The sequence below is a fragment of the Acidimicrobiales bacterium genome (assembly GCA_025455885.1).
In the GTDB taxonomy this organism is placed as follows: Bacteria; Actinomycetota; Acidimicrobiia; order Acidimicrobiales; family Acidimicrobilacustridaceae; genus Rhabdothermincola_A.
Window position 1 is genome coordinate 1 of record JALOLR010000002.1, and the last position, 56421, is coordinate 56421.

A 56421-nucleotide genomic window follows, 5' to 3' on the forward strand; every position below is an offset into this window, starting at 1 on the left:
GCGGGAGAGCTCGGTGGTGGCGTCGAGATGGGTGAAGGTGGTGAACGGCGCCGGGTCGGTGTAGTCGTCGGCGGGCACGTACACGGCCTGCAGCGAGGTGATCGAGCGGCCCCGGGTCGAGGTGATGCGCTCCTGGAGCTCGCCCATCTCGTCGGCGAGGGTGGGCTGGTAGCCCACCGCCGAGGGCATGCGGCCGAGGAGGGTGGACACCTCGGAGCCGGCCTGCACGAAGCGGAAGATGTTGTCGACGAAGAACAGCACGTCCTGGTTCTGGACGTCGCGGAAGTACTCGGCCATGGTGAGCGCGGACAGCGCGACGCGGAGGCGCACACCGGGCGGCTCGTCCATCTGGCCGTAGACGAGGGCGGTCTTGTCGATGACGCCCGACTCCTCCATCTCGATCCAGAGGTCGGTGCCCTCACGGGTGCGCTCGCCCACTCCGGCGAACACCGACACACCGCCGTGCTGCGAGGCGACGCGGTTGATCATCTCCTGGATGAGGACGGTCTTGCCCACGCCGGCACCGCCGAACAGGCCGATCTTGCCGCCGGCCAGGTAGGGGGTGAGCAGGTCGATGACCTTGATGCCCGTCGGGAACACGTTGGCCTTCGGCTCCAGGGTGTCGAACGCCGGCGGCTCCCGGTGGATCTCCCAGCGCTCGACGTTCTCCTCGGCGAGCGGGGAGTCGAGGGGCTCGCCGATGACGTTGAACACGTGGCCGAGCACGGCCGTGCCCACCGGGACGGTGATCCCCCGCCCGGTGTTGCGGACCGCGGTGCCCCGGGTCAGGCCGTCGGTGGGCTTCATGGTGACGACCCGCACGCGACTGTCGCCGATCTGCTGGGCCACCTCGGCGACCACGTTCACCGGCTCGCCGTCGACGGAGACCGTGAGCTCGAGCGCGTGGTTGATCTCCGGGAGGTGCCCGCGCGGGAACTCCACGTCGACCACCGGGCCGGCGATGGCGACGACGCGGCCGTCCTTGAGGGTGGTGTCGTTGTCGGTAACGGTCATCGGCGTGGTGTCTCCTGTACTCGCGGCGCTCAGTGGAGCGTCGCCGACCGGTCGAGCGGGTCGAGGTGGCTGGGGAAGAGGTGTTCGGGTTGCAGCGACAGCGGGAGCAGCTCCTCGGGCTCGCGCTTGTCGGCCTTCAGGGCCTCGGCGCCTCCGACGATCTCCATGATCTCGGTGGTGATCGAGTCCTGGCGGGCCCGGTTCATGACCCGGGTGAGATTGGTCTTGAGCTCCTCGGCGTTGTCGGTGGCGGCCTTCATGGCCCGCTGCCGGGCGGCGTGCTCCGACGCCGAGGCGTCGAGCATGGCCGAGAAGATCCGTGACTCGACGTAGCGGGGCAGGAGCTCGTCGAGGATCACCGTCGGGTTCGGCTCGTACTCGAGGTCGCTGACGGGCTCGTCGGCCTCGGACTCGTCGATCTGGAGGGGAAGGAAGCGGCGGATGACCGGCTGTTGGTTGCCGGCGGACAGGAAGCGCCAGTACACGAGGTCGACCTCGCGGAACTCCCCCGCCTCGAAGCGATGGCGCACCGCCGAGGCCACGTCACGGGCCTGGTCGTAGGTGGGCTGGTCGGTGACCCCGAGGAACGTCTCCTCGATCTTGTAGCCACGGAACTTGAAGTAGGCCTGTGCCTTCTTGCCCACGACGAACAGCGCGTAGTCGAGCCCGTCGGCCCGGCGGTCGATCAGCTCGCGCTCGGCGTTGCGGATCATCGTGGAGTTGTAGGCGCCGCACAGTCCCCGGTCGGAGGTGATGACGATCATCGCCGTCTTCTGTGCGTCGTCGTAGGAGCGGAGCAGGGCGCTCTCCCGGGCGGCCCCGGCGCGGACGAGGTCGAGGATCACTGCGGTGATCTCCTCGGCGTAGGGACGCGACGCCGCCGCGCGGTCCTGGGCCTTCACGACGCGGGTGGCGGCGATCAGCTCCATGGCGCGGGTGATCTTCTTCGTCGACTCGACGCTCTTGATGCGTCGGCGAAGGATCCGCTCCTGACCTCCAGCCACGGGTCAGGCCTCGTCCCCGCGCGAGACCTCGGTCTCGGTGAGCGTGGCCTCGGCCAGACCGCCGGCCTTCGTGAGGTCGGCGTCGCCGAGGTCCTCGGCATCGGGCATCGAGCCACTGCGGCCCTCGCTGGCGAGGAACTCGTCGGTGAAGGCCTTCACCGCGTCCTCCACGCCGGCCGGGAGCTCGCCGGTGGTGCGGATGTCGTCGAGCAGGGCGCCGTGGCGGCCGCGCATGAAGTCGAGCAGGTCGGTCTCGTAGCGGCGCACGTCGGCCACGTCGATCCCGTCGAGGTAGCCGTTGGTCCCGGCGAAGATGACGACGACCTGCTCCTCGACCGGCATCGGCGAGTTGAGGCCCTGCTTGAGCAGCTCGGTGAGGCGGTAGCCGCGCTCGAGCTGGGCGGCGGAGATCTTGTCGAGCTCGGACCCGAACGTGGCGAAGGCCTCGAGCTCGCGGAACTGGGCCAGGTCGAGCTTGAGGCTGCCCGAGACCTTCTTCATCGCCTTGATCTGGGCGTCGCCGCCCACCCGGGACACCGAGATGCCCACGTCGACGGCGGGCCGCACGCCCGACTTGAAGAGGTCGTCCTGGAGGTAGACCTGCCCGTCGGTGATCGAGATGACGTTGGTGGGGATGTAGGCGGACACGTCGCCGGCCTTGGTCTCGATGACCGGGAGGGCGGTGAGGGAGCCGGCGCCCAGGTCGTCGGACAGCTTGGCGGCCCGCTCGAGGAGCCGGCTGTGCAGGTAGAACACGTCGCCGGGGTAGGCCTCGCGGCCCGGCGGGCGACGCAGCAGCAGCGAGAGCTGCCGGTAGGCCTCGGCCTGCTTGGAGAGGTCGTCGTAGACGATGAGGCTGTGCTCGCCGTTGTCCATCCAGTGCATCCCCATGGCGCAGCCGCCGTAGGGGGCGAGGTACTTGAACGGGGCGGGGTCGCTGGCCGGGGCCACGACGACGACCGTGTAGTCGAGGGCGCCGTACTCGGCGAGGGTGCTCACGGTCTGGGCGACCGTGGAGGACTTCTGCCCGATGGCGACGTAGATGCACTTCACGCCCTGACCCTTCTGGTTCAGGATCGTGTCGATGCAGACGGTGGTCTTGCCGGTCTTGCGGTCGCCGATGACGAGCTCGCGCTGACCCCGGCCGATGGGGGTCATCGCGTCGATCGACTTGATGCCGGTCTGCATCGGCTCGTGCACGGGCTTGCGACCCGTGATGCCGGGGGCCTGGATCTCCATGCGGCGCAGCTGCGCGCCGACGATCGGGCCCTTGCCGTCGATGGGCTCGCCGAGGGCGTTGACCACCCGGCCGAGCATGGCGTCGCCGACCGGGACCGAGAGGATGCGGCCGGTGGCCCGCACGGGGCTGCCCTCCTCGACGGCCGCGGCGGCCTCGCCGTCGCCGAGCACGACGGCGCCGATGGAGTCCTCGTCGAGGTTGAGGGCGAGACCGACGGTGCCGCCCTCGAACTCGAGGAGCTCGTTCACGCCCACGTCGGGCAGGCCCGACACCCGGGCGATGCCGTCGCCCACCTCGAGGACGCGACCCACCTGGGTGGCCTCGAGCGACGGGGAGAACCCGGAGAGGTTCTTCTGGAGGGCGGCGGCGATGTCGCCGGTGTTGATGGTCAGTTCAGCCATGGACGTCTTCCTTCGAAGCGGTTCAGAACGACTCGCGGAGCTGGGACAGGCGTTGGCGCACGGAGCCGTCGATGACGGTGTCGCCGATCTGGGTGACGAGCCCGCCGAGCACGTCGGGGTCGACGACGACCACGAGGTCGACGTCCTTGCCGGTGTTGGCCTTGAGCGCCTCGGCGAGGCGGGCCTTCTGGTCGTCGGTGAGCGGGACCGCCGAGCGCACCTGGGCGATGACCCGGCTGCCCTCGGTCGAGGTCTTCTCGAGCAGGGCGTCGACGATCTCGCTCAGCTCGTGCACACGGCCGGTCGCCACGACGAGGGAGACCAGCCCGAGCGTGGTGGCCGTGGCCTTGGCGCTCAGCACGTCCTCGACGATCTGCTGACGCCGCTCGACGGGGATGTGGGGGTCGGAGAGCGCGTCACGCAGCTCGTCGGAGCCCTCGAGCACCCGGGCGAAGCGGAACAGCTCGTCGACGACCTCGTTGGCCCCGCCCTCGGCGTGCAGGACCAGACGGAACGCGTCGGCGTAGTGGTCGATGCGGGCGCTCATGCGCGGGATCCGACCTTGGCGATGTAGCTGTCGATGAGCTCGGCCTGCGTGGCCTCGTCGAGGCTGTTGGCCACGACGGCCTCGGCGGCGCCGATGGCGAGCACCCCGATCTCGGCCTGCAGGTCGCTGGTCGCCTGGGCCTTGGTGGCCTCCACGTCGGCGAGCCCCCGCGCCCGCACCTCGGCGGCGTCGGTGGTGGCCCGCTCGACGAGCTGCGCCTTCACCACTTCGGCGGTCTGGCGGGCCTCGGCGACCAGCCGGGCCTTCTCGTTCTCGGCGTCCGCGATGGACGCCTCGACGGCAGCCAGCTCGGACTCGGCGCCGGCGCGCGCCGCGGCGGCCGACTCGAGCTCGTTGCGCAGCCGGTCGATCCGGCCGTTCCACATCCCCTTGATCGCCGGGCCGCCCTTCCAGACGATGAGGGCGCCCACGATCAGGAAGGCCAGGGTCCCCCACCAGACCTCTTCGATCTTGTGCGGGAGGATCTGGCCGTTGGGCTCGCCGGCGGCGGCGATGACCAGTTGGGTGAGCATGTGCATCTCCTGTCGATCCGGCGCTAGTTCTGCGAGCCGGTGCGGTTGACGTAGTCCTCGACGACCTGCACCTGAGCGGAGCGGTCGAGGGGCTTCTGCACGACGGCCTCGGCGGCACCGACGGCGATGTCGGCGAGGCTGCCGGTGAGCTCGCCCCGGGCCCGGGCCTTGGCCTCCGCGATCTCGGCGGCGGCCGCCGCCCGCTGCTCGGCCACCTCGGCCTCCGCGGCGGTGACGGCCTCGCGTCGCTGGGCCTCGCCCTCGGCGCGGCCGGCCTCGATGAGGGCGACCGCCTCGGCGCGGGCGCCTGCCATCCCCTCTTCGTACTGCGACAGCTTCGTGGTGCGCACCATCTCGGCGTGCTCGGCGGCCTGGTGGTCCTCACGGACCTTGTCGTCGCGGTCGTTCATGGTCTTCAGCACGGGCGGGAGCAGCACGAACTTCATGAGCGCCCACAGCAGCAGGAAGAACACTCCCGCCCAGAGCATCTCGCTGACCTCGGGGAGGATCGGGTTCTTGGTCTCCGCGACCGCTTCACCGGCTTCGGTGGCAGCGAGGAGGATCGTTGAGAAAGCGACCACGGAGGGTCTCCCTTGACGATGTCGGGTGGAAGGGGAACGGATCCGACGGGCCGGCGCCCCGCCGCGTCGCGGCGATCGGGGCGGCCGGGCCGGATCAGACGAACTTGATGAGGATGAAGACCACGAAGCCGATCAGGGCGAGGGCCTCGGTGAACGCGATGCCGAGGAACATGGTGGTGCGCACCATGCCGGCGGCCTCGGGCTGGCGGGCCATGGCCTGGACCGACTGACCCACGAGGTAGCCGATGCCGATGCCGGGACCGATGGTGGCGAGGCCGTAGGCGAGGCCGGCCTGCCCGGCGGCGGTGATGGCCTGGGCTTCGCCCTTGGAGGTGGCTTCGTAGGTGACCTGGGCGAGGATGCTCATTGGGTCTTGCTCTCCTGTTGTGTGGGTTGCGCCACCGGGTGACGGTGACTGCAGGGGATCGGGATCCGGGCCGGGGCCCGGGGGACTCAGTGCTCGGGGTGCATGGCGCCACCGATGTACACGGCGGCGAGGATCGTGAAGATGTAGGCCTGCAGGAAGGCCACCATGACCTCGAACCCGGTGAGGGCGACGAGCATGGCGAACGAGAACGGCAGGGCGAGGACCAGCAACGACGCCGTGAACAGCGTGATGCACAGGACGCTGAAGGTCACGAGCAGGATGTGGCCGGCGAGGATGTTGGCGAAGAGACGCACGGCCAGGGAGAAGGGCCGCACGATGAAGGTCGAGAGGATCTCGATGGGCACGACCACGAGATAGAGGGGCTTCGGCACACCCGGCGGGGCCACGGCGCTGATGAAGTACTTGGGCCCCTGGTGCTTGAGGCCGACGGCGATGAAGAACGCAAAGGTCAACAGCGCCAGGAACGCCGGGCCGGCCATGCGGGCGTTGCCGGGCATGTGGAAGCCCGGGACCACCGAGAAGAAGTTGCTGATGAGGATGAAGAAGAAGAGGCTGATCAGGAACGGGATGTAGCGCAGCCCGTCGGGGCCGATCGTCTGCATCACGATGCCGTCGCGGATGAAGGCCACCGAGGACTCGGCCAGGTTCTGGACGCCCTTCGGGACCATCCGGCCCTTGCGGGCGAGGAGGAAGAGCACCGTCGTGGCCAGCGTGGCGATGAGGTAGATCAGGCCGATCTTGTTGAACCCCCACCAGACGCCGTCGTCGCCGATGATGTTGGGCCACTCGACGAGTTGCTCGATGGTGGGGAACTCGAGTCCGAAGATCACTGGGAGGACGACTCCTTGGATGCGGGGTGAGAGGTGGCGGTGGGCTTGAGCGCCGGGTAGGCGAGCGACGCCGAGATGAAGCGCATCTCCCACAGCAGAAGGCCGAGATGGGTGGCGATCACCGTGATCCCGAACGGCACGAGCTCGATCCACGAGGCGTCGCGGACGAGCCAGATCGCGAGGAAGATGAGGCTGAGGCGCACGAGGTAGCCGAAGAGGGCGGCGAACATCATCAGCGCCGGGGAGATGCGTGCCGCGCCGGCGAGCAGTGCGGCGGCGAGGACGAAGTTGGCGACCACGATGGCCAGCCCGTAGGCGGTGGACAGGGCCCCGTCGAGGCCCCAGATGAGACCGAAGACGACGAGGAGCGCCGGGGCGATCATGGCGGCCCGCTTGACGAGGTCGCGAGCGATGATCCCCTCGGGGGACGGGCCCTCGACGGCGCTGGCGGGCTCGAGCATCATCGCCTCCACGATCCGCTCTCCTCGTGGGCCTTCATCTCGGCGTCGTAGCCGTAGTAGAGGCGCACGACCGCGCCGACGAGCCCGAGCACGGCGAAGACGATCGTGATCACGGGGACGGTGCCGAAGAGCCGGTCGAGTCCGTAGCCGATGAGGGCGAACAGAACCGGGGAGAGGGCGAGCTCCCAGCCTCCGGCCTGCCGGTACATCTGTTGTGAGACCTCGCGCCGTTGCGAAACGTCCACCAACGTGACCTGTCGTTCGTCGCGATCCGCCATCGGGTGCGGATCGACGGGAGCGGATGTGCGCGCCGGTCGTCCCGGCGCTTGTGAAGCGATTCGCAAACTAGTGGGGCCGCCCGGGGGCCGCAACTTCGTCGCGCTAGCCCGCCGTGGGCTCGTCGCCCTCGTCCGGGGTCGCGGTCACCGGGAGGTGGGCGACCGGTCCCACGACGGCGGGCCGCGCACCGGGCCTCCCGGCCCCGGCGTCGGCGTCGCCGGCGCCGTCGGGTTCGTCCGCCACCCCCTCGGCGACGTCGCCCTTCGCCCCTCCCCGGCGCCACGGTCGCGAACCGGGACGCAGGACGGTGAACAGCGACAACAGGATCGCGGCGATGCCGATGGGCACGATGGCGTCACCGGAACCGGTGTAGGTCGGGTAGAGCACGAAGCCCGACAGCAACGCCGTCCACGCCCAGAGGATGAAGACGCTGCGCCGGTGCCCGTGGCCGAGGTCCATGAGGCGGTGGTGCAGGTGGCCCTTGTCCGCCGTCGAGATGCCCGACCGGGTGGTGGCGCGTCGCACGATGGCGAAGAGCGTGTCGAGGAGCGGGACCCCCAGGATGACGAGGGGGATGAGGAGCGGGGCGAAGAAGAAGAACGACTGGCCGCTGAACTGCTGGTCGACCCGGCCCCCGACGACCATGGTCGAAGCGGCCAGCAGGAGGCCGAGGAGCAGCGCGCCGCCGTCGCCCATGAAGATCCGGGCCGGGTGCACGTTGTGGGGCAGGAACCCGACGCACATGCCGAGCACGATCACCGAGAGCAGCGGCCCGAGGTTCCCGGGGGCGAGCAGACCCTGGTCGCCGAGCTGGAGGGAGTAGAGGAAGAAGCTGCCGGCGGCGATGGCGCCGATGCCTCCGGCCAACCCGTCGAGCCCGTCGATGAAGTTGATGGCGTTGGCCATCCCCACGACCCAGAGCACGGACAGCAGGTACGACCAGTCGGTGGAGAGCACGAAGACCCCGAGGAAGGGGATCCGCAACACGAGGATGGCGATGCCGGAGAGCACCAGGACGGTGGCCGGGATCACCATCCCGGCGAGCTTGGCCGGCGCCGACACCTCCCTCAGGTCGTCGACGACGCCCACGACGAGCATCGCGATCGCGGCGATCACCAGGCCGAGCGGCTCGGTGGTCCCGCTGAACACGGCGGCGAAGTCGCCCATGGCCCACGCCACGCCCATCCCCGCCAGCAGCCCGACGAGCATGGCGACGCCGCCGAGGGTGGGGGTTGGCCGGTCGTGGACCCTCCGCTCGTCGGGACGGACCACTGCGCCGATGCGCACCGCCAGACGGCGGACGCCGAAGAGGACCACGAAGGTGGTGGCGGCCACGACGGCCAGCACCACCATGTAGGCGCCGAGCTCAGGCACGGGTCAGGGAGCCGTCCCGCTCAGGCGTACGGCGTGAACTTCGAGCACAGGTTGGCCACGTCGTCGCGCACGGCCGCCAGGTCCCCGTCGTCGGACCGCACCCGCAGCGCCCGGGCGATGAGCGAGCCGATCTCGGCCATCTCGGGCTCGCTCATCCCCTGGGTCGTGACCGCCGGCGTGCCGATGCGCACGCCGCTGGTGACGAAGGGCGAGCGCGGGTCGTCGGGCACGGTGTTCTTGTTCAGGGTGATGCCCGCCCGGTCGAGCACCTCCTGGGCCTCCCGGCCGGTGAGCTCGGCGTCGAAGGAGCGCAGGTCGACGAGCAGCAGGTGATTGTCGGTCCCTCCGGAGACCAGGCGAAACCCTTCGCCGGCCAACGATTCGGCGAGTGCCCGGGCGTTCGTCACGATCTGGTGGGCGTAGTCGGCGAACTCCGGTTGGGAGGCCTCGCGGAAGGCGACCGCCTTGGCGGCGATGGCGTGCTCGAGAGGACCGCCCTGGAGCCCGGGGAAGATGGCCTTGTCGATGGCCGCGGCGTGCTCGGCCCGGCTGAGGATGCAGCCACCCCGGGGACCACGGAGCGTCTTGTGGGTGGTGAAGGTCACGACGTCGCAATAGGGCACCGGGTTGGGGTGGGCGCCGCCGGCGATGAGGCCTGCGATGTGGGCAGCGTCGAACATGAGCAGCGCCCCCACCTCGTCGGCGATCTCGCGCAGGGGGGCGGGCTCGATGACCCGGGGATAGGCGGTGGCCCCGGCGATGATCATCTTCGGGCGGGTCTCGTGGGCCAGCTCGCGCAGGGCGTCCACCTCGATCCGCTCGTCGGAGGCAGACACGCCGTAGGACACGAAGTCGTAGAAGCGCCCCGAGATGTTCACCGGGGAGCCGTGGGTGAGGTGGCCACCGTGATCGAGGCTGAGGCCCATCACCGTGTCGCCCGCCTCGAGCAGCGCGAGGTAGACGCCGAGGTTGGCGTTGGCCCCGGAGTGCGGCTGGACGTTGGCGTGCTCGGCCCCGAACAAGGCCTTGACCCGCTCCCTGGCGAGATCCTCGATGTCGTCGACGACGGCGTTGCCGCCGTAGTACCGCTTGCCGGGGTAGCCCTCGCTGTACTTGTTGGTGAGCACCGAGCCCGTGGCCCGCATCACCGCGGGGGAGGTGAAGTTCTCGGAGGCGATCAGCTGCAGCGTCGTGTTCTGCCGATCGACCTCGGCGTCGATCAGCGTGAACAGCTCGCGGTCATCGTCGGCGGGCCACATGGTGGTGCTCCTGTCTGGCGGCGCACGCCGTCGGGGGTGCGGTCACGATCGGTCGGGGATGGCGTCGAGGTCGACGGGGGGCGTGCCGAGGGCGGCGGGGGCGAGCAGGCCGGCCAGGGCCGCGGCGAGCGACTCGAGCTCGGCGGCGGTCCGGGCGAACTGGGCCCGGGTCCCCCCGACGGGGTCGGCGACGTCGTCGTCGGGGTCGGGGCGGAGGTAGGTGGCGGCCACCCTGTCGCGTCCGACGGCCTCGAGCCACTCGGGGAGCGTCGAGCCCGCCGGGATCGGCCCGACCTCGCGCCCGCGACGCACCAGCTCCTTCAGCGTGAAGGTGCGCCCGAACACGCCGGGCACCGTCCCGGCGACGTCGCGGACGTGGCGGCGGGCGAGCGCGATCACGAGGTCGGCCCCGAGCACGAGGTCACGGTCGATGACCCGGGACCGGTGGCCGGCGAGCGCCAGGCCCCGGGCGGCCGCCTCGTCGACCGAGTGGGCCGCGGCCGGGTGGCCGTCCTCCCACATGCCGGCGGAGTGCACGTGGGCGTCGACACGCCGGGCGCGCAGCGCCTCGTCGAGCATCACCTCGAGCATGGGGGAACGGCACACGTTTCCGGTGCAGACACAGAGCACGTCGATGCCCGGATTGTAGGTCCGCCCCCGCCGGCCGTTACCGTCCGGGGCCGCCGTGGCCCCGGGGTGCGGAGCCCCGCCCGGCCGGGAGGGGAACGTGACGACAGTGGATCCGCGGACGCCCGTGCTGGTCGGCGGCGGCCAGATCACCCACCACGCCGACGAGCCGTCGCCGGAGCCCGCCGAGTTGATGGCCCTCGCGTTGCGCGCCGCCGAGGCCGACAGTGGGGGTCGGGACCTGTTGCGGTCGATCGACTCGATGCGCACCGTCGGGCAGCTGTCGTGGCGCTATGCCCACGTGGGACGCCTCGTGGCGGCGGCGGTCGGTGCCGCTCCCCGCCAGCACCTCCAGTCGCGCATGGGCGGGAACCTGGCCGGCTCGATGGTGATCGACGCCGCCCGGGCCATCCAGGCCGGGGAGATCGACGTGGCCGTGGTGTGCGGCGCCGAGGCGTGGCGCACACGGAGCCGGGCCCGTGCGGCCGGGACGCCGCCGGAATGGACCGCCCAGGTCGGCACCGAGGGCGCACCCGAGCCCTACGGACCGGAGGACCCCCTCAGCTCGCCGCTCGAACGGGAGCGCGGCATCGCCGAGGCACCGCCCATCTACGCCCTCTTCGAGGTGGCGTTGCGGGCCGGGCTCGGCCTCGACGTCCTCGCCCACCGCCACCGCATCGGCGAGCTGTGGAGCGCCTTCTCCCGCGTCGCCGCGGGGAACCCCTGGGCGTGGGACCGCACGGCCCCGGCGGCCGCCGACCTCTGGGAGCCCGGCCCCGGGAATCGCATGATCGCCTTCCCGTACACGAAGCGGTTGTGCTCGAACAACCACGTCGACCAGGGCGCGGCGGTCATCCTGACCTCGGTCGCCGCTGCCGAGCACCACGGCGTGCCCCGCGACCGCTGGGTCTTCCTGCACGCCGGCGCCGAGGCCGTCGACCACTGGTTCGTGTCGAACAGGGTCGACCTGTGCTCGTCGCCGGCGATCCGCGTCGCGGGTCGCGACCTCTTCGCCCTCGCCGGCACGGAGCCCGACGCCCTCGACCACGTCGACCTGTACTCGTGCTTCCCGTCCGCGGTGCAGATCGCCGCCCGGGAGCTGGGCCTGCTCACCGAAGCCGACGGCTCGGGCTGGGGCGGGATCGGTGCCCGCCTCCCGCTCACGGTCACCGGCGGGATGAACTTCGCCGGTGGGCCGTGGAACGACTACCCCACGCACGGCCTCGCCACGATGGCCGACGTCCTGCGCCGCGACCCGGGCAGCACCGGGTTGTGCACCGCCAACGGCGGGTGGACGACCGAGCACGCCCTCCTGGTGCTCGGCACCGAGCCGCCTGCGGCCGGGGCATTCCGCTCCTCGACCCCCCAGGCCGAGGTCGACGCCCTCCCGGCGGTCGCCCTGGACGACGACTGGACCGGGCCGGCGGTCGTCGAGAGCGTGACCGTCGTCCACGACCGTGAGGGCCCGCACCAGGCGCGTGCCGCGGTCCGCACGCCTCGCGGCGACCGGGCCTGGTGCACGAGCACCGATCCGGGGCTGATGGCCGCCGCCGAGACGACCGAACTCGTGGGGGCGTCGGCGGTGCGCACCGGCGACGCCGGGTTCATCATCGAATCGCCGGCCTGAGCCGCTTCAGCGGGCGCGGTTGGCCTTGCGCCGGTCGGCGAGCAGCCGCAGCACCCGCTCCTCGGCCTTGGGCATCTCCTCGAGCAGCATCCGGAACCGCCGGGCGTCGAACACCACGAGGGACAGGGGCGTCTCGGCCACGACACTGGCGACCCGCGGCAGGTGGTCGACCAACGCCATCTCCCCCACCATCGACCCCGGGCCGAGGGTGGTGACGTACTCGTCCGCCACGTAGACGCCCGCCCGACCCTCGATGATCACGTAGCACTCCTGGCCGACCCGACCCTGCTCCATGAGCACTGCCCCGACCTGGGCCTCGACGTCGTCGGCCAGTTCGGCGACACGGGCCAGCTCGTCGTCGCCGAACCCCTCGAAGAACGACGTCTCGCGCAACTTGGCGACGCCGCCGATCGACTTGGAGCGCTTGTGGAACACGGCCCACCGCCTCTTCCCGTGCCCCCGGCCCCCTGACCGTGGGCGACACCGCGATCGTACCCGTGGCGACCCCCTAGCCTCGCCCCATGGTCTCCGAGTTGTTCGATCCCGACATGTGGCGACCCGTCGCCGGCTTCGAGTCCCTGACCGACGTCACCTACCACCGCGCCGTCGGACAGGGGACGGTGCGGGTGGCCTTCGACCGCCCGGAGGTCCGCAACGCCTTTCGCCCCCACACCGTCGACGAGCTCTTCCGGGTGCTCGACCATGCCCGACAGTCGAGCGACGTCGGGTGCGTGCTGCTCACCGGGAACGGGCCTTCTCCCCGCGACGGCGGCTGGGCGTTCTGCTCGGGCGGCGACCAGCGCATCCGCGGCCGTGACGGCTACCGGTACGCGGAGGGCGAGACGGCCGAGGGCATCGACCCGGCCCGCTCGGGGCGCCTCCACATCCTGGAGGTGCAGCGCCTCGTCCGCATGATGCCCAAGGTGGTGATCTGCGTGGTCCCCGGCTGGGCGGCCGGCGGCGGCCACTCGCTCCACGTGGTGTGCGACCTCACCCTGGCCAGTGCCGAGCACGCCCGGTTCAAGCAGACCGACGCCGACGTGGCCAGCTTCGACGGCGGGTTCGGCTCTGCATACCTCGCCCGCCAGGTCGGCCAGAAGTTCGCTCGCGAGATCTTCTTCCTCGGTGACACCTACGACGCCGAGGAGGCCCACCGCATGGGGATGGTGAACGCCGTGGTCCCCCATGCCGAGCTCGAGTCGGTGGCGCTCGACTGGGCCGCGCGGATCAACGCCAAGAGCCCGACCGCGCAGCGCATGTTGAAGTTCGCCTTCAACCTCATCGACGACGGGCTGGTGGGCCAGCAGGTCTTCGCCGGGGAGGCGACCCGCCTGGCCTACATGACCGACGAGGCCGCCGAGGGACGCGACAGCTTCCTCGAGAAGCGCGACCCGGACTGGTCGGAGTTCCCCTGGCACTACTGAGCGGGCGGGAATCTCACCCGGTCGCTCACGTTCGAGCCCCAACGTGACGACGGAGAGGGGTATGGGATCGAGGACCAAGGTCAGGTGCCCGAGCTGCGGCGCCAAGAACGACGCCGACGCCCGTCGCTGCCGCATCTGCGGCACCGACGTCAGCCCGGGAGCCGAGGAGCCGATGACGGCGCCCCGGCCCGGCACGGCCCAGGTCGGGAGGGCCGGCCTCGGCCGCGTGGTCCTGATCGCCTTCGTGGTGATCCTCGGGCTCCTCGTCGCCGCGATCCTCCTCGGGGCGGTGGAGGGCCCGCGCTGGCTGAACAACGCGGTGAACGAGATCCCCTTCCTCGATCGCGAAGCCGACGACGGCTGGACGACGCAGACCGAGGAGGCCGCCGGCTGGCAGGCCGAGATGCCGGTCGAACGGGCCCGGGGCACGACGCCCTTCCCGGGCGCCGACAGCGGCACGGCCGAGCTGTGGCTGGCCGAGTTCGGCGGGACGGCGACCGTGCCCGACACCGAGCTGTCCGTCATCTGGAGCACCGTCCCGTTCCCGGAGGGCGAGAACGTCGAGGCCTCGCTCGCCACCACCGCCGAGCAGTGGGCCGCCCAGCTCGGCGGCCGGGTGACCGAGAACGACGAGGCCACCTACGCCGGCCTCCCTGCCCGGCGGCTGAAGGTGACCGGCCTCGATCAGGGCGACGAGGCGGCCACCGTCGATGCCCTGCTCATCCGCCGGCGCGACCAGCTGTTCGTGCTCCAGAGCCTGTCGATCTACCCCGACCACCCCCAGTTCGGCCGTCTGGTGGAGGGCTTCGAGCTGTTGTGACGCCGGCCCCGGGCCCGTCCGGGCCGGGGCCGCTCAGCGGCGGGCGACGACGACGCGGTCGCGCCCGGCGAGGTCGGGGACGACCGTGGCGGTCGCGAAGCCCCGGTCCCGCGCCATGGCGGCCACGGGTCCGACCTGGGTCGGGGCCGACTCGAGCACCAAGGCCCCGCCGGGGGCCAGCCACCGCGGGGCCTCGGCGACGAGCTCGCGGAGGTGGTCGAGCCCGTCCGATCCCCCGAAGAGGGCCGATGCCGGCTCCCAGTCCCTGACCACCGCGGGCAACTCGTCGTCGGAGGCGACGTAGGGCGGGTTCGACACGACGACGTCGAAGCGACCGGCGAGCTCGGGCGGCAGGGCCTCGAACCAGCGTCCCTCCGCGACCCGGACCCGGGTGGCGGCCCGGCCCAGGCCGGTGAGGTTGGCCCGGGCCACGTCCAGGGCGGCGGCCGAGACATCGGTCAACCACACCTCCACGCCCGACCGCTCGGCGGCGACGGCCAGCCCGATGGCGCCCGACCCGGTGCCCAGGTCGACGACGAGACCCCCTTCGCCGCCGCTGGGGGCGCGGCAGCGGTCGAGCTCCCCGAGGGCCGCATCGACGACCTGCTCGGTCTCGGGTCGCGGGATGAGCACCCGGGGGTCGAGGAACAGCTCGAGCGAGCGGAACGACCAGACGCCCAGCACGTACTGCAGCGGCTCGCCCGTCAGTCGACGTTCGAGCATCCCGTCGAAGAAGCCCACCTCGCGGACCGTGGCGGGGCGATCGAGGGCCAGGACCAGGGCCGCTCCCGACTCACCGGAGGCCCGCTCGACGAGGCGCCGGGCGTCGAGGACGGGGTCGCTGCCGTCGTCGAGCGCCGCCTCCAGGAGGCGGCGCTCGGCCTCGGCGCGCAGCATCCGCCACGACACGGTGCTCTCGGGACCGGACCCCTCGTCCACCGGCTCAGGTGTCGTCCGCGGCGAGCTGGGTGGCCCGCTCGTCGGCCACGAGCGCGTCCACCACGTCGTCGAGCTCGCCGGCGAGCACCTTGTCGAGCTTGTACAGGGTGAGGCCGATCCGGTGGTCGGTGACGCGGTTCTCCTTGAAGTTGTAGGTGCGAACCTTCTCCGAGCGACCCCCGCCCCCGGTCTGGGCCCGGCGGGCGCCGGAGGCCTCGGCGGCCTTGCGTTCCTGCTCGCGCTGGAGGAGCTTGCTGCGCAACACCCGCATCGCCTTCTCCCGGTTCTGGATCTGGCTCTTCTCGTCCTGCATCGCCACCACCACACCGGTCGGCACGTGCGTGATGCGCACCGCGGAGTCGGTGGTGTTGACCGACTGACCGCCGGGGCCGGACGACCGGTAGACGTCGATGCGCAGGTCGTTCGGGTCGAGGTCCACGTCGACCTCCTCGGCCTCGGGGAGGACGGTGACCGTCGCCGACGAGGTGTGGATGCGGCCCTGGCTCTCGGTGACGGGGACCCGCTGGACCCGGTGGGGTCCGCCTTCGTGCTTCATCCGGGTCCACACGCCGTCGCCGGCGAGGCGAAAGGTCACCTCGCTGAACCCGCCGAGATCGGACTCCTGGGCACCCATCACCTCGAGCGACCAGCCCATGCGCGCGGCATAGCCCCGGTACATGCCGAACAGGTCCCGGGCGAAGAGGTTGGCCTCCTCCCCACCCTCGGCCCCGCGCACCTCCACGATGACGTTGCGCCCGTCGTTCGGGTCCTTCGGCAGCAACAGGACCTTGACCTCCTCGTCGAGCCGCTCGATGGCCGCCTCGGCGTCGTCGATCTCGGCCCGGAGGACCTCGCGGTCGTCGACCCCCGCGTCGGAGAGCATCTCCCGGGCCACGGCGAGGTCGTCGGTCGCCTGGCGCAGCTCGCGGAGCCGGCCGACGAGGGCCCCGAGCTCCGCGTACCGGCGGCTCGCCTCCCGGTAACGGCGCTGGTCGGCGAGGACCTCGGGATCGGCGAGGGCCACCTCCACCTCGTCGAGCTCTCGCTGGAGGGCGTCGAGCCGGTCGAGGATGCTCACGGCGCGGCGTCCGCAGCGGCCGACCCCGGGTCGAGGCGACGCCAGTCGCCGGGGACCACCACGAGCTCGGCGGGCACGGCCAGGGCCGCGGCGAGGTCGCGGGTCACGCGGTGGGCGTCACGCTCAGGCACGACGAGCACCAGTCGACCGTCGGGCGCGTGGGTGAGCCGGGCATCGGCGGCGGCCGGCACGAGGTCGGGGTCGATCCCGACGGAGCACGCCACCACCACCGCTCCACCCCGCTCGTCGTGGCCGACGGCGATGGCCGGCGCCACGTCCTTGACCCCGTCGCGGGGGACGGTGGGGTCGGCGGGCGACAGCCGTGACGCACCGACGAGCTCCGGGTGCTCGAGGATCCGGACGCGGAGCCACCGCTCGGCGGCGAGGCGCCCCAACGGGTGGGCCTCGGCGTCGTGGCGACGATGCGTCCTGACTTTGTCGATCACCGTCGCCAACGCCGCGGGGGTCGGCATGGCGCCGTGGAGCATGGCGAACGCGTCCCTGTCGTGGCGCCCCACGCCGACCTCGATCCGGGCCGCCACCGCCGCGCCGGCCGCGTCCTCGTCGACCACGACCCGGGCGACCTCGAGGCCCAGCACCTCACCGCGGATCTGACCGTGCTCGGTGACCACCTCGGTGCCCGCCTCGGCGAGCGCGGCGGCGAGGCCGCGGGCCACCGCCGGTGGCTCGACCGGACCGGGCGACGGGGCCGGAACGGCGGGGCGGGCGGTTCGGCCCTCGACGGACCACACCCGAGGGGGCACGGCGAACGCGCCGGCCCGCCGGGCCAGCACGCCGGCCTCTCCGGGGTCGTCGACGAGGAGGTGCAGCTCGCTCAGCTGGTGGCGCCTCGACCACACCAGGGCCCGGCCGAGGGCGGAGGGTGCGTCGTCGACGGCGAGCACCCAGCCCACCGTGCCCCGGCGCGTCGCCACCCCTCCGGGGAACGTGTCCTGGACGGCGGGCGGCTCGGGGTCGTCCGCGCCGGGGGAGCCCGCTGCGCCGGCGTCGAGGTCGGCGACGAGAGCGGTCAGCTTGGCGGCGAGGAGCCGCGAACGTTGCTCGGGGTCGAGGGTGACGGCGGGCCCCAGTCGACGGGCACGGACGGAGGGGACGGGGCTACTTGGCCCGACGCGTCCCGTACCGCTTCTCGAACTTCTCGATGCGCCCGCCGGTGTCGACCAGCTTCTGCTTCCCGGTGTAGAAGGGATGGCACTCGTTGCAGAGCTCGGAGGTGAGCTCGGCCTGCGTCGAGCGGGTGGTGAACGTGTTGCCGCACGAGCAGCGCACGGTCGCTTCGACGTACTCGGGATGGATGTCGGCCTTCATGGCGCTCTCCGCTTCGAAAACTGAGGGACGGACAAGTGTGCCGGGGTCCCGCCCGGATCGCAATCTGCGGCCGGGTCGACCGGACGGCTCAGGCCTTCCCCATCTCGTCGAGGAAGAGGTCGTTGGAGCGGAACTCGCCGAGGCGGTCGACGAGCATCTCGAGGCCCGCTCCCCCGCTGCCGGACTCCGCGGCCAGCCCGCTCAGCACCCGACGCAGCTTCCAGACCTTCTGCAGCTGGGGCCGGTCGAAGAGCAGTTCCTCGTGACGGGTGGACGAGGCGTCCACGTCGATCGCCGGGTACACCCGCCGCTCGGCGAGGCGCCGGTCGAGGCGCAGCTCCATGTTCCCGGTGCCCTTGAACTCCTCGAAGATCACCTCGTCCATCTTCGACCCGGTCTCGACGAGGGCCGTCGCCAGGATCGTGAGCGAACCGCCCTCCTCGATGTTGCGGGCGGCGCCGAAGAACTTCTTGGGCGGGTACAGGGCACCGGTGTCGATGCCGCCGCTCATCACGCGCCCGGTGGCGGGAGCGGCGAGGTTGTAGGCGCGGGCGAGTCGGGTGATGCCGTCGAGGATCACCACGACGTCCTTGCCCTCCTCGACCCGGCGCTTGGCCCGCTCGATGACCAGTTCGGCGATCGCGGTGTGCTCCTCGGTGGGTCGGTCGAAGGTCGAGGCGACCACCTCACCCTTCACGGACCGGCGCATGTCGGTGACCTCCTCGGGACGCTCGTCGACGAGGAGGACGATCAGCTCGACCTCGGGGTTGTTGGTCTCGATCGCCTTGGCGATCTGCTTCATGACCGTGGTCTTCCCCGCCTTGGGCGGCGACACGATCATCCCCCGCTGACCTTTCCCGATCGGGCAGATCAGGTCGATGATCCGCGCCGTCATGTCGTAGGGACTGTCAGGGGTCTCGAGCCGGAGCCGCTCGTCGGGGAACAACGGGGTGAGGTCCTCGAACCGGCGTCGCCCGCGCGCCACCTCGACGTCGGCGCCGTTGACGGCGTCGATGCGCAGGAGAGCGGGGTTCTTCTCGTTGCGGGTCGCCGGCCGGCTGGTGCCCTTGATGTGGTCGCCCCGGCGGAGCGCGAACTGCCGGGTCTGCTTGACCGACACGTACACGTCGTCCTTGCCCGGGAGGTAGCCGTCGACCCGGATGAAGCCGTAGCCCTCGTCCCGGAGATCGAGGAGCCCCTCCACCTCCGCCGCCTCGGCGGCGGGGACGTCGTCCGGGCGATCGGGGCGCTCGCCCCGGTCGGTGCCGCGGTCCCGGCCGCGGCGTCGACGTCGCCGACCCGGTTCGGCCTCGGCGCCGTTCCCGGGGGACGACGCCGTCGGGGGGCCGTCGGTCGGGGCTGCGGGGAGGGAGGCCGGGCCGGGCTCGGCGGCCTCGACCCCGGTCGACTCGTCGTCGGTCGTGTCGGGGGCCGGCTCGTGGGACTCGGCCTCGGCCTCGGCGTCGCGGGTCCGGCGGGTCCGGCGGGAGCGGGGTGCCGGGGAGGGGGTCGCGTCCCCCGGCTCGTCGCCCAGCTCGGACGCGATGGCCTCGGGCTCGGACGGGGCGGCCTCCGGCTCGATGGCGACGGCCTCCGGCTCAGCCGGTGCGGGCGCCGACGCGTCGGCCGGCTCTGCGACCTCGGTGGCGACGTCGGTCCGCGTGGTGACCCCGGTCAGCTCGAGGACGAGGTCGACGATGTCGGCCTTCTTGGCCCTCGACCCGGGCTTGCCGCCCAGCGCCGTGGCGATGGTCATCAGCTCGTCGCGATCCTTGCGCTCGAGCGCCGATCGTTCGAGTTGCTCGGAATCCGCGCTCATCGGTGTGCACCTCGTCGGGGACGTGGCAGGAAGGCCACGGGGGGAAGGCCATCGCTTCGATGGCGGGGAGGGGGCTGACACGGCAGAGCGCCGGGCCCGGGCCGGAACCGACGTGAGGGCGTGAGAGCCCCCTGCGTCGACGCCGACCGCTCCGGTCGACCGGTTCGGACGCCCTCGAAGGGGTCTCCGCCGATCGACGGCCCTGACACGGTAGTGGCGGAGGGGCGGTGCGGCAACCGCCGCGACGGCCCGCGGGATCTCATCCGGGGCCGGTCCGGCTCCGTAGACCGGGCATCACCTCCCGCCGCGGTGATGCCCACGCCCCGGATGACCGGCTGACGTCATCCCCACGATGGCCGGTTCCTCCCGACCGGCGACCCGGAGGTCCGACCCCAGGGTCGGGCCTCCGGCGCGTCCGGGGGCGGTCGGCCCGGTCAGCGCACCCCGACGAGTCGGGCCATGAGCTCGTGGCCGACCACCAGGGGGGCGTCGGCCACCCCGGCCTCGGTGTACGTGCCCCCTGCGCCCGGGTGCCGGGAGTCGACGAGCAGGTACGGGACCGGGTCGGGGGTGTGGGTCCGCAGGGCCAGAGGGGTGGCGTGGTCGGGCAGCAGCAGCATTCGCCACGGCCCGAGTCGGTCGAGGCCGGGGACGAGGTCGGCGAGGATGCGCCGGTCCCAGTTCTCGAGGGCGCGGACCTTCTCCTCCACGTCGCCTGCGTGCCCGGCCTCGTCGCTGGCCTCGACGTGGATGATGAAGAGGTCGGCCCCGTCGGCCAGCGCGTCGAGGGCGCAGTCGCGCTTGCCCTCGTAATCGGTGTCGTACCACCCGGTGGCCGTCTCGAGGTTGACGACCTCGATGCCGGTGAGGACCCCGAGCCCCCTGACGAGGTCGACGGCGGTCACGAGCGCCGCGTCGAGGCCGTAGGCGTCGGCGAACGACGGCATCCGGGGTTGGAAGCCCTGGCCCCACAGCCACACCTGGTTGGCGGCGAGCGGGCTGGCCCCCACGATCGACCGGGACGCCTCCATCAGTCGGCGCAGGTGCGGAGCGGCGGCACCGGTGGGCCACACGGACGGCTTGCCGGTGAGGTCGTGCGGGGGGACGCACTCGGCCTCCACCCAGTCCTGGGGGGCGACCATGATGTGGCGGTACTGCACGCCGGGGTGGAACGACACGCCGTCCCCGCCGAGCTCGCGGTCGAGCGCCTCGAGCACCCCGGCGGCCTCGGCAGTGGAGGGGTGCCCCCCGGCGAAGTCGACCATGGTGCCGTCGTCGCCGACGGTGACGAGGTTGCACCGGTAGGCGACCTGGTCGGGGGCGAGCTTCAGCCCGAGGGCGGCGGCCTCGATCGGCGCCCGACCGGTGTGGTAGCGGGCGGGGTCGTAGCCGAAGATCGACATGTTGCCGACGTCGGACCCCGGCGGCAGCCCGTCGGGGATCACCCCTGCCCGGCCGACCTCACCACGCGCCGCCAACGCGTCGAGGTGCGGCGTGTGGGCGACCTCGAGGGGCGTTCGTCCCCCGAGCGACTCGAGGGGCTCGTCGGCACAGCCGTCGGGGACGCACACCACGTACTTCATGGTCGTGATCATGGCCCAACGCGAGGACCGCCCGCCCACCGGGCGGGTGACCGCCGCGATCAGCCGAGGGCGCCGTCGATGGCCGTCTCGAGCGTGAGGAGGTCGGCGTCCACGACGTCGAAGCGCTCGGGGCGCTCGAAGAGGTCCGCCAGGTGGGCGGGCAGCGCCGGTCGGACGCCCGTCGCCGCCTCGACGGCGTCGGGGAACTTCGCGGGATGCGCCGTCGCCAGCACCACCATCGGCACCGTCGCGTCGCCCCGGGCCCGGCGGGCGGCCGCCAGGCCGACCGCGGTGTGGGGATCGAGCAGCCGGCCGTGGCGCTCGTACTCCTCCCGGATGGTGGCCGAGGTCTCGTCGTCGTCCACCCGGGCCGCCGCCCAGTGCTCGGCAAGCAGGTCGAGGCGCCCGTCGCCGATCGCAACGGTGCCCTCGGCCCGGAACCGTGTCATCAGCTCGGCGATGGCTGCGCCGTCGCGCCCGTAGAGCTCGAAGAGCAGCCGTTCGAGGTTCGACGAGACCTGGATGTCCATGCTCGGGCTCAGCGTGGGATGGACCTCGCCGATGGTCATCGCCCCACTGGTCAGGAACCGGGTGAGGATGTCGTTGCGGTTCGAGGCGACGACGAACCGGCTGGCGGGGACGCCCATGCGCTGGGCGACGTAGCCGGCGAAGACGTTGCCGAAGTTCCCGGTGGGCACCGAGAAGGCGACGGGGGCGCCGGCCGCGAGCCGCGCCGCGGAGGTGGCGTAGTAGACGACCTGCGCCATCACCCGGGCCCAGTTGATGGAGTTCACCGCCGAGAGGCGTCGGCGTTCCCGGAACCCGGTGTCGGCGAACAGGGCCTTGACGAGGTCCTGGCAGTCGTCGAACGTGCCCCGCACCGCGAGGTTGTGCACGTTCGGGGCCGTCACGGTGGTCATCTGGCGTCGTTGGACCTCCGACACCCGGCCCTCGGGGTGCAGGATCACGATGTCGATGCTGGCGCGGTCGCGGCACGCCTCGATGGCGGCGGACCCGGTGTCCCCGGAGGTCGCCCCCACGATCGTCACCCGATCGCCCCGTTCGGTCAGGACGTGGTCGAACAGCCGCCCGACGAGTTGGAGCGCCACGTCCTTGAACGCCAGCGTGGGTCCGTGGAACAGCTCGGCCAGCCAGATCCCGTCGCCGATGTCGACGAGGGGCACGACGTCGGGCGCGTCGAAGGTGGCGTACGCGTCGCCCACCATCGCCACGAAGGCGTCACGGTCGACGCTGCCCTCGACGAAGGGCCACATGACCTCGACGGCGACGTCGGCGTAGGGCATCGATGCGAACCGCCGGGGAGCGTCGGCGGCGAGCGCCGGCCAGGTCGAGGGCACGTAGAGGCCGCCGTCCACCGCCAGGCCGGCGAGCAGCACGTCGGCGAAGTCGAGGGCGGGCGCCGACCCCCTCGTGCTCACGTAGGTGACGGTCACCGGGGCTGGCCCTCGTCGCCGAGGACCCGCACGACGCTCCCCACCCGTGCCACCACATCGAGCTCGCGCAGGTCGGCGACGGTGTCCCACAGGTCGCGCTCTCTGGCGAGGTGGGTGATGAAGTCGATGCGGGCCTCGGCACCGGCCGGCTCCACCGTCGGGTCCGGGGAGGGGCCCTCCTGCTCCATCGAGGCGATGGACACCCCGTGGGCGCTGAACACACCGGCGATGGTGGCCAGGACGCCCGGGCGGTCGGCGGCGTGCACCCCGACGTAGAACGCCGACGCGAGATCGTCGACCGGGAAGAGGGGGACGTCGGCGAACGTCCCCAGGCTGGCGTGGCCGCCGCGGCGCAGGTTGGCCGCGGCGTCGATGAGGTCGCCGAGCAACGCGCTGGCGGTCGGGTCGCCGCCAGCACCTCGGCCGTAGAACATCAGGTCGCCGACGAACGTGCCCTGCACGAACACGGCGTTGAAGCTCTCGCGCACCGACGCCAGCGGGTGGGTGACCGGGACCAGGGCGGGGTGGACACGGGCCACGACCGACGGTCCGGACGCGCCGTCGAAGCGCTCGGCGACCGCCAGGAGCTTCACGACGAACCCGTGGCGACCCGCGAAGTCGATGTCGTGGGCGCTGAGCCCGCTGATGCCTTCGCAGGCCACGTCGGCAGCCCGCACCCGGGCCCCGAAGGCCAACGACGCCACGATGGCGATCTTGGCGCCGGCGTCGAGGCCCTCCACATCGGCGGTGGGGTCGGCCTCGGCGTAGCCGAGCTCCTGGGCCTCGAGGAGGGCCGCGGGGAAATCGGCTCCCGCCTCGGTCATGCGGGTCAGGATGTAGTTGGTGGTGCCGTTCATGATCCCGAGCACGCGCTCGACGGGCTCGCCGAGCAGCGACTCGCGCAACGGGCGGACGAACGGGACGCCCCCGGCCACGGCGGCCTCGAACAGCAGGTCCACCCCGGCGGCCTCGGCGGCCGCGAAGACCTCGGGACCGGCCACGGCGAGGAGCTCCTTGTTGGCCGTGACGACGGCCTTGCCGGACGCCATGGCGTCGAGGAGCAGCTCCCCGGCGGGCTCCACCCCACCCATGACCTCGACGACCACGTCGATGTCGGGGTCGGCGACGATCGAGGCGGCATCGGTGGTCATCACGTCGGCGGCCAGCGCGACCGACCGCGGCCTCGTGGCGTCGCGTACGGCCACCCGGGCGATCTCGAGCCGGAGGCCGGTCCGGGCGGCGATGACCTCGCGCTGGTCGTCGACGAGGGCGATGAGCGACGAGCCGACGGTGCCGCATCCGAGCACACCGACCCTGACCACGGATCCGTTCACGTGGCGAGGCTACCGGCGCCGTGACCGGGCCCCGGATGGCGTGCGCCCGCAGGGCGACGCGCCACGTTCCGGACCCGGACGCAACTGCCTCGCGCCGGTCGACGCCTATCCTGATCGAGTGGTCGACCCCGCGGCGCCGACGTTCCCACCCGAAGTCGTCGAGGCCATCACCAGGCACATGAACGACGACCACGCCGAGGACAACCTCCGGATCTGCCGGGCGCTCGGCGCCCATCCCGACGCGACCGCGGCGAGGCTCACGGGGCTCGACGGCGACGGGATGGACTTCAGCGTGTCCACGACGGGGGGCGATGCCACCGATCGCATCCTCTGGCCGGAGCGCATCACCGAGCGGGCCGAGGTGCGGGTGGCCGTGGTCCGGCTGCACGACGAGGCGTGCCGCCTCCTCGGGGTGACGCCGCCGGCCCACGACTCGTGATCGCCGGCGTCGGGGGCGAGCCCTCCGCCCCGGAGCCGGGACGTCCGTGACGCCGAGCGCCGAGCAGCGCCAGGCGACCAAGGACCGCCTGTTCGACGCCTTCGCGTCGCTCGTGCACGAACGGGGCTACGACGCGGTGTCCCTCGCTGACGTCGCCGAGCGGGCCGGTATCGGACGCACGTCGGCGTACAACTACTTCGCCGACAAGGACGCCCTCGTCGTGGCCTTCGTCGGCCAGGAGACCCTCGGCTACATGGACGCGCTGCGCCGGACGCTCGACGGGCTCGAGGACCCGGTCGAGCGGCTCCGGGCCTTCATCGACGCCCAGCTCCGCCATCGCGCCCACTCCCGTCTGCCCGCCGGTCCGGACCTGCGCCTGGCGCTCGCCCCGCCGACCTACGCGCGGGTCTCCCAGCACGCCGCCGCGCTGGACGGGCTGCTGCGCGGGATGCTCGCCGACGCGTCGACAGAGGGTCTCCTGCCCCCGGGCGACGTCGCCCGGTTGGTGCCGCTGGTGACGGCGTGCCTCGCCCGCGCCGACACCGAAGGCGCCGACGAGGACGCCATCGCCGATGCGGTCGAGGTGACCACCACGTTCGTGCTGCGGGCGCTCGGGGTGCGCCTCGGCCCGGACGGCAGGGCCCGGCGCGTGGACGCCGGCTGACACCCGATGCCGGCGAGTCGCCGGGGTCAGGCGGGGGTGCGGCGTCGCCGGGACCCGAGGATCACCAGTCCCGCTCCGGTGACGAGGAGAGCGAGGGCCGCGCCGAGGAGTGGCCCCGTGGACGAGCCCGTGAACGGCAACGTGCCGGCCACGACGACCGGGGTGGCGCCCGTCGGAACCGGGCCGGCGCGGCTCGGGGCGACCGGCTCCCCGGTGGCCTCGGGGACCGCGGCGACGCCGTCGAGCTCGAGGACGACCGTGAGGGCGTCGAGATCCGAGCCGGCCTCGTAGAAGCCGGAGAAGGCCGGCGAGCCTGCTTCGGTGAGGGTCGCGCCCACCTCGGCCCACGTGACGGTGGTGCCGACACGGGTGGCCCCGGCCCGGACGACGAGCTCGGCCAGCACGACGTCGTCGTAGACGATCGGGGTCGCCGCGATGGCCGCCGGGACGGCGACCGGCGATCCCGTGAGCGGAACCGACCTGACGTCGGCCTGCAACCGGCCGGTGCCCGTCCCCAGGTCGACCCGGAGATCGGAGAGCTCGAGGTCGAGGAGCCCTCCGTGACCGGAGAAGCGGACGGTGCCGGCGAAGCCGGCCGAGGCGATCCCGCCGTCGGGCGACACCTCGCCGCCCTCCGCGGGGAAGCGGAAGGTCGTCCCGCCGTCGGTCGCGCCCCCGCCGACCGTCACCGCGCCCTGGGCGATCCCTCCGGTGATGTAGCTGCGAAACGACGTCTTGACGCCCCAGTCGAGGTGCCCTCCGATCACCTGCAGTGGGCCGGCGGGAGGCGCCGTCCCCGGGGCGGTCGGGGCAGTCGGATCGACGGGATCGACGGGATCGACGGGATCGACGGGATCGGTGGGATCCGTCGGGTCGACCGGATCGACAGGGTCCACGGGGTCCACCGGGTCGACCGGATCGACGGGGTTCACGGGGTCGAGCGGATCCGCGGGCGGCGGCTCGGGCGCGAACGAGACAGGGACGACGAGCTCGTGGCTCGGGTTGGCGGGCCCGCCGGCGGCGAACGTGTAGACGCCGTAGTTCCCGGGCTCGGACTCCAGGAGCGACGCGTCGAGGGTGGCGGTGAAGGAGCCGTCGGGGGCCAGATCGACGCGCTGGCCGGGCGGGAGCGGGACGCTCGAGGTCGAGGTCGTGGGGACGGCCCACTTCGTCGAGATCTGACGTCGTGCCGTGGAAGGCGCGCCGTTCGAGGGTCGCCAGTCGTCGAGGAACTTGCCGAACACCACGTAGATCCCTGCCGGCTGCCCGGCGAACGGCGGGCGGGTGCCCACGTTGGCGGTCGGGTCGAAGCCGGTGCCGGTGACGGTGATCGTCTCGCCGGCACGGGCGAGGTCGACGGTGCGATTCACCTGGAGCGCCGGCGCGAGCACGGCGGCCGACTTCGACCCTGCCTCCGGGGACGACCCCCCCTCCGCCCTGGCGGGAGCGCCGAGGGCCAGCAGGAGCAGCGCCACCAGGACGGCGCTGACGGGTGCGATCCGGCGCCGACGCCCAGCCGATGAGCGACGAGCGGTGATGACGTGCATGGCGGTGGCCTCCGGGTCGCGATGCCGGTGTCTCGATCACCGACACCAAGTGTTAGGTATACCTACTACAAGATGTCAGAACCCGCAACTCCGGCTGGTCGTCGTCGCCGAGGCACCACCACCACGGACCCGTCGTCGAGGCAGGCGACGGCGATCTCCTGTCGGTACACGGCCGTCAAGCACTCGCCCCGGAGCACCTCGCCCGGCGTTCCGGCGGCGACCACCCCACCATCGGCCACGATGACCACCCGATCGGCGAAGGCGGCTGCGGCGGTGAGGTCGTGCAGTACGACCACGGCGGCGTCGCCGGCGTCGACCCGGGCCCGGAGCAGGCCCATGGCCAGCTCCTGGTGGTGGAGGTCGAGCGCGGCGGTGGGCTCGTCGAGCAGGATGAGCGTGGTCCGCTGGGCGAGGGTGCGCGCCAGCGCCACCCTGGCGCGCTCCCCCCCCGACAGGGTCGGCACGGCACGACCGGCCAGATGGGCGACGTCGGTGGCCACCATCGCCGCCGCCACCTCCCGGTCGTCGTCGTCCTCGAACCGTGTCTCGCGCCACGGGCTCCGGCCCATGCGGATCACCTCGTCCACCCGGAAGGGGAAGGCCACGCCGGCGTCCTGGAGCATCACCGCACGACGGCGCGCCAGGTCGAGCGGACGCCACTCCTCCACCGGGCGTCCGTCGAGCACGACCCGGCCGCCCTCGGGGCGCCGGTCCCCGGCGAGCACGGCGAGCAGCGTGGACTTCCCTGCCCCGTTCGGACCGACGATGGCCACCAGCTCACCCGTCGTCACGCCCAGCTCGACGCCGTCGAGCACCGTCCGACCGCCGAGGGCCACCGTGACATCGCTCATCTCTGCGATCAGGCCGCCGCCCGGTCGGTGACCGGGCAGGTCCGCAGGCCCGATCGCGGGCGATCGCCGGACCCGGCTCCGGAGGCTCACGCCCACCCCCCCTGACGCGCCCGCGTCCGCCGGAGCAACCAGAAGAAGAACGGGGTGCCGAGCAGAGCGGTGAGCACGCCGAGTGGGATCTCGGCAGGGGCCACCACGGTACGGGCCACCAGGTCGGCGGCGACCACGACGACCGACCCGCCGAGCGCCGACGCGACGAGCAGGGCACGGTGGCCCGGGCCGGCCAGCATCCGCACGAGGTGGGGCACGACGAGGCCCACGAACAGCACGATCCCGGACACGGCGACCGCGGCCGCGGTGAGCACGGCCACGATCACCATCATCCGCACCCGGAGCCGCTCGACGTCCACGCCGAGGTGACGAGCGGGTCGCTCACCGAGCGCCAGGAGGTCGAGACCCCGTGCGTGGCCGACGGCCATGACGATGCCCACGACGGCCAACGGTGCGACCGCCGCGACCTTGGGCCACGTCGCCTGTGCGACGCTGCCGAGCTGCCAGAAGGTGATGCTGCGCAGCTCGGCATCGGTCGACACGTACATGAGGAGGCCGATGACCGCCCCGGCCAGGGCGTTGACGGCGACACCGGTGAGGATGAGGGTGACGACCTCGGTCCGGCCCTCCGAGCGCGCCGCGAGGTAGACCGCGACGACGGTGACCAGACCCCCGAGGAACGCCGCCACGCTCAGGCTCCACAATCCGAGCAGGGTGAACCCGACCACGATGGCGGCCACGGCACCGAGCGCCGCGCCCGCCGAGACCCCGACCACCCCCGGCTCGGCGAGCGGGTTGGCGAACGTTCCCTGCATGGCGGCCCCGGCGCAGCCGAGGGCCGCACCGACGACGACGGCCAGGGCCACCCGCGGGAACCGGATCTCCCAGAGCACCGACTCCGCGGTGCCCGTGGGGGCGGTGCCGATGCTCACCCCAGTCCGTTCGAGCACCGAGACGACGACGTCCAACGGGGGGATGGCGTACGCGCCGATGGCCCCTGCGAGCACGATCAACACGACGAGCGCAACGACCAGGACGCCGATCAGGACGGGAGCCCGCAGCACCGGGCGGCCGAGCTCGGCGACGCGCTCGAGCTCGCTCGGCGGGGCGGGCGGCCGGCTCGAGCCCAGCCCCGGCCCCCTCGGCGAGGACGGCGCCCCCACCGAGGCGTCGGTGTCGGTCACCGCGGCACCTCGTCGGTGTCGTGGATCCCGCGGGACAGCTCGGCCAGCGCGAGCGGCGTGCGGGTGCCGAAGCTGTAGAGCACCCCATCGTCGAGCGCCACGATGCGCCGATCGGTCCCGGCCGGGGTCTGGGCGATGCCCGGGAGGGCGGCCAGGCCGTCGATCCCTCCGACCGAGTCGAGGCCGGACCGCGTCACGAGCACCACGTCGGGGGCCGCCTCCACCAGCGCCTCGCTCGTCAGGGGCGTGAAGGGCCTCGACAACCCGATCTCCGTGCCGGCGTCGTCGCCACCGGCCGCCTCGATCATGGCGTCGGCCCCCGACCCCGGGCCGCCGAGCAGGTACACCCCTGCCGAGCCGCGGACGTAGAGGAAGGCGACGCGGGGCCGGTCCCGTCCCTCCGGGACCGACTCGGCGACCGCGGCGATCCGGTCCTCGAGATCGGCGACCACCCGCTCGCCGGCCTCGGGCACGCCGAGCGCGGCGGCGACGGTGCGGGTCCTCGGTCCGATGTCACCGAGACTCGTGGGGGCGTCGAGCACGACGACGGGAACTCCCGCGGCGCGCACCTGGTCCAAGGCCTCCGGGGGACCGGTGTCCGTCTGGGCCAGCACCACGGTCGGCTGCAACGACAGGACCGCCTCGGCGGACACGTCGTGACCGTCGGTCACCACCGGGAGCCCGTCGGCGCCGGCGAAGGTGGCCGACTCGTCCCGCCCCACGAGGGCGTCACCGAGGCCGAGCGCGACGACGATCTCGGCAAGGTTTCCCCACAGCGGGAGGATCCGGGAGGCGTCGGTGACCGTCACCGACGCTCCGTCGGCGGAGGTGACGATGGCCGGCAGCTGGGGCACGGGGGCCTCCGCCAGGCTGGACACCGGGGCGGTGGCGGCTTCGGGGGCACCGGTCGCGCCGTCGTGCCCGCACCCGGCCAGCGCGAGGACGACGGCGGCGAGGCCTGCGGCCAGACCGCGCCGTGCGACCCGGGTGGGCACCTTCGGGGTCATCACGTCACGACCCGGACCGTCGGGCCCGGCGCAGGAGGGTGACACCGACCGCGGCGGCCCCGACCACGAGGGCCACGACGACACCGGCAAGTGCCACGGGCGGGTCCGAGCCCCCGGAGCCGCCGTCGTCGGACAGCACCGTGAGGTCGCCCGCCAGCTCGTCCTCGTCGCCGGGGAGCGTGGTCGGGGACGGCTCGGGCGCCGGTGGGTCGATCGCAACCGCCTCGGGGGCGATCGACGGGTCCGGCACGGGGGCCGCCGGAGCCGGCCCGACGGCCGCCGTCGGCGGGGGCGCCACCGGTGGCGGAGGCGGAGGGGACGGGGACGGAGGGGGCGGGGGCGGGGGCGGGGGCGGGGGCGGGGCAGCGAACGACACGGGTACGACGACGTCCTGGCTGCGGTCCGATGACCGGGTGTGATCGGCGCGGGTCGTCACCGCGCAGCGCTGGACCCTGCAATCCGTGCTGGCGTCGAGCATCGCCGCCGGCCGCAGGGTGACGGCGAAGGAACCCCCGGGGCCCCACGGCGTCGTCAGGCCGACCGCGTAGGGCGGCGGGTTGGAGGAGATCCAGTGGGACAACCCGCCGGAGCCCCCCGTGGCCACGCCCCCACCACACGGCGACGGGGCCCGGCCCGGGGGCGGGACCACGCAGAAGGCCACGTAGACCCCCTTGGTGACGTCGAAGCACGATCCGGTGACCGAGACGACCTCGCCGCCGGGCGCGAGGTCGACCGTTCGCGAGACCGACAGCGACGGGCTGCACTGAGCCTGTGCGGGTGCCGGGCCTGCGGCCTCCCCGGCCACGACGACACCACCGGCCCCCGCCAGCACGACGACCAGGACCGACCCCAGCCGACCGACCCTCGACGGTCGCGGGATCCCGACGCCGGGCAGGGGATTCCGGCTCGAGCGCCGGGTGGGCATCCGCATGGGTCCTCCTCGCTCCCACCACCCCGTCGTGCACCGGATGGGAGGTGTGCGACAGATAGTAGTAGGCATACCTAATACTTTGGTGTAAAGATACTTAACCTCAACTCGGGGTCGGTGCGCAAAGCGCCCGACGAAGCGGAGGAACCGTGACGACGACATCGGGAACGACGACGGAGCAGCCCTTCTCGGAGGCCGTGAAGCAGGCGAGCTGGGAGGTCCACGAGCACGCGGAGCAGTCCCCCTTCATGCAGGCCCTCCTCGGGGGACACCTCGACGCCGCCGGCTTCGCCGCCCTCGTCGCGCAGTACCACGCGGTCTACGTCGAACTCGAGAGGGTGGGCGCGCTGCTGGTCGACGATCCGGTCGCCGGCCCGTTCATCGCCCCGGAGCTCCTGCGGGTCCCCGCGCTGGAGGCCGATCTGCTCGCCCTGCTCGGCCCCGACTGGCCCGCGCAGGCGGTCGCGACCCCTGCCACGGAGGCGTACCGGGCGCGGCTGGCAGAGGTCGCATCGTGGCCGGGGGGATTCGTGGCCCACCACTACGTGCGCTACATGGGTGACCTCTCGGGCGGTCAGGTCATCCGTCGGGTCGTCGAGCGCACCTACGACATCGACACCCACGGGGGAACGAGCTTCTACGTCTTCGACGAGATCGACGACCTGCGGGCGTTCAAGGCTCGCTACCGCGACCGCCTCGATGCCGTGCCCTGGTCGGCCGCGGAGCGCGCGGCGGTGATCGACGAGGTCGTGGCCGCCTACGACCTCAACAGCGCCGTGCTCCGGTCGCTCACCTGAGCGCCGTCACCCGACGACGAGACCGACCAGCGCCACCACACCGGTGACGGCCAGCAGCACGACAACGAGGCCCCGGAACCGATCGGGGGCGATGCGTCGCCGGTGGCGCACGCCCACGGCGAATCCGAGGGCCAGGCCGGGCAGGGAGGCGAGGAACAGCACCACGACGTCACGGTCGTAGCGGCCGGTGAGGGCGAAGAGCGCGACCGTGAGGGCCCCCTGGAGCGCCAGCACCGCGCTCAGGGTGCCCCGGAAGACCGGAGGGGCGAGGTGGCGGACGTGCAACGCCATCACCAGAGGTGGACCGTTCGTCGCGAGCGCCGTGTTGAGCGCGCCGCTCACCGCGCCGGCCCCGAGGTCGACCCCGGGACCGGCCCGACGCAGCCGTATCCCCCGCACGTTGACGACCAGGAACACGGCGATCACGGCGACGAGGAGGATCCGCAGCTGGCGCTCGGACACCACGAGCAGCACCGCGAGCCCGAGGGGAGCCCCGACGAGGCCGCCCAGCACCATCCGTCGGATCGTCGGGCGGTCACCGTGATGGCGTTCGCTGACGGCCTGGCCGGTCGACGTCAACAGTCCCAACGACGCCGACAGCACCACCGCCGACTCCGGGGGGACGACGAGGGAGAGCACCGGAACGGCCATCAGCGCGAACCCGAAGCCGGTCATCGTCTGCACCGTGGCCGCCACGGCGACCAGCAGCGCGGCTCCCACGACCAGGCCGGGGCTCATCGTGGTCAGGTCACGTCGAGCGCCACGAGGTCGGCCATCGTCTCGCGGCGCACCACGAGGCGGGCGACGCCGTCGGCCACGAAGACCACCGCCGGCCTCGGGACCTTGTTGTAGTTCGACCCCATCGAGTGGCCGTACGCGCCCGTGACCGGTGTGGCGACGACGTCGCCGACGGCGAGGTCCTCCGGCACCAGGGCGTCACGGACGATGACGTCGCCGGACTCGCAGTGCTTGCCCACCAGGGTCACCCTCCGGGAGCGGTCGGCCTCGACCGCTCCGGGGGAGAACACCTCGTACCCGCTGCCGTACAGCACCGGGCGGGGGTTGTCGCTCATCCCCCCGTCGACCGACACGTACGTGCGGATCCCCGGGATCTCCTTGATCGTGCCGACGGTGTAGAGGGTCAGCCCGGCGCGGGCCACGAGCGCCCGGCCGGGCTCGGCGGTCACCGCCGCGGTGATACCCGCCGCGCCGACGGCGCGGTGCACCGCCGCCCCCCACTCGGCGATCCCGGGGGCCGACTCCCCCTCGACGTAGGCGACACCGAGACCTCCGCCGACGGACAGCTCGGGCAGGTCGTGGCGGCGTACGAACGGGGCGAGCGCCTCGACGGCCATCTCGAAGAAGCGGGCGTCGAAGACCTGTGAGCCGATGTGGGCGTGGAACCCCCGCAGGTCGAACGCCGGCGACGCGGCCACGCGGGCCACCGCCCGCTCGGCGTCGCCCGACGCCAGGCCGAAGCCGAACTTGGAGTCGTCCTGACCGGTCCGCACGAACTCGTGGGTGTGGGCCTCCACCCCCGGCGTCACCCGCAGCAGCACCCGGGGGGCGGGGTGACCCTCGCTGACGAGGGCCTCGATCCGGTCGATCTCGTCGAACGAGTCGACGATGACCCGCCCGACACCTTCGTCGAGCGCGCGGCGGAGCTCGTCGGCGCTCTTGTTGTTGCCGTGGAGCACCAGGCGGTCCGGTGGGACCCCGGCCACCCGGGCCACGTGGTACTCGCCCCCCGTGGAGACGTCGAGGTTGCACCCCTCCTCGACGGCCAGCGCGGCCATGGCAACGCACAGGAAGGCCTTGGTGGCGTAGTTGACCCCCGGGCCGAACGCCGCCACCGCCTCGCGGCACCGCGCCCGCAACGTCGCCTCGTCGTAGACGAACAGCGGTGTGCCGAACCGCGCCGCCAGCTCGAGGGTGTCGCACCCGCCGACGAGGAGCCGGCCGTCGGGCCCGACCTCGGCGGTGTCGGGCAGCAACGAGAAGGGGAGCCGGCTCACATCTGTTCCGGTGCGCTCACGCCGAGGAGGTCGAGCCCGATCGCGAGGCCCACCGCGGCCGCTTCCACGAGCCAGAGGCGGGCCTGGGTGAGCTCGGGCTCGACGCCCTCCCCCAGCACGTAGCAGTCGTGGTAGAAGCCGTGCACCGCGCCGGCCAGCTCCCTGACCCAGGTGGTCACCCGGTGCGGCGCGCGGTCGGCGGCCGCCGAGACGACGGTGTCCGGGAGCTCGGAGAGCACCCTGAGGATCTCGAGCTCGCGGGGGTGGTCGAGCAGGGAGCGGTCGACGGCGGCGAAGGGCACCCTCACCACGTCGCGCTCGACCGCCACCCGCTCGATCGAGCGGATGCGGGCGTAGGCCATCTGCACGTAGAAGACCGGGTTGTCCATGGCCCGGCTCTTGACGAGGTCGTAGTCGAAGGTCTGGGTGGAGTCGATCGACTGGAGCAGGTAGGTGAGCCGTGCGGAATCGGCCCCCACTTCGTCGAGGACGTCCGACAGCTCGACGATGTCGCCGGCCCGCTTGGAGAACCTCACCGGTTCGCCGCCCCGGAGGAGGTTGACGAGCTGGATGATGGCGCACTCGAGCTCGTCGGGATCGTGGCCCAGCGCCTGCATGGCGGCCTTCATGCGGGGGACGTAGCCGTGGTGGTCGGCGCCCCACACGTCGATCAACAGGTCGTGACCCCGGGCGTACTTGTCACGGTGGTAGGCAATGTCGGGGAGCAGGTAGGTGTACTCGCCGTCGCTCTTGACGAGCACCCGGTCCTTGTCGTCGCCGAAGTCGGTCGAGCGCAACCACACCGCTCCGTCGTGGTCGTACACCACCCCACGCTCGCGGAGGTCGTCGAGGGTGGTGCCGATGGCGCCGGAGGCCACCATCGAGCGCTCGCTGAACCAGGTGTCGAAGTGCACGTTCATCCGCTGCAGCGTCTCGCGGTGGTCCTCGACCGCCCGGGCCTCGCCCCACTCGAGCAGATCGGCGCCCTCGGGGATCTCGGCGGCCCAGTCGACGATGTACTGGCCCTGGTAGCCGCCTTCCGGGGGATCCTCCCCCCGCTGGCGGGCGGCCAGCGACGCCACGAACAGCTGCATCTGCGTGCCGCGGTCGTTGAGGTAGTTCTCCCGGCTCACCACGTGGCCGGTGCGCTCGAGCACCCTGGCCAACGAGTCGCCGTAGGCGGCGCCCCGACCGTGCCCGGCGTGCAGCGGCCCGGTGGGGTTGGCGCTCACGAACTCGACGAGGACGCGGGCCCCACCACCGACGTCGACCCGGGCGTAGTGGTCCACGCCGGCCTCGACCACGTCGGCGAGCACGTCGTGCAGCCAGGAGTCGGCCAGTCGGAAGTTCACGAACCCCGGGCCGGCGACCTCGACGGCGGTGACGTGGTCGGGGAGGCCGGCGTCGAGGATCTCGGCGATGCGCCCTGCGAGCTCGCGGGGGTTCCACCCCGCCTTCTTGGCGACGGTCAGGGCCACGTTCGACGACCAGTCGCCGTGCTCGCGCCGCGCCGGCCGCTCGAGGGTCACCGTCGCCGGCATCGGGGTGACCTCGAGGGTCGAGAGCGCGACGCGAAGGGCGTCGGCGAGCTGATCGCGGATCACGGGTGCTCCGGGAGGACGGACGGGAACGGGCGGCCGAGCCTACCGTCGGCCCTCCACCGCACCGGGGGGTTTGACCGGGGCCGCGCACCGGACCCACCCCGTCTCGGCGTGACCGACGACCGCCCCGACCCGTGGAATAGGGGCCGGGGCGGTGGCATTGTCGACCACGGGCCCCGGCAGGGTCCGCTCCCCCGCCAACCACCGTTCCCCCCGGAGGCGTCGTGTTCCACAGGCTCGGTTCGTGGTGCCACCGGCACCGCCTCGCGGTGGTGGTCGCGTGGGTCGTCGTCCTGGTCGGGGCGAACGCGCTGACCGGCTTCGTCGGCCGGGACTTCTCCCAGGACATCGGGCTCCCGTCGGTGGAGTCGAAGGCCGGCCTCGACCTGCTCGACGCCGAGTTCGGCGGCCAGGGGGCGGGCGAGTCGGGCACCATCGTCGTCCAGGCCGCTCGGGGCATCGACGATCCCTCCGTGCGGGGCCCGATGGAGGCCTACCTCGCCCGGGTGGACGCCATCCCCGGCGTCGACGTGTCCAGCCCCTACACGTCCGGCAACGAGCGCCAGGTGGCCCCCGCCGCCGGGGGGGACGGGCAGGTCGCCTACGCCGCCGTGGAGATCATCGACGCGGAGACCGACGTCGGGACCGACCGGCTCGCCGAGGAGATCACCGCCGACGCCCCCGAGGTCGACGGACTGACCGTCGAGTACGGCGGGATGATGTTCGCCACGTTCGAGCCGCCGGCCTCGGAGCTGCTCGGGCTGGCCTTCGCCATCGTGATCCTCATCCTCGCCTTCGGGTCGGTGCTGGCCATGGGCCTGCCGATCGGGGTGGCGCTGGCCGGCGTCGGCGTGGGGGCCGCGCTCATCGGCCTGCTCTCGAACGTGGCCACCGTCCCCGAGTTCGCCACCACCCTCGGCGTGATGATCGGGCTGGGCGTGGGCATCGACTACGCCCTGTTCATCGTCACCCGCTACCGCGAGCAGCTGCGCGCCGGCCACCCCGTCGGCGAGGCGATCGCCATCGCCATCGACACCTCGGGACGGGCGGTGGCCTTCGCGGGGCTCACCGTCGTGATCTCGCTCCTCGGCATGCTCCTCATGGGGATCTCGTTCGTGAGCGGGCTCGGCCTCGGCGCCGCGTCCGTGGTCGCCGTGACGATGGTCGCCTCCCTCACCCTGCTGCCGGCGCTGCTGGGCTTCGCCGGCCCACGGGTCGAGCGCACCCGCTGGCGGGGCCTCGTCGCCGCCGGCCTCGTGGCCGTGGCCCTGGTGGGCGCCGCGCTGCGCATCTCGCCGCTCCTGGTCGGTCTGCCGCTGGCCGTCGTGGTCGTCGCCGCCGGCTCCGCGATCGCCCCGCTGCGAAAGGAGGTGCGACGCCGGCCGCCGAAGCCCGTCGACGAGACGATCGCCTACCGATGGAGCCGAGGCGTCCAGCGCCACCCGTGGGCGGTGGCCGTCGTCAGCACCGCCGCCCTCGTGGTGCTGGCCCTGCCCGTGCTGGGCCTGCGCCTCGGATTCTCCGACCAGGGCAACGACCCGGTCGGCACGACCACCCGTGACGCCTACGACCTGCTCGCCGAGGGGTTCGGCCCCGGGTTCAACGGGCCGCTCACGGTGGTCACGGCCCTTCCCGACGGCACCTCGCCCGAGGCGCTCGCCCCCGTCGGCGCCGCCCTGGCCACGACCCCCGGGGTGGCGTTCGCATCCCCGGCGATCCCGAACGACCCGACCTCGCCCACCGCCGTGCTCTGGCGCGTCGTCCCGGACACGGCTCCCCAGGAGGAGGCGACCGCCGACCTCGTGCGCCGCCTCCGCAGCGAGGTCCTCCCGGCCGCCGAGACCGTCCCCGGGGTCGAGCCGGTCGTCACCGGGTCGGTCGCCATCCAGGTCGACTTCTCCGACTACCTCGCCTCACGGCTCCCGATCTTCTTCGGGGTCGTCCTCGGGCTGTCGTTCCTGTTGCTGATGGCCGTCTTCCGCTCACTGCTGGTGCCGCTCAAGGCGGTCATCATGAACCTCCTTTCGATCGGCGCCGCCTACGGGATCATCGTGGCGGTCTTCCAGTGGGGGTGGGGAGGCAGCGTGATCGGCATCGCCGGGGCTCCCATCGAGCCGTTCATCCCGATGATGCTCTTCGCCATCGTGTTCGGCCTGTCCATGGACTACGAGGTGTTCCTGCTCTCACGCATCCGCGAGGAGTACGACCGCACCGGCGACCCGCACACGTCGGTCGCCGACGGCCTGGCCGCCACGGCGCGGGTGATCACCGCCGCCGCAGCGATCATGGTCGTGGTGTTCGGGAGCTTCCTGCTCGAGGACCTCCGGGTCATCAAGCTGTTGGGGGCGGGACTGGCGGTGGCGGTGCTGCTCGACGCCACCGTGGTCCGGATGCTGCTGGTCCCCGCGACGATGGAACTGCTCGGCGACCGGAACTGGTGGCTGCCGGGATGGCTCGACCGGGTGCTCCCCCGCATCGACGTCGAAGGGCACGCAGCCACGGTCGGAGGCGACGACGACACCCCGGACCCGGGTCCCGGTGGGTCACCGCCCGACGGCCCCGGACCGCCGCGGACCCCCGACGACGACCGGCAGCTGACCGGCGTCGGCTGACGCCCGACGGGCCGGTGGTCGACCCGCCGGGGACGGGCCCTTCCCGGACCGACCCCCGGGGCGCGACACTGGCGCCATGAGGACCATCGGCAACATCTTGTGGACCGTCCTGGCCGGGATCTGGCTGGCCATCGGCTACGTGATCGCCGGGTTGGCCTTCTGCATCACCATCATCGGCATCCCCTTCGGCATCCAGGCCTTCAAGATGGCGGGGTTCGCGCTGTGGCCGTTCGGCCGGGTCATCGTCGACCGCGACGGTCGGGTCGGCGTCTTCTCCACCATCGCGAACGTCATCTGGCTGGTGCTGTTCGGGTGGGCGCTGTTCCTGGCCTGGATCGTCTCCGGGGTGCTCCTCTGCATCACCATCATCGGCATCCCCTTCGGGATCCAGGCCTTCAAGCTGTCCGTCTTCGCGCTCTGGCCGTTCGGCCGGACCATCGTCGAGGACCGCGACTACCGGGCCGGACGCCTGGCCTGAACCCCGTGACGCCGGCCTCCGGCCCCCCACGCCCGCCGGCGGTGTGGGGGCCAGGCGCTATCGTGGCGCTCCGGCCGTTCCGGCCGGTGTCGGCGTCGCCCGACCCCCGCCCTCGTAGCTCAGGGGATAGAGCATCGGCCTCCGGAGCCGTGTGCGCAGGTTCGAATCCTGCCGAGGGCGCTCACGAGCCCGACCGACGCCGACCTTCGGCGGGTCGTGCTTCCGGGGCTCTGGTGGCCCCGGACGTCGTGCGGACCGGGGGGCTCGCCGTGGGGACAGGATGGCGGCACCGATGGATCGCATGAACCCGATCGACGTCTCGTTCCTCCACATCGAGGACAGCGATCGGGCCGCCGGGCTGCACATCGGTTCGATCGGCATCTTCGAGGGACCCCCTCCACCGCAGTCCCGGATCAGCGCACTCGTGGACGGGCGCCTCGACCTCGTACCCCGCTACCGCCAGCGGGTCGTGACCGTGCCCATGGGGCTCGGGCGGCCGGTGTGGGTCGACGACGACGCCTTCGAGCTCGACTACCACCTGCGACGGACGGCGTTGCCCTCCCCGGGCGACGAGGAGACCCTTCGCCGGCTCACCGGGCGCATCATGTCCCAGCGCCTCGACCGCACCAAGCCGCTCTGGGAGATCTGGATCGTCGAGGGGCTCACCGGCGACCGGTGGGCGATGATCTCCAAGGTCCACCACTGCATGGTCGACGGCGTGTCGGGCAGCGAGCTGCTCGCCGTCATCCTCGACCTCGTGCCCGAGCCCCCCGAGCCCGTCCCGAGCACCTGGGTCCCCCAGCACCCGCCGTCGTCGGCCGAGCTGGCCGCCGACGCGCTCTGGGAGCTCGCCACCAGCCAGTACGAGCAGCTCCGTGCGTTCGGGTCGGCGTTGCGCCGACGCAACCAGCTCGTCGAGGACGCCCGCACGCTGCTCACCGGCATCGCGTCGCTGCGCGACGTCACCGCCCCCACGCCCGACCTCACGCTCACCGGGCCGGTCGGACCCCACCGCGAGGTGGCCTGGGCGTCGGCACCCCTCGCCGACGTCAAGCGCGTCCGCGCCGAGTTCGGGGGCACCGTCAACGACGTCGTGCTGACCGCGATCGCCGGGGGCTTCCGCGCCCTCCTGATGAGCCGTGGCGCTCCCCTCGACGAGGGTGGGGTGCGCAGCCTGGTCCCCGTGTCGGTGCGCGCCACGAGAGCCGACGGAGCGGCCGCCGGTGACGGGCAGCTGGACAACAAGATCTCCGGGATGTTCGCCGTCCTGCCGGTCGCCGAACCCGACCCGGTGGTCCGCCTCGAACGCGTGCGGATCCAGCTGGCGGGCGTCAAGGACTCGCACCAGGCGGTGGCCGGCGAGGCCCTCACCTCGGCCACCGGCTTCGCGCCACCGGCCCTTCTGGCCCTCGGCACGCGGCTGGCGTCGCGGCTGGCGGCACGGACCTCGAACGTCCACACCGTCACCACGAACGTGCCCGGTCCGCAGATCCCGCTCTACCTGGGTGGGCGACGCATGCTCACCGCGTACCCGTACGTGCCTCTCGGGGCGCCGCTGCGCACCGGGGTGGCGGCCTTCTCCTACGACGGGACCGTGACCTTCGGCGTCACCGGGGATCGCGACAGCGCCGGCGACGTGGCCGTGCTGGCCGAGGGCATCGCCGAGTCGCTCGACGCCCTGGTCGAGGCGGCCGGCGGCTGAGCGCACCGGCCACCGGACCATCGGACTCCCGCGCCGACACGGCGAGCGGGCAGAACAGCTAGCGGCAGTCGGCGCCCTCGGGCGCCGGCGGAGGGGCGACGCCCTCGATGCCGGTCATCTCCTCGGGGTCGTCCGCCGCGTCGCTGGTGGCGGCGGTGACCCGCCCGTCGACCACGGTGGTGGACGGAGAGGTGGTGGCCGGGTCCGCCGGCGGGCGGGCTTCGGGCAGCACCGTGGTGAAGTCCGTGCCGGTCACGAGGACGACGGGCGCGGCGGCCCCTTCGAGGGACTCGTCCTCCTCGAGGACGGCCCCCGAGGCCACCTGGCGGGCCACGAGATCGGCCTGGCGCTCGAGACCCGGCGCGTGGCGGACCACCGTCCGGGCGGACCTCGTCGACGCGTCGGCCGTGACCGAGGCCTCGTAGCCCATCGCGGCGAGCGCCCGCGACACGGTGGTGGCCTGCATCTCGGCGCCGCTGCCGTTGCTCACCGCGACCGTGACCGAGTCGGGCGACACGGTGCCCGGCGGCAGGCCCCGGAACACGTTGAGCGTCTCCTCGGCGAGCGTCTCGTCGAGGCGCAGCACCGAGGCGCCCCCGTTGGTCATGTAGGGGGTGACGGGCAACGCGTGGGTGACGATCTGGTCGCCCGAGAAGCCCTTGAACGCCCGAGCCAGATCGATCATGTCGCCGACGGTGAGCTCGCTGTCGACCGTGAGGTTGTCGGCGGTCGAGCTGACGATGTCGTTGATCGCCTTCACGTCGAGGCTGCCGAACCGGTCCTGGGAGCGGTCGATCATCGCCCGCATGAGGACCTGCTGGCGGTTGATGCGGCCGAGGTCCCCGGTCGGGTCGCTCGCCCAGCGGTCCCGGTCGTCCTTGTACTCCAGATGGCGGGCCCGGGCGAAGGCCAGACCCTGCTCCCCGTTCAGGTTCACGCACCCGAGCTCGTACTGGTAGAGGCCGGTGTGCTCGTCGCGCATCGGGCTGTCGAAGAACATGGGCACGCCGCCCACGGCGTCGACGATCCCCTTGAAGCTCTTGAAGTTGATCTCGACGTAGTGGTTGATCTCGATGCCGAAGTCGGCCTGCAGCGTGTCGATGAGCGCCTGGGGCCCGTTGCCGGTGTACGCCGTGTTGATCCGCTGGTTCTCCCCGCTCGGCATGATCGGGATCCACAGATCGCGGGGGAACGAGAGCAGGTCGATCGTCGTGGCCTGCGGATCGACCCTCGCGATCATGATCGTGTCGGCCCGCTGACCGGTCTGGTCGGCGCCGGCCTCGTTGAGGAAGGCGTCGGCGTCGGCGTCGCCGTCGGCGACGACGTCACGGCTGTCCGAGCCGACGATCAGGAAGTTCTGCGGCCCGCCGAGGCTCTCGGCGAGGGCGAGGTCCTCCTGACCGATCTGGTTGAAGCGGTACCAGCCGTAGCCGAGCACCCCACCGGCGGCCACGAGGACCACCACCGCCACCACGCCGAAGCCGAGGAGCACCCGTTGCCAGGTGGAGCGTCGGGGTCGACGGGCGCGAGCGGGGCTGGGTGCCGGCTGGGACGGCATCGGGGGGACAGCGGACATGACCCGTCGATCGTATCGGCCGAGGTCGGCGCGATCGGGTCACCTGCGGTGTGCGTTCGAACACACCCGGGTCAGGTGGCGGCCTTCGGCTCCTTCGGCAACCCGAGCACCCGTTCGCCGACGATGTTGCGCTGGATCTGCGACGTGCCCCCCCAGATGGTCTCCGAACGGCTGAAGAAGAACGACGACTGCAGGGCGTTCGCCGGGTACCGCGCGCTGGTCCGTCGCCGGCCGTAGCCGGGCACGGACTCCTCCACGGAGGGGTCGCCGAGGAGGATCTGGCCCTCCATGCCCAGGATGTCCATGGCCAGTGCCATGACCTCCTGGTGGTACTCGCTCCAGAACATCTTGTTGGTCGCCCCGAGCGCGGTGACCCCCCGGTCCTTCTTCCCCGAGATCACCGTGGCCAGTGAGCGCAGCCCGTTGATCCGCATGATCTGGACCTTGCTGTGGCATCGGGCCAGGCGCTGGCGGATCAGCGGGTCGTGGACGGCCCCGTTGGCGCGGGCCAGCTCGATGACGTGGTGCAGCTCGGTCTCGAAGCGGCGGTGCCCGGTGGTGGCCGAGCTGCCCCGCTCGAAGCCGAGCGTGGTCATGGCGACCGCCCACCCGTTGTTCAGCCCCCCGACCACGTTCTCCACGGGACAGCGGGCGTCGGTGAAGAACACCTCGGCGAACTCGGCGGCGCCGTCGATCTGGTTGATGGGCCGTACCTCGACGCCGGGCTGGTCCATCGGGCACAGGAGGTAGGAGATGCCCTTGTGCTTCGGTGCGTCGGGGTCGGTACGGCACAGGACGAAGACGTAATCGGCCACGAAGCCCTGGGTCGTCCAGATCTTCTGGCCGTTGATGACCCACTCGTCGCCGTCGCGGACCGCCCGGGTGCCGAGCGCGGCCAGGTCCGACCCGGCGTCGGGCTCGGAGAAGCCCTGGCACCAGGCGATGGTGCCCGAGAGGATGCGGGGCAGGAACTCCTTCTTCTGCTCCTCGGTACCCCACTGCAGGATGGTCGGCCCCACGAGGGTGTCGCCGAAGAAGTCGGCACGCATCGGGGCCCCGGCCCGCGCGAACTCCTCGTTCAGCACGACGGCCTCCATGGTGGTGAGGCCCTTCCCTCCGTACTCCTTCGGCCAGGTCGCGCAGATCCATCCACCCTCGAAGAGCTTGCGGGTCCACTCCTCGCTCCACGCCGCCCGCTCGGCGTCGCCCATCCGAAACCCGGGCTCGAACCAGCCGTCGGGCAGGTTCTCCTCCAGCCAGGCACGGGCCTCGGCGCGGAAGGCATCGGTCTCGGGCGGATAGGTCAGGTCCATGCCGCCATTCTCGGCCGGTCCCCGCAGTCGTGCCAGACGGACGGCACCGGGTCGACGGCGGCCGGGGCGGGACCCCCCCCCCCGCAGGCCGGTGCCGGTGAGGGCGTCGTTGCCCGGGTTCACTAACCTCCGGGCATGACGACGACCGACGCAGCCGCCCCCTCGCCCGCGCCGGCCAAGCCGGAACGCTGGACGTTCCAGTGGAAGGAGCTCTACAGCGAGGTCATCACCTCGGGGCTCTGCACGGGCTGCGCCGGATGCGTCATCTCCTGCCCGCACGACGTGATCGGCTACGACCACACCGCCGGCGGGTACAAGCCCTTCCACCTCGAGGAGGAGCTCGGGCTCGACAACTGCCTCCACGGGGAGAAGGGGTGCACGAGCTGCACGCGGGCCTGCCCCCGCTTCCGGCTCTGGGAGCCCCAGGCCGACGAGCACCTCTTCGGGCGCACCCGGGAGGACGACGAGGTCGCCGGCGTCCACGGCGACATCCTGCTCACCAGGGCCAGCGACGACATGGTCCACGAGATGGGCCAGGACGGCGGGCTGGTGTCGGCCATCCTCATCTGGGCGATGCGCGAGGGCTACATCGACGGGGCGCTGACGTCGTACCTCGAGGGCGGCGACGCCGCCAGCTGGAAGGCGGTGCCCGGCGTGGCCACCAACCGCGACGAGGTGCTGGCCGCCGCCGGGAGCCGCTACACCTACTCGGCCAACACCCTCGCCCTCGACGAGGCCCTCGAGCGGGGGCTGAAGCAGCTCGCGCTGGTCGGGATGAGCTGCCAGTCCTCGGTGCCGCCCGTGATGTGGAGCCGCAAGATCGGCAAGATCGGCAAGCCGATCGTGTTCAACATCGGGCTCCTGTGCTCGAAGACCTTCGACGACGCCATCTTCGAGGAGCTCTTCGAGGCGAAGTACCGCCTGGCCAAGTCCGAGATCGTGAAGATGAACATCAAAGGGGTCTTCCAGATCTGGATGCGCGACGGGAGCTACCACGAGGTCAACCTGAAGGAGTGCCACGCCTGGACGAGGGAGGGCTGCACGCACTGCCCCGACTTCGCCGCCGAGCACGCCGACATCTCCACCGGGGGGATCGGCAAGGACAACGACTGGACGCTCACCATCGTCAGGACGGACCTCGGTCGGGAGATCATCACGCGGATGATCGCCGACGGATCGATCATCGCCCGCCCGGGCGACGAGGACCCGGGCGCGATCGCGCTGATGCGCAAGCTGGCCGAGAAGAGCCGGTCGCGCTGGCCGAAGTGGGCCGAGCCCGGCGTCCGCCTCGGCCTCCCCGAGAAGAAGGCCCCGGCGAAGGCCGGGGCGGGAGGCTGACCGCTTCCCGCGTGGCGACCTAGCCGTCGCGGGCCACTCCGCCGGGGGTGGTGTCCTGGGAGACGGGCGGCAGCGAGGTCGTCGTCTCGGTCGGGAGCGTCGTGGCCGAGCCACCCGTCGGGCCGGACCGTGCGCACGCCTTCAGGTCGTCCTGCACGGCGGCCGGGAGCGTGTTGAACGCCTCTCCCGGGTTGTCGCCCTCCAGGTCGTCGTTGAGCTCGATGAAGGTGGGGCCCACGTACCCGGGCTTCGAGGTGTCGTCGGAGTTGAACGGCACCTGATCGACGAACACCTGGAACTGGCACTCGCACTGCGGCTGGGAACCACCGGCCACGTCGGGCGAGAGCGTGTCGTCGGTGACGGCGAGGGTGTCGTTGGTGAGGTTCACGTAGCGGTTGAGGCAGCCCTCGAGGAAGTTCTGCTCCACGACGGCGTCGTCGTACGACGTCGGGGTGTTGCTGGGGGCGCACGCCGTGAGGCCGAGCGCGACCACCGCGGCCAGCCCGGCCATCCTGGCGCCCGTTCGTCGCTGCATGTTCTGGAACCGTCCTCGTCGTGGAGTCCGGGAGAGCCCGGGCCGCCGGACACCGTATCGGCTCACCGTGACGACCCGGAATCGGGGACGGGGCCACGCAGCCCTGCGAGGGTGGCGGCGCGCTCGAACGCCGCGTCGAGCATCGGCTCGGTGAGGCGCCCGGTGAACGTGTTCTGCTGGCTCACGTGGTAGCAGCCGAGCAGGGTGAGGCCCGACCCGAGCGCCACCTCGACCCCGTGGCCGAACCGGGGGCGGGGGCGGAGGTCGAAGTGGGCGGCGACGGCCGCGAAGCCCACTCCGCCGAGCGCCACGACGACCCGCATCGACCGCAGCAGGGCGAGCTCCCGGCGCAGGAACGGGGCGCACGCGGCGCGTTCGTCGGCCGTGGGTCGGTTGGCCGGCGGTGCGCAGCGCACGGGGGCGGTGACCCACGCTCCCCGCAGCCCGAGCCCGTCGTCGCGGTGGCGGCTCTCCGGTTGGTTGGCCAGGCCGGCCCGCCACATCGCGCCGAAGAGCCAGTCACCCGAGCGGTCCCCGGTGAACATGCGCCCGGTCCGGTTGGCGCCGTGCGCGGCGGGCGCCAGGCCGACGACGACGATGCGGGCGTCGGGGTCGCCGAACCCGGGCACGGGCCGACCCCAGTACTCCTGGTCGGCGTAGGCCGCCCGCCGCTCGCGCGCCACCTGGGCCCGCCACGCCACCAGTCGGGGGCACCGATCGCACGCGACGACGTCTGCGGCCACCGTCTCGAGCGAATCGTGCACCGACGGACCGTACCCAGCCAGGTCGGTCCTCGGGGACGACCTCGGTATCGTGACCCCGCTCATGGCTCCCCGACGCACGACCCCTCCGCCGACGATGGTGCTCCTGGTGCGCCACGGCCAGACGCCGACGACGGGCACCACCCTTCCCGGACGGGCCAAGGGGCTCCACCTGGCGGACAGCGGACGGGCCCAGGCGCAACGAGCCGCCGAGCGCATCGCCGCGCTGAAGAAGGTCACGGCGGTCTACGCGTCACCGCTCGAGCGGGCCCGCGAGACGGCCGCGCCGATCGCCGCGGCACGAGGGCTGCGGGTGATCCGCGAGCGCGGTCTGCTCGAGTGCGACTTCGGCGACTGGACGGGCGAGAAGCTCTCCAAGCTCAACAAGCTCCCGGAGTGGACGACGGTGCAGCGCTACCCGAGTGGGTTCCGCTTCCCCGGCGGTGAGTCGTTCGTGGAGATGCAGACCCGGATGTGCTCGACGATCGACCGCCTGGTGGCCCGCCACCCCGGCGAGACGATCGTGGCGGTCTCCCATGCCGACCCCATCAAGGGCGCGCTCGCCCAGGCCCTCGGCACCCACCTCGACCTCTTCCAGCGGATCGTCGTGTCGCCCTGCTCGATCTCGGTGGTGCTCTACGGGGCCGGCGGGCCGGCGGTGCTGGCCGCCAACTCCACCGGCGACGACCTCACCACGCTCGGTCTGTCGTGATGATCGAGTCGTTCGACTTCCCGAGCCCCGACCTGGTGATGCCGTGCACGATCGGCGAACCGGGTGACCGCCTCTTCCTGCTGCACGTCGTGCACGACCGGGTGCCCGTCCTCTTCAAGCTCGAGAAATCGCAGGTGGCGGCGCTGTGCGACTACCTCGCCGGCATCCTCGCCGACCTCCCGCCCATCGCCGAGGCCGACATCCCCGCGGCGTGCGGGCCCCCCGACCCGCAGTCGGCCATCACGTCGTGGCCGATCGGGTCTCTGGCCGTCGCCTACGAAGAGGACGACGACCGGATTCTGATCGTCGCCGAGCCGTTCGAGGACGCCGCGGACGAGGACGGGCTCGACGAGGGACTTCCCACGGCCCGCATCCGGATGACCCGCGCCCAGGTCGCCGGCTTCATCCGTGCCGGGCGCGAGCTGGTGGCGGCGGGGCGCCCGCCGTGCCCTCTGTGCGGCCAGCCCATGGGCCCCGGGAGGCATGCGTGCCCCCGCATGAACTGAGCGACCGGGAGCTGCTGGAGCGAGGACGGCTCGAGATCCTCGGGCGGATGCCCTGGAGCTCCAACGGGACCTTCCTCGCCGAGGCCTGCCTGGACGGCCGGACGACGAAGGCGATCTACAAGCCCCACCGCGGCGAGCGACCCTTGTGGGACTTCCCCGACGGCCTCTACCGGCGGGAGGTGGCCGCCCACGAGCTGAGCACGGCGCTGGGCTGGGAGCTCGTCCCCCTCACGATCGTCCGCGACGAGGGCCCTCTCGGGGTGGGGTCGCTCCAGGCGTTCGTCGACGCCGACTTCGAGCAGCACTACTTCACCCTCGTCGAGGACGAGGCCCACCACGAGACGTTCCGTCGCATGGCCGCCTTCGACTTCGTCGCCAACAACACCGACCGCAAGAGCGGCCACTGCCTCATCGACGGCGACGGTCACATCTGGGGGATCGACAACGGGTTGTCGTTCCACGCCGACTTCAAGCTGCGCACCGTCATCTGGGAGTTCGCCGGCGAGCCGCTCGACGACGCCGTGCTCGCCGACCTCGATCGCCTGGCCTCGGACGACCTCCCCGAGGCGCTCGTTGCGCTGCTCGGGGTGTTCGAACGTGACGCGCTCCAGGCCCGGGCGAGAGCGCTGGTGCGCAACGGCGAGCTCCCCACCGACCCGAGCGGGCAGCGCTACCCCTGGCCCCTGGTCTAGGTCGCGCACGCGGAACCGGAGGTTCCCCGGCGAGTTGACCGACCCGAGCTCCGCTCGGCGCTCAGGCCCCTCGGAGGGGAACCCTCCTGCAGGCCCTGTGCGGGGGCGATGCCCCCACACCCCCTGAGCGGGTGGCGACCTGGCGGCGCCACCCGCAGGGAACGGGGAGCCGGGTCAGCGGCCGTTGAGCGCCTCGAGGAGGGCGGGGAGCACCTTGTGCACGTCGCCCACGATGCCCAGGTCGCTGATCCCGAAGATGGGGGCCTCGGCGTCCTTGTTGATGGCGATGATGTTCTTGGAGCCCTTCATCCCGACCATGTGCTGCGTGGCCCCGGAGATGCCCGCGGCGATGTAGACGGTCGGCTTGACCACCTTGCCGGTCTGGCCGACCTGGTAGCTGTAGGGCACCCAACCGGCGTCGACGATGGCGCGGCTCGCACCCGGGGCGCCCTTGAGCGCCTTGGCGAGGTCCTCGATCATCTCGAACTTCTCGCTCTCGCCGAGCCCTCGCCCGCCGGCGACGACGATCGCGGCCTCGTCGAGGGAGGGGCCGGAGCGCTCCTCGACGTGCCGGTTGACGATCGTGGCCCCCCCGCTGCGGCCGGAGTCCGGCACGGCGATCGTCTCGACCCCGGCCGGTGCGCCACCGGACGGCTCGGCCGCGAAGGACTTCGGGCGGACGAGGACCAGGTAGGGGCCATCCGAGGTGAAGGTCGTCTTCACGTTGGTCGAACCGCCGAAGACCGGCTCGGTGGTGACGAGGCTGGAGCCCTCGACCTCGACGTCGACGTTGTTGGTGATGACGGTCCGGTCGAGCTTCACGGAGAGCCGACCGGCGACGTCACGACCGGTGTAGGAGGTCGGGAAGAGGATGGCGTCGGGGGCGTGGGTCGCCACGGCGTCGGCGAGGGCACCGGCGACGGGGACGCCGGGGAGCGCCCCGCCGAGGTCACCGGTGGTCAGCACCTTCGTGGCGCCGTACTCGCCGAGCACGGCGGCCACGGCATCGGCGTCGCCGCCGGCGTAGACGGCCTCGACGGTGTCGCCGAGCTCGCGGGCCTTGGTGAGGAGCTCGAGGGTGGCGGAGCTCGGCGTGGCGTCGGCCGCCTCGGCGAACACCCAGATCTTGGGAAGCGTCATTGTCATGTTCTCCTGTGACCTAGATGACCTTGAGGTTGTCGAGGTAGGCGACGATCTTCTCGAAGCCGGTGCCGTCGTCTTCGACGACCTCGCCGGCCTCACGGGCCGGGGCGTCCTCGATCGAGACGATCTCCTGGCGGGCGCCCGCCCAGCCGACCTGGCCGTCGAGCCCGAGGTCGGCGACGGTCAGGTTCTCGACCGGCTTCGACTTGGCGGCCATGATCCCCTTGAACGACGGGTAGCGGGGCTCCACCACGCCGGCGGTGACCGACACGACGGCGGGCAGCGGGCACTCGACGTCGTCGTAGCCGTTGTCGGTCTGGCGCTGCACCTTGGCGGTGGTGCCGTCGACCTCGATCTGCTTGGCGAAGGTGACCGACGGGAGGTCGAGCAGCGCGGCGATCTGCTCGGGCACCGTGCCCGTGTAGCCGTCGCTCGACTCGGTGGCGGTGAGCACGAGGTCGGCGCCCTCCACCCGCTCGACGGCCTTGGCCAGCACCTTGGCGGTGCCGAGGGCGTCGGTCCCGGCGAGGGCGGGGTCGCTGACGAGGATGGCCTTGGCGGCGCCCATGGCGAGGGCGGTGCGCAGCCCGCTCACCTCGTCGTTCGGGGCCATGGAGACGAGGGTGACCTCGCCGCCCCCGGCCGCGGTGACGAGCTGGAGGGCCATCTCGACCCCGTAGGAGTCCGACTCGTCGAGGATGAGCTTGCCGCTCCGATCGAGGGTCTTGGTGGTGGGATCCAACGAACCCGGGTCAGCCGGGTCCGGGATCTGCTTGACGCAGACGACGACGTTCATGCCCGCCATTCTCGGCCGTCAGTCGGCTGTGGGCCAAATTCCGCGGGGTGCTCGGGGCAGGGGACGGCGGAGGCGGGCCGGTCGGGCCTCCGCTACCGTCGCCGTCTCGTGCGCATCCTGCTCATCGTCAACGCCTCCGCCTCGTCGGTCACCGCCCGGGGCCGGGTGGTCATCGCCAAGGCCCTGGCGGCCGACCACCGCGTCACCGTGGCCGAGACCTCCCGTCGCGGGCACGCCACGCGCCTGGCGAGGGGCGCGGCGGCCGACGGCGCCGACCTGGTCGTGGTGCTCGGTGGGGACGGGACCCTGAACGAGGCCGCCAACGGCCTCGCCGGCACGGACACCGCGCTGGCGGCGCTCCCCGGCGGTTCGACCAACGTCTTCGCGCGGACGCTCGGCCTGCCCGACGACCCGATCGAGGCGACCGGCGTGCTGCTCGACGCATTGGCGCGGGGGGCCATCCGCCGTGTCGGTCTCGGTGTGGCCAACGGCCGCTACTTCCTCTTCCACGTGGGCATCGGCTTCGACGCCGCCGTGGTCGCCCAGGTGGAGCGGCGCGGCTCGCTGAAGCGCTGGGCGAGCCACGCGCTCTTCGCGTGGGCCGGAGTGGACACCTGGTTGCGCCACTACGAGCGCGACCGACCCCGCTTCGCGGTCCGCATCGAAGGACGCACCACCGTCGACGACGGGGTGTTCGCCATCTGCGAGAACACCGATCCGTACACGTTCGTCGGCACCCGGCCCTTCACCGTCGCCCCCGGTGCCGACCTCGACAACGCCCTCTTCGTGGTCACGTTGCGCACGCTCGACGCGATCCCGTTGCTCGGTGTCCTGGCCTCCGCCCTCGGCTCGGGACGGCGGATGCGTCGGAGCCGTCACGTGGCCGTCGGCGACGACGTCACGTCGATCGAGGTCGACGGGTACGGGCCGTTCCCCTACCAGGTCGACGGCGACTACCTGGGCGAGGTCGAGCAGCTCACGTTGCGCCACGAACCGGACGCGCTCGCCCTGGTCGTGCCCACCATGGCCTGACCGGGCGTCGCGGCCTGACCGGGCGTCGCGGCCTGACCGGGCGTCGCGGCCTGACCGGGCGTCGCGGCCTGACCGGGCGTCGCGGACAGACCGGGCGTCGTGAACTGGTCGGGCGTCGCCCGTCGGCTCACCGGAACCCGTCGACCACGGCCCGGGCGACGTCGGGCACGTTGGTGATGATCCCGTCGACGCCCATCGTCACGAGGTCCGCCATGCGGAGGGGGTCGTCGACCGTCCAGGCGTGCACCTCGATGCCGGCGGCGTGGGCCCGGACCACGAGGTCGGGGGTCACGAAGGGATCCCACGGGTTCACGCCTCGGTGCCCTCGGGCGACGGCCGCGGCGATCGGGTCGGGTTCCCGGTCGAGGTCGAAGGCCAACAAAGCGGTCGCCAACCCGGGCGCCTCGGCGCGGACACGGTCCACGACCGACCAGTCGAAACACGACACGACGAGCCCCGTGACGGGGCCGGGGTCGTGGAGCACGGCGATCGTGTCGGCCACGAGGCTCGCCCCGGCGGCGGTCGTGGGGGCCGGGTCGTCGGCCTTGATCTCGACGTTCACCCCCATCCCGGCGCACGCCTCGAGCGACGCCCGCAGCGTCGGCACCCAGTCGGGGAGGCGGTCGGCGACCGTGGCGGCAAGGGCCCGTCCGTCGGGGAGGTGCTCGTCGTGGTGGACCACCACCACACCGTCGGCGGTGCGGCGGACGTCGAGCTCGACCCAGTCGGCGCCCTGCGCCCGGGCGCCCCGGAAGGCGGCCAGCGTGTTGCCCGGAGGGTGGGCGGCCGAGGCGCCGCGGTGGGCGGTGACGACGGTCATCTCCCGACGCTACGACACCCCTCCGGGCGCCCGCTCGACCACGCCCCGCGGTGATCAGGATGTGACGAAGGTGACCCTTGTCAAGCACTCCCGGGACCGATAAGTTCCAGAGGTCCCAGCCACACGGATGCGTGCATCGCGGTGGCATGTGAACAGCTTCACGATTGCTCGGGCGTTCGGCCCTCGTCGTCGTGGGCCCGATCAGTGGAGGCACCGTGGCCCTCACCACGTCCCGCTCGTTGTCCCTGTCCGCCGCGTCCGACGACTGGCGTGACCTGTCGGCCTGCCGCGACACCGACCCCGACCTGTTCTTCCCGGTCGGGACCACCGGTCCCGCCGTCGAGCAGATCGAGAGCGCCAAGGCGGTGTGCGACACCTGCGAGGCCAAGGACCCGTGCCTCGACTTCGCCCTGACGACGAACCAGGACTCGGGGATCTGGGGCGGCACCTCCGAGGAGGAGCGCCGCAAGATCCGACGCCAGTGGCTGAGCGCCCGGCGCCGCGCCTCCTGACCCGAACCCCGACCGGCCGCCGCCGGTCCCCCGCACCACCGACGGCCTCCCTCCGGGGAGGCCGCTTCGCGTCCTCAGCCCGCGTCGAGGGGGACGACCACCCGGGCCACCGTGCCGGTGCGCCCCGGCGGCCCCTCCCCGCGGACCATCTCGATGGTGCCGGCCAGCTCGGTGGTCACCAGGGTCCGCACGATCGACAGCCCGAGCCCCGTCGAGGTCTCCAGGTCGAACCCCTCGCGCAGGCCCACACCGTCGTCGCTGACCGTCACCGTGAGCCCGCCGTCGTCGCGACGCATGTCGACCACGACGTGGCCCTCTCCCTCCACCCCGTCGGCGTAGGCGTGCTCGACGACGTTCTGCAACAGCTCGGTCAGGGCCACGGCCATGGGGGTGGCCACCGTGGCCGGGAGCGTCCCTGCGTCGCCACGGATGGAGAACCGGATGGGCTCGTCGGGAGCGATCAGGCCCTCCTCGACCATGCGGATCAGGGGCCGCACGATCTCGATGAAGGGCACGTCGTCGCCGGCCTCGTAGGAGAGGGTCTCGTGCACCAGGGCGATCGAACGGATCCGGCGCACGGACTCCTCGATGGCGGCCTTCGCCTCGGGTGACGACAGGCGTCGGCCCTGGAGGCGCAGGAGCGAGGAGATGGTCTGGAGGTTGTTCTTCACCCGGTGGTGGATCTCCCGGATGGTGGCGTCCTTGCTGAGCAGGAGCCGGTCCCGCCGGCGCAGCTCGGAGATGTCACGCAGCAACACCAGCGCACCGCTCACCTCGGACGTCTCGACGAGGGGTATGAAGCGCATGAGGACCGTGATCTCGGGGCCTCGCTCGATCTCCTCGGTGGCGGGGCGGGCCTGGGCGTAGGCGATGCGCATGGCCGCCTCGGGCAGGCCCAGCTCGCCGAAGCGCATCCCCTCGGTGTTGGCGTGCACCCCGACCCGGTGCAGGGCCGAGACGCCGTTCGGCGAGGAGTAGGCGACGCGCATCGTGGCGTCGAGCAGGATGACGCCGTCGCCGACCCGGGGAGCCTCCTCGGTCGGGCCCAGCTCGCCGGCGAACGGGAAGGCCCCGGCGGCGATCATCCGGGCGAAGCGGTGGAAGACCTCGACGTAGGTGCGCTCGAGCTCGCCGGGTTGGCGCCCGACGGTGGGCGTGGACACCTTGGTGAGCACGCCGACGGTCCGGCCGGCGAAGGCGACGGGGATGCACAGCTCGCGGACGGGCTCGTGGCGGATCTCGGCACGCGACTCGCCCTCCATGATCGTCCCGGAAGCGAGGCTGCGTGACACGAACGGTCGGTCGACGGCGGGGACGACCCGGCCCACCCAGTCCTGCAGGAAGAGGGTCTGGCTGGTGGTCGGGCGGATCTGGCCCACCACCAGCAGCGGGGGTTCGGAGCCCGGGCCCGCGTCCGGATCGCGGTCGCCGGCCACGAACAGCATCAGGTCGGCGAAGCACAGGTCGGCGAGGAGGCCCCACGACGCCACCAGGCGTTGGAGGTGGTCGACCTCCCGGGGGCCGAGGCGGGTGTGCGACCGGGCGAGCTCGGCGAGGCTGGCCATCGTGGACCCGTCCCGGCTACCAGACGCGCTGGCCGAGGGCGAGGAGCCCGGCCAGGTCGGCGACGTCGTGGTCCAGGTAGGGCGCCATGACCGTCATCTCGGTGTGGCGGCCGAGCTCGGCGGCCTGCTCGGCTTCGCGGGTGGCCACGACGCGGTAGTCGAGGAAGCTCTGGCCGACCTCGCGCAGGACACGGCCCACCTGGGCGGGCTCGCCGGGACCGTGCGGACGGCCGGCCCCGAGGACCTCGGCGAGCTTCTCGTGCCCCCCGACGAGGGCGTTGGCGACCTCGCAGGCGGCGTCGTCGGTGAACCAGGGAGGCAGCACCTTGTTGAGCACCAACGCCCCCAGGTTGAGCTCGCGGCGCTGCAGCTCGGTGATGAAGAAGTCGGCCTCGCGCACCGGACCGTCCTCGAGCGTGGACACCACGACGAAGCTCGTCCGGCGGTCCGACAGGGTTCGGCTCACCGCCTCCGCCCGCTCGACGAACCCGTCGTACATGCTCTGGAAGAGCAGGAAGAACTCGGCGATGTCGGCCAGGAACTGCGACCCGAGGATCCGGTCGGCGACTGAGTAGAAGGGTCGCGAAGCGGCGTTGAGGAACCGGGAACGCGCCGGGGTGATGAGCCACCTCAGCAATCGGGAGGAGAAGAAGTCGGCCATCCGCTCGGGGGCCTCGAGGAAGTCGATGGCGTTGCGGGTCGGCGGGGTGTCGACCACGATCAGGTCGTAGCGGCCCGACTGGTGGATCTCGTAGAGCCGCTCCATGGCGATGTAGTCGTGGCTCTGGACGAACTTCCCGGTGATGTTGCGGTAGAGCGGGTTGGCCAGGATCTGGTCGCGGGTGCGGGCGTCGGGGGCGTGGGCGCGCACCAGGGCGTCCCACGACTCCTTCGTATCGAGCATCGCCGCCCACAGCTCGCCGTGAGGCTGGACCCCGGCGGCCGTGAAGAGCTCGTCGGGCACCCTCGTCTCGACGTTGCCGAACTGCTCGAGCCCGAGCGCGCTGGCCAGCCGGCGGGCGGGGTCGACCGTGAGCACGAGCACCTTGCCGCCCAGGTTCGCCGCCGCCATGGCCGCCAACGACGCCGCCATCGTGGTCTTGCCGACGCCCCCCGACCCGCAGGTGATGACGATCTCGCGCGACGCCAGCAGCGGCTGCAGCCCGGGAGGGACGGCCGGCGGCATCAGTACCCCAGCTCGGCGCCGAGCGCGTCGGCGATGTTGTGGGTGGCCCGCAGACCGTGGGCTCGGGTGAAGAGGTAGGGCACGTAGAGAAGCGCCAGGTTCGCGGGCAGGGCATCGCGCAGCCGCGTGATGTGCTCGGCACGGGTCCGCCGCAGCGTGACGGCGAGGCGGGCTCCGTCGAACACGGGGTCCACCGGTCCGCCGACGGCCGCCGAGAGGGGGTCGGACCACTCGGGCGCCTGGAGGCGGTCGAAGACCTCCTCCTCACCCCGGCCGAACAGCTCGGGGAGGACCTTGTTCACGACGACTGCGGCGAGCGGCACCTGGGTCTCGGTCTCGAGCCGGTCGACGAGCTCGAGGGTCTCGGTGACCGGCATCTCCTCGGGCGTGGCCACCACCACCGCACCGGTGATCACGGGGTCGGACAACAGGTCGAGCATCCATCGGGTCTGGTCGCGCACACGACCCACCTTCACCAGGTCGTTGATCGCCTCCGGCGCGGCCAACTGGCCCACCACGTGGCCGGTGGCCGATGCGTCGACGACGACGAGGTCGTAGTGGCGCTCCTTGACCTCCCACGCGATCTTGCCGACCGTGAGGATCTCCTTGACCCCGGGCGCAGCGGTGGCCACGAAGTCGAGCGACTTGGCCAACGGGCCGATCCGTCCGAGCAACGGCACCCGGAGCTGGAGGCGCAGGTACTCCTTGAGCGACTCCTCGGTGTCCATCGCCATGGCGAACAGGTTCGGAGCCAGCTGCCGCGGTGCGAAGGCCATCGGACCGGACTCGAAGACGTCGCTCAGCGAGCCCTTGGCGTCGATCTCGACGATCAGCGTCCGCTGCCCGCGCTCGGCGGCGAGGAGCCCGAGGGCGGCGGCGACGCTGGTCTTGCCGACGCCGCCCTTCCCGGTGACGAACAGCAGTCGACGCTCGAGCAGCTCGAGCCGGGGCGGGCGGTCCACGGCGCCGGCTCAGCCGGCGCCGAAGCCGATGCGCCGCTCGCTGTCGGGGCTGCCGAGCTCGATGTAGGCGATCTTGGCGCCCGGAACGCCGATCAGCCGTCCGTGGCGGTCGGTGAGCCAGAGCACGGCGTCGTCGTCGCCCAGGACCTTCTCGATCGAGTCGCGAAGCTCGTCGCGGTCGGCGTCGGACGGGAGCTCGACGTCGATCTCCTTGGGGGTGTGGGTCACACCGATGCGGACGTCCACGGGGGCACTCCTGCGAGGGTCGTTCGGGCGGGGCGTGCCCGCCGGCCGGTGGGCACGGGGTCAGCCTAGGCGGGGGTCGCCGCCGCTCCCTCCTTCAGGACAGCAGCTTGAGGCCGGGGTTGTAGCGACGGGTGGGGGCCAGCTCGACGTCGATGCGACGGGCGATGGCCCGGACGGCCTCGGCCGCCTCGCTGGTGGGGTCGGTGGCCATGATCGGCCGACCCGAATCGGAGCCCTCCCGGAGAGCCTGCACCAGGGGCACCTGGCCGAGGAGGGGCACCTCGAGGCGCTCGGCGAGGTCGGCGCCGCCGCCGGATCCGAAGAGGTCGTACCGCGTGCCGTCGTCGCCCGTGAACCACGACATGTTCTCGATCACGCCGCGCACCTGGAGGTTCACCTTCTCGCCCATGAACGCCACCCGCTGGGCCACCCGCTGGGCCGCCGGCTGGGGGGTGGTGACGACGTAGAGCTCGGCCCGGGGCAGGAACTGGGCGAGGGACAGCGCGATGTCGCCGGTGCCGGGGGGGAGGTCGATCAGGAGGTAGTCGGGATCGTCCCAGAAGACGTCGGTGAGGAACTGCTCGAGGGCCTTGTGGAGCATCGGGCCCCGCCAGATGACCGGCTGGTCCTCCTCGACGAAGAAGCCCATCGAGATGCAACGCACCCCGTGGACCTCGGGCGGGACGAGCATCTCGTCGATGACCACCGGGGCCCGGTCGACGCCCAGCATCCGCGGGATCGAGAAGCCCCAGACGTCGGCATCGACGACGGCCACCTTGCGGCCCTCCTGGGCGAGGGCGATGCTGAGGTTGGCGGTGAGCGACGACTTGCCGACGCCCCCCTTGCCGGAGGCGACGAGCAGCACCCGGGTGGCGTTGGCGGGATCGGCGAACGGGATGGTGCGT

Annotated in this window: 57 protein-coding genes and 1 tRNA gene (1 of these 58 only partly in view); 16 read left to right on the plus strand and 42 right to left on the minus strand. The window is 72.3% G+C overall.

What is annotated here, in order from left to right; all coding sequences use genetic code 11:
- The 13 genes from atpD to MUE36_01635 all read right to left on the minus strand — a co-directional run.
- On the minus strand, window positions 1-1014 hold a 1014-nt coding region (gene atpD / locus MUE36_01575), incomplete at its 3' end, for a F0F1 ATP synthase subunit beta (GenBank protein MCU0309617.1).
- 29 nt (window positions 1015-1043) lie between these two features.
- Window positions 1044-2018 carry a F0F1 ATP synthase subunit gamma gene (locus MUE36_01580; GenBank protein MCU0309618.1) on the minus strand — a complete coding sequence of 325 codons (975 nt, stop codon included), beginning with the start codon at window positions 2016-2018 and terminating at the stop codon, window positions 1044-1046.
- 3 nt (window positions 2019-2021) lie between these two features.
- On the minus strand, window positions 2022-3659 hold the full coding sequence (atpA, locus tag MUE36_01585) for a F0F1 ATP synthase subunit alpha (GenBank protein MCU0309619.1): 1638 nt from the start codon (window positions 3657-3659) through the stop codon (window positions 2022-2024).
- A 22-nt stretch (window positions 3660-3681) separates the two neighbouring features.
- On the minus strand, window positions 3682-4206 hold the full coding sequence (atpH, locus tag MUE36_01590) for an ATP synthase F1 subunit delta (GenBank protein ID MCU0309620.1): 525 nt from the start codon (window positions 4204-4206) through the stop codon (window positions 3682-3684).
- On the minus strand, window positions 4203-4739 hold the full coding sequence (locus tag MUE36_01595) for a hypothetical protein (GenBank protein ID MCU0309621.1): 537 nt from the start codon (window positions 4737-4739) through the stop codon (window positions 4203-4205). Before MUE36_01595 ends, atpH begins: the two co-directional genes overlap by 4 nt.
- Before the next feature lie 23 nt (window positions 4740-4762).
- On the minus strand, window positions 4763-5320 hold the full coding sequence (gene atpF / locus MUE36_01600; protein MCU0309622.1) for a F0F1 ATP synthase subunit B: 558 nt from the start codon (window positions 5318-5320) through the stop codon (window positions 4763-4765).
- A 94-nt stretch (window positions 5321-5414) separates the two neighbouring features.
- A complete protein-coding gene (gene atpE / locus MUE36_01605) occupies window positions 5415-5687 on the minus strand; it encodes an ATP synthase F0 subunit C (protein ID MCU0309623.1) in 273 nt (90 codons plus the stop codon).
- 86 nt (window positions 5688-5773) lie between these two features.
- Entirely contained in the window at window positions 5774-6538 is a 765-nt protein-coding gene (atpB, locus tag MUE36_01610) for a F0F1 ATP synthase subunit A (GenBank protein ID MCU0309624.1), read from the minus strand.
- Window positions 6535-7002 (minus strand): ATP synthase subunit I, encoded by a 468-nt coding sequence (locus tag MUE36_01615; protein MCU0309625.1) that lies wholly within the window; start codon window positions 7000-7002, stop codon window positions 6535-6537. Before MUE36_01615 ends, atpB begins: the two co-directional genes overlap by 4 nt.
- Window positions 6999-7244: an AtpZ/AtpI family protein gene (locus tag MUE36_01620; GenBank protein ID MCU0309626.1), complete on the minus strand. Its 246-nt coding sequence runs from the start codon at window positions 7242-7244 to the stop codon at window positions 6999-7001. The genes MUE36_01615 and MUE36_01620 overlap by 4 nt, the downstream gene beginning before the upstream one ends.
- A 136-nt stretch (window positions 7245-7380) precedes the next feature.
- Window positions 7381-8652, minus strand: coding sequence for an undecaprenyl/decaprenyl-phosphate alpha-N-acetylglucosaminyl 1-phosphate transferase (locus tag MUE36_01625; GenBank protein MCU0309627.1), 1272 nt, complete (start codon window positions 8650-8652; stop codon window positions 7381-7383).
- A 20-nt stretch (window positions 8653-8672) separates the two neighbouring features.
- Window positions 8673-9911 carry a serine hydroxymethyltransferase gene (locus tag MUE36_01630; protein ID MCU0309628.1) on the minus strand — a complete coding sequence of 413 codons (1239 nt, stop codon included), beginning with the start codon at window positions 9909-9911 and terminating at the stop codon, window positions 8673-8675.
- A gap of 42 nt (window positions 9912-9953) precedes the next feature.
- Window positions 9954-10502: a hypothetical protein gene (locus tag MUE36_01635; protein MCU0309629.1), complete on the minus strand. Its 549-nt coding sequence runs from the start codon at window positions 10500-10502 to the stop codon at window positions 9954-9956.
- 145 nt (window positions 10503-10647) lie between these two features.
- Here MUE36_01635 and MUE36_01640 point away from each other — a divergent pair, with 145 nt between their 5' ends.
- Window positions 10648-12165, plus strand: coding sequence for an acetyl-CoA acetyltransferase (locus tag MUE36_01640; protein MCU0309630.1), 1518 nt, complete (start codon window positions 10648-10650; stop codon window positions 12163-12165).
- 6 nt (window positions 12166-12171) lie between these two features.
- Here MUE36_01640 and MUE36_01645 read toward each other — a convergent pair whose 3' ends face one another.
- Entirely contained in the window at window positions 12172-12600 is a 429-nt protein-coding gene (locus tag MUE36_01645; GenBank protein ID MCU0309631.1) for a cyclic nucleotide-binding domain-containing protein, read from the minus strand.
- A gap of 86 nt (window positions 12601-12686) precedes the next feature.
- Here MUE36_01645 and MUE36_01650 point away from each other — a divergent pair, with 86 nt between their 5' ends.
- Together MUE36_01650 and MUE36_01655 are read left to right on the plus strand one after the other, a co-directional pair.
- The gene (locus tag MUE36_01650) at window positions 12687-13589 is read left to right on the plus strand and encodes a 1,4-dihydroxy-2-naphthoyl-CoA synthase (protein ID MCU0309632.1); all 903 of its coding nucleotides are present in this window, start codon (window positions 12687-12689) and stop codon (window positions 13587-13589) included.
- Window positions 13590-13650: 61 nt separating this feature from the next.
- Window positions 13651-14409 carry a zinc-ribbon domain-containing protein gene (locus tag MUE36_01655; protein MCU0309633.1) on the plus strand — a complete coding sequence of 253 codons (759 nt, stop codon included), beginning with the start codon at window positions 13651-13653 and terminating at the stop codon, window positions 14407-14409.
- A 33-nt stretch (window positions 14410-14442) separates the two neighbouring features.
- On the opposite strand, the gene prmC is transcribed toward MUE36_01655, so the two are convergent.
- The 8 genes from prmC to MUE36_01695 form a co-directional block, all read right to left on the minus strand.
- A complete protein-coding gene (prmC, locus tag MUE36_01660) occupies window positions 14443-15348 on the minus strand; it encodes a peptide chain release factor N(5)-glutamine methyltransferase (protein ID MCU0309634.1) in 906 nt (301 codons plus the stop codon).
- A 4-nt stretch (window positions 15349-15352) separates the two neighbouring features.
- Complete coding sequence (prfA, locus tag MUE36_01665; protein ID MCU0309635.1) at window positions 15353-16426, minus strand: peptide chain release factor 1; 1074 nt, start codon at window positions 16424-16426, stop codon at window positions 15353-15355.
- Entirely contained in the window at window positions 16423-17361 is a 939-nt protein-coding gene (locus tag MUE36_01670) for a hypothetical protein (protein MCU0309636.1), read from the minus strand. Before MUE36_01670 ends, prfA begins: the two co-directional genes overlap by 4 nt.
- 184 nt (window positions 17362-17545) lie before the next feature.
- Entirely contained in the window at window positions 17546-17755 is a 210-nt protein-coding gene (rpmE, locus tag MUE36_01675) for a 50S ribosomal protein L31 (protein ID MCU0309637.1), read from the minus strand.
- A gap of 88 nt (window positions 17756-17843) precedes the next feature.
- Window positions 17844-19574: a transcription termination factor Rho gene (rho, locus tag MUE36_01680; GenBank protein ID MCU0309638.1), complete on the minus strand. Its 1731-nt coding sequence runs from the start codon at window positions 19572-19574 to the stop codon at window positions 17844-17846.
- A 434-nt stretch (window positions 19575-20008) separates the two neighbouring features.
- Window positions 20009-21169 carry a cofactor-independent phosphoglycerate mutase gene (locus MUE36_01685; GenBank protein ID MCU0309639.1) on the minus strand — a complete coding sequence of 387 codons (1161 nt, stop codon included), beginning with the start codon at window positions 21167-21169 and terminating at the stop codon, window positions 20009-20011.
- 47 nt (window positions 21170-21216) lie between these two features.
- Entirely contained in the window at window positions 21217-22596 is a 1380-nt protein-coding gene (gene thrC / locus MUE36_01690) for a threonine synthase (protein ID MCU0309640.1), read from the minus strand.
- A gap of 11 nt (window positions 22597-22607) precedes the next feature.
- Window positions 22608-23945, minus strand: a complete 1338-nt coding sequence (locus MUE36_01695; GenBank protein MCU0309641.1) for a homoserine dehydrogenase — start codon at window positions 23943-23945, stop codon at window positions 22608-22610.
- Between the two features lie 118 nt (window positions 23946-24063).
- Here MUE36_01695 and MUE36_01700 point away from each other — a divergent pair, with 118 nt between their 5' ends.
- Together MUE36_01700 and MUE36_01705 are read left to right on the plus strand one after the other, a co-directional pair.
- Window positions 24064-24384 (plus strand): DUF2470 domain-containing protein, encoded by a 321-nt coding sequence (locus tag MUE36_01700; GenBank protein MCU0309642.1) that lies wholly within the window; start codon window positions 24064-24066, stop codon window positions 24382-24384.
- Window positions 24385-24430: 46 nt separating this feature from the next.
- The gene (locus tag MUE36_01705; protein MCU0309643.1) at window positions 24431-25048 is read left to right on the plus strand and encodes a TetR/AcrR family transcriptional regulator; all 618 of its coding nucleotides are present in this window, start codon (window positions 24431-24433) and stop codon (window positions 25046-25048) included.
- Window positions 25049-25074: 26 nt separating this feature from the next.
- Here MUE36_01705 and MUE36_01710 read toward each other — a convergent pair whose 3' ends face one another.
- The 5 genes from MUE36_01710 to MUE36_01730 form a co-directional block, all read right to left on the minus strand.
- Window positions 25075-26595, minus strand: a complete 1521-nt coding sequence (locus tag MUE36_01710) for an HtaA domain-containing protein (GenBank protein MCU0309644.1) — start codon at window positions 26593-26595, stop codon at window positions 25075-25077.
- Window positions 26596-26660: 65 nt separating this feature from the next.
- Window positions 26661-27446 (minus strand): heme ABC transporter ATP-binding protein, encoded by a 786-nt coding sequence (locus MUE36_01715; GenBank protein ID MCU0309645.1) that lies wholly within the window; start codon window positions 27444-27446, stop codon window positions 26661-26663.
- Between the two features lie 86 nt (window positions 27447-27532).
- Entirely contained in the window at window positions 27533-28681 is a 1149-nt protein-coding gene (locus tag MUE36_01720) for an iron ABC transporter permease (protein MCU0309646.1), read from the minus strand.
- Window positions 28678-29688 (minus strand): ABC transporter substrate-binding protein, encoded by a 1011-nt coding sequence (locus MUE36_01725; GenBank protein ID MCU0309647.1) that lies wholly within the window; start codon window positions 29686-29688, stop codon window positions 28678-28680. Before MUE36_01725 ends, MUE36_01720 begins: the two co-directional genes overlap by 4 nt.
- A 4-nt stretch (window positions 29689-29692) precedes the next feature.
- Window positions 29693-30619 (minus strand): hypothetical protein, encoded by a 927-nt coding sequence (locus tag MUE36_01730; protein MCU0309648.1) that lies wholly within the window; start codon window positions 30617-30619, stop codon window positions 29693-29695.
- A gap of 146 nt (window positions 30620-30765) precedes the next feature.
- On the opposite strand from MUE36_01730, the gene MUE36_01735 reads away from it, so the two are divergent.
- Window positions 30766-31413 (plus strand): biliverdin-producing heme oxygenase, encoded by a 648-nt coding sequence (locus MUE36_01735; protein MCU0309649.1) that lies wholly within the window; start codon window positions 30766-30768, stop codon window positions 31411-31413.
- 6 nt (window positions 31414-31419) lie between these two features.
- On the opposite strand, the gene MUE36_01740 is transcribed toward MUE36_01735, so the two are convergent.
- The 3 genes from MUE36_01740 to argS are packed head-to-tail and all read right to left on the minus strand — an operon-like array spanning window position 31420 to window position 35032.
- Complete coding sequence (locus MUE36_01740; protein ID MCU0309650.1) at window positions 31420-32151, minus strand: sulfite exporter TauE/SafE family protein; 732 nt, start codon at window positions 32149-32151, stop codon at window positions 31420-31422.
- Between the two features lie 5 nt (window positions 32152-32156).
- The gene (gene lysA, locus MUE36_01745; GenBank protein MCU0309651.1) at window positions 32157-33428 is read right to left on the minus strand and encodes a diaminopimelate decarboxylase; all 1272 of its coding nucleotides are present in this window, start codon (window positions 33426-33428) and stop codon (window positions 32157-32159) included.
- Window positions 33425-35032 carry an arginine--tRNA ligase gene (gene argS / locus MUE36_01750; GenBank protein MCU0309652.1) on the minus strand — a complete coding sequence of 536 codons (1608 nt, stop codon included), beginning with the start codon at window positions 35030-35032 and terminating at the stop codon, window positions 33425-33427. Before argS ends, lysA begins: the two co-directional genes overlap by 4 nt.
- Before the next feature lie 221 nt (window positions 35033-35253).
- Between argS and MUE36_01755 the strand changes: the two genes are divergently transcribed.
- From MUE36_01755 to MUE36_01770, 4 genes are all read left to right on the plus strand, one after another.
- Window positions 35254-37641: an MMPL family transporter gene (locus MUE36_01755; protein MCU0309653.1), complete on the plus strand. Its 2388-nt coding sequence runs from the start codon at window positions 35254-35256 to the stop codon at window positions 37639-37641.
- 76 nt (window positions 37642-37717) lie between these two features.
- Entirely contained in the window at window positions 37718-38119 is a 402-nt protein-coding gene (locus tag MUE36_01760; protein ID MCU0309654.1) for a YccF domain-containing protein, read from the plus strand.
- A 108-nt stretch (window positions 38120-38227) separates the two neighbouring features.
- Window positions 38228-38299, plus strand: a tRNA-Arg gene (locus tag MUE36_01765).
- 112 nt (window positions 38300-38411) lie between these two features.
- Window positions 38412-39821, plus strand: a complete 1410-nt coding sequence (locus MUE36_01770) for a wax ester/triacylglycerol synthase family O-acyltransferase (protein MCU0309655.1) — start codon at window positions 38412-38414, stop codon at window positions 39819-39821.
- Between the two features lie 58 nt (window positions 39822-39879).
- Here MUE36_01770 and MUE36_01775 read toward each other — a convergent pair whose 3' ends face one another.
- Complete coding sequence (locus MUE36_01775; protein MCU0309656.1) at window positions 39880-41397, minus strand: LCP family protein; 1518 nt, start codon at window positions 41395-41397, stop codon at window positions 39880-39882.
- Between the two features lie 71 nt (window positions 41398-41468).
- Window positions 41469-42710, minus strand: coding sequence for an acyl-CoA dehydrogenase family protein (locus tag MUE36_01780; protein ID MCU0309657.1), 1242 nt, complete (start codon window positions 42708-42710; stop codon window positions 41469-41471).
- 135 nt (window positions 42711-42845) lie between these two features.
- On the opposite strand from MUE36_01780, the gene MUE36_01785 reads away from it, so the two are divergent.
- Window positions 42846-44048: a Coenzyme F420 hydrogenase/dehydrogenase, beta subunit C-terminal domain gene (locus MUE36_01785; GenBank protein ID MCU0309658.1), complete on the plus strand. Its 1203-nt coding sequence runs from the start codon at window positions 42846-42848 to the stop codon at window positions 44046-44048.
- Window positions 44049-44067: 19 nt separating this feature from the next.
- On the opposite strand, the gene MUE36_01790 is transcribed toward MUE36_01785, so the two are convergent.
- Together MUE36_01790 and MUE36_01795 are read right to left on the minus strand one after the other, a co-directional pair.
- Window positions 44068-44583: a hypothetical protein gene (locus MUE36_01790; GenBank protein MCU0309659.1), complete on the minus strand. Its 516-nt coding sequence runs from the start codon at window positions 44581-44583 to the stop codon at window positions 44068-44070.
- Window positions 44584-44645: 62 nt separating this feature from the next.
- Entirely contained in the window at window positions 44646-45347 is a 702-nt protein-coding gene (locus MUE36_01795; GenBank protein MCU0309660.1) for a uracil-DNA glycosylase, read from the minus strand.
- 61 nt (window positions 45348-45408) lie between these two features.
- Here MUE36_01795 and MUE36_01800 point away from each other — a divergent pair, with 61 nt between their 5' ends.
- The 3 genes from MUE36_01800 to MUE36_01810 are packed head-to-tail and all read left to right on the plus strand — an operon-like array spanning window position 45409 to window position 47254.
- Window positions 45409-46056: an MSMEG_4193 family putative phosphomutase gene (locus tag MUE36_01800; GenBank protein ID MCU0309661.1), complete on the plus strand. Its 648-nt coding sequence runs from the start codon at window positions 45409-45411 to the stop codon at window positions 46054-46056.
- Window positions 46056-46562: a DUF3090 family protein gene (locus tag MUE36_01805; protein ID MCU0309662.1), complete on the plus strand. Its 507-nt coding sequence runs from the start codon at window positions 46056-46058 to the stop codon at window positions 46560-46562. The genes MUE36_01800 and MUE36_01805 overlap by 1 nt, the downstream gene beginning before the upstream one ends.
- The gene (locus MUE36_01810) at window positions 46544-47254 is read left to right on the plus strand and encodes an SCO1664 family protein (protein ID MCU0309663.1); all 711 of its coding nucleotides are present in this window, start codon (window positions 46544-46546) and stop codon (window positions 47252-47254) included. The genes MUE36_01805 and MUE36_01810 overlap by 19 nt, the downstream gene beginning before the upstream one ends.
- A 174-nt stretch (window positions 47255-47428) precedes the next feature.
- Here MUE36_01810 and MUE36_01815 read toward each other — a convergent pair whose 3' ends face one another.
- Together MUE36_01815 and MUE36_01820 are read right to left on the minus strand one after the other, a co-directional pair.
- Entirely contained in the window at window positions 47429-48394 is a 966-nt protein-coding gene (locus MUE36_01815) for an electron transfer flavoprotein subunit alpha/FixB family protein (protein MCU0309664.1), read from the minus strand.
- 19 nt (window positions 48395-48413) lie between these two features.
- A complete protein-coding gene (locus tag MUE36_01820; protein MCU0309665.1) occupies window positions 48414-49193 on the minus strand; it encodes an electron transfer flavoprotein subunit beta/FixA family protein in 780 nt (259 codons plus the stop codon).
- 108 nt (window positions 49194-49301) lie between these two features.
- On the opposite strand from MUE36_01820, the gene MUE36_01825 reads away from it, so the two are divergent.
- On the plus strand, window positions 49302-50225 hold the full coding sequence (locus MUE36_01825; protein ID MCU0309666.1) for a hypothetical protein: 924 nt from the start codon (window positions 49302-49304) through the stop codon (window positions 50223-50225).
- Window positions 50226-50352: 127 nt separating this feature from the next.
- Here MUE36_01825 and MUE36_01830 read toward each other — a convergent pair whose 3' ends face one another.
- Window positions 50353-51045 (minus strand): glycerophosphodiester phosphodiesterase, encoded by a 693-nt coding sequence (locus MUE36_01830; GenBank protein ID MCU0309667.1) that lies wholly within the window; start codon window positions 51043-51045, stop codon window positions 50353-50355.
- A gap of 245 nt (window positions 51046-51290) precedes the next feature.
- On the opposite strand from MUE36_01830, the gene MUE36_01835 reads away from it, so the two are divergent.
- The gene (locus tag MUE36_01835; protein MCU0309668.1) at window positions 51291-51557 is read left to right on the plus strand and encodes a WhiB family transcriptional regulator; all 267 of its coding nucleotides are present in this window, start codon (window positions 51291-51293) and stop codon (window positions 51555-51557) included.
- A 74-nt stretch (window positions 51558-51631) separates the two neighbouring features.
- Here the strand turns inward: MUE36_01835 and MUE36_01840 are convergent, their stop codons facing one another.
- The 5 genes from MUE36_01840 to MUE36_01860 form a co-directional block, all read right to left on the minus strand.
- Window positions 51632-53122, minus strand: coding sequence for a sensor histidine kinase (locus tag MUE36_01840; protein ID MCU0309669.1), 1491 nt, complete (start codon window positions 53120-53122; stop codon window positions 51632-51634).
- Window positions 53123-53138: 16 nt separating this feature from the next.
- Window positions 53139-54308: an AAA family ATPase gene (locus MUE36_01845; GenBank protein MCU0309670.1), complete on the minus strand. Its 1170-nt coding sequence runs from the start codon at window positions 54306-54308 to the stop codon at window positions 53139-53141.
- On the minus strand, window positions 54308-55270 hold the full coding sequence (locus MUE36_01850) for an ArsA family ATPase (protein ID MCU0309671.1): 963 nt from the start codon (window positions 55268-55270) through the stop codon (window positions 54308-54310). The genes MUE36_01845 and MUE36_01850 overlap by 1 nt, the downstream gene beginning before the upstream one ends.
- A gap of 9 nt (window positions 55271-55279) precedes the next feature.
- Window positions 55280-55516, minus strand: coding sequence for a DUF3107 domain-containing protein (locus tag MUE36_01855; protein MCU0309672.1), 237 nt, complete (start codon window positions 55514-55516; stop codon window positions 55280-55282).
- A 94-nt stretch (window positions 55517-55610) separates the two neighbouring features.
- Window positions 55611-56421, minus strand: partial view of an Mrp/NBP35 family ATP-binding protein gene (locus MUE36_01860; GenBank protein ID MCU0309673.1) — the 3' portion only. The gene runs 332 nt beyond the window's last position; the window shows 811 of its 1143 coding nt (coding positions 333-1143); its start codon lies beyond the right edge, outside the window; the stop codon is at window positions 55611-55613.

Coding starts and splice junctions, on each gene's coding strand:
- MUE36_01815 (MCU0309664.1), bottom strand. CDS start 48,394: ATGACGCTTCCCAAGATCTGGGTGTTCGCCGAGGCGGCCGACGCCACG.
- atpH (MCU0309620.1), bottom strand. CDS start 4,206: ATGAGCGCCCGCATCGACCACTACGCCGACGCGTTCCGTCTGGTCCTG.
- atpE (MCU0309623.1), bottom strand. CDS start 5,687: ATGAGCATCCTCGCCCAGGTCACCTACGAAGCCACCTCCAAGGGCGAA.
- MUE36_01630 (MCU0309628.1), bottom strand. CDS start 9,911: ATGTGGCCCGCCGACGATGACCGCGAGCTGTTCACGCTGATCGACGCC.
- MUE36_01845 (MCU0309670.1), bottom strand. CDS start 54,308: ATGCCGCCGGCCGTCCCTCCCGGGCTGCAGCCGCTGCTGGCGTCGCGC.
- atpA (MCU0309619.1), bottom strand. CDS start 3,659: ATGGCTGAACTGACCATCAACACCGGCGACATCGCCGCCGCCCTCCAG.
- MUE36_01740 (MCU0309650.1), bottom strand. CDS start 32,151: ATGAGCCCCGGCCTGGTCGTGGGAGCCGCGCTGCTGGTCGCCGTGGCG.
- MUE36_01800 (MCU0309661.1), top strand. CDS start 45,409: ATGGCTCCCCGACGCACGACCCCTCCGCCGACGATGGTGCTCCTGGTG.
- MUE36_01805 (MCU0309662.1), top strand. CDS start 46,056: ATGATCGAGTCGTTCGACTTCCCGAGCCCCGACCTGGTGATGCCGTGC.
- MUE36_01710 (MCU0309644.1), bottom strand. CDS start 26,595: ATGCACGTCATCACCGCTCGTCGCTCATCGGCTGGGCGTCGGCGCCGG.
- MUE36_01715 (MCU0309645.1), bottom strand. CDS start 27,446: ATGAGCGATGTCACGGTGGCCCTCGGCGGTCGGACGGTGCTCGACGGC.
- MUE36_01760 (MCU0309654.1), top strand. CDS start 37,718: ATGAGGACCATCGGCAACATCTTGTGGACCGTCCTGGCCGGGATCTGG.
- rho (MCU0309638.1), bottom strand. CDS start 19,574: ATGAGCGCGGATTCCGAGCAACTCGAACGATCGGCGCTCGAGCGCAAG.
- MUE36_01730 (MCU0309648.1), bottom strand. CDS start 30,619: ATGCGGATGCCCACCCGGCGCTCGAGCCGGAATCCCCTGCCCGGCGTC.
- MUE36_01790 (MCU0309659.1), bottom strand. CDS start 44,583: ATGCAGCGACGAACGGGCGCCAGGATGGCCGGGCTGGCCGCGGTGGTC.
- MUE36_01595 (MCU0309621.1), bottom strand. CDS start 4,739: ATGCTCACCCAACTGGTCATCGCCGCCGCCGGCGAGCCCAACGGCCAG.
- MUE36_01820 (MCU0309665.1), bottom strand. CDS start 49,193: ATGAACGTCGTCGTCTGCGTCAAGCAGATCCCGGACCCGGCTGACCCG.
- MUE36_01655 (MCU0309633.1), top strand. CDS start 13,651: ATGGGATCGAGGACCAAGGTCAGGTGCCCGAGCTGCGGCGCCAAGAAC.
- rpmE (MCU0309637.1), bottom strand. CDS start 17,755: ATGAAGGCCGACATCCATCCCGAGTACGTCGAAGCGACCGTGCGCTGC.
- MUE36_01615 (MCU0309625.1), bottom strand. CDS start 7,002: ATGATGCTCGAGCCCGCCAGCGCCGTCGAGGGCCCGTCCCCCGAGGGG.
- MUE36_01775 (MCU0309656.1), bottom strand. CDS start 41,397: ATGTCCGCTGTCCCCCCGATGCCGTCCCAGCCGGCACCCAGCCCCGCT.
- MUE36_01840 (MCU0309669.1), bottom strand. CDS start 53,122: ATGGCCAGCCTCGCCGAGCTCGCCCGGTCGCACACCCGCCTCGGCCCC.
- MUE36_01650 (MCU0309632.1), top strand. CDS start 12,687: ATGGTCTCCGAGTTGTTCGATCCCGACATGTGGCGACCCGTCGCCGGC.
- MUE36_01785 (MCU0309658.1), top strand. CDS start 42,846: ATGACGACGACCGACGCAGCCGCCCCCTCGCCCGCGCCGGCCAAGCCG.
- MUE36_01770 (MCU0309655.1), top strand. CDS start 38,412: ATGGATCGCATGAACCCGATCGACGTCTCGTTCCTCCACATCGAGGAC.
- MUE36_01830 (MCU0309667.1), bottom strand. CDS start 51,045: ATGACCGTCGTCACCGCCCACCGCGGCGCCTCGGCCGCCCACCCTCCG.
- MUE36_01780 (MCU0309657.1), bottom strand. CDS start 42,710: ATGGACCTGACCTATCCGCCCGAGACCGATGCCTTCCGCGCCGAGGCC.
- MUE36_01685 (MCU0309639.1), bottom strand. CDS start 21,169: ATGATCACGACCATGAAGTACGTGGTGTGCGTCCCCGACGGCTGTGCC.
- MUE36_01725 (MCU0309647.1), bottom strand. CDS start 29,688: ATGACCCCGAAGGTGCCCACCCGGGTCGCACGGCGCGGTCTGGCCGCA.
- MUE36_01635 (MCU0309629.1), bottom strand. CDS start 10,502: ATGCTCGAGGTGATGCTCGACGAGGCGCTGCGCGCCCGGCGTGTCGAC.